This is a genomic window from Microbacterium sp. C7(2022), from assembly GCF_028823665.1.
Classification (GTDB): Bacteria; Actinomycetota; Actinomycetes; order Actinomycetales; family Microbacteriaceae; genus Microbacterium.
Map to the genome: position 1 here is coordinate 57,672 of NZ_JAPEHV010000007.1, position 57,671 is coordinate 115,342.

Annotated in this window: 51 protein-coding genes (2 of these 51 cut by a window edge); 36 read left to right on the top strand and 15 right to left on the bottom strand. The window is 67.5% G+C overall.

Translation table 11 applies throughout. The features are described 5' to 3' along the window. The 4 genes from ON062_RS12425 to ON062_RS12440 all read left to right on the top strand — a co-directional run. Positions 1-388, top strand: partial view of a carboxypeptidase regulatory-like domain-containing protein gene (locus ON062_RS12425; protein WP_274647471.1) — the 3' end only. It extends 2,741 nt beyond the left edge of the window; 388 of the gene's 3,129 nt are visible here — the last part of the coding sequence; its start codon lies off the left edge, out of view; its stop codon occupies positions 386-388. A gap of 59 nt (positions 389-447) precedes the next feature. Continuing rightward, positions 448-1,629, top strand: a complete 1,182-nt coding sequence (locus ON062_RS12430) for an SseB family protein (protein WP_274647472.1) — start codon at positions 448-450, stop codon at positions 1,627-1,629. A 102-nt stretch (positions 1,630-1,731) separates the two neighbouring features. Beyond that, on the top strand, positions 1,732-2,760 hold the full coding sequence (ligD, locus tag ON062_RS12435; protein WP_274647473.1) for a non-homologous end-joining DNA ligase: 1,029 nt from the start codon (positions 1,732-1,734) through the stop codon (positions 2,758-2,760). Continuing rightward, positions 2,753-3,226: a nitroreductase family deazaflavin-dependent oxidoreductase gene (locus ON062_RS12440; RefSeq protein WP_274647474.1), complete on the top strand. Its 474-nt coding sequence runs from the start codon at positions 2,753-2,755 to the stop codon at positions 3,224-3,226. The genes ligD and ON062_RS12440 overlap by 8 nt, the downstream gene beginning before the upstream one ends. A 33-nt stretch (positions 3,227-3,259) precedes the next feature. Here the strand turns inward: ON062_RS12440 and ON062_RS12445 are convergent, their stop codons facing one another. The 4 genes from ON062_RS12445 to ON062_RS12460 form a co-directional block, all read right to left on the bottom strand. Continuing rightward, the gene (locus ON062_RS12445) at positions 3,260-4,303 is read right to left on the bottom strand and encodes an ATP-dependent DNA ligase (RefSeq protein ID WP_274647475.1); all 1,044 of its coding nucleotides are present in this window, start codon (positions 4,301-4,303) and stop codon (positions 3,260-3,262) included. A gap of 40 nt (positions 4,304-4,343) precedes the next feature. Next, entirely contained in the window at positions 4,344-5,501 is a 1,158-nt protein-coding gene (locus ON062_RS12450; RefSeq protein WP_274647476.1) for an AI-2E family transporter, read from the bottom strand. Positions 5,502-5,592: 91 nt separating this feature from the next. Continuing rightward, a complete protein-coding gene (locus ON062_RS12455; RefSeq protein ID WP_274647477.1) occupies positions 5,593-6,828 on the bottom strand; it encodes an acyl-CoA dehydrogenase family protein in 1,236 nt (411 codons plus the stop codon). Positions 6,829-6,958: 130 nt separating this feature from the next. Continuing rightward, positions 6,959-7,651, bottom strand: a complete 693-nt coding sequence (locus tag ON062_RS12460; protein WP_274647478.1) for a TetR family transcriptional regulator — start codon at positions 7,649-7,651, stop codon at positions 6,959-6,961. A gap of 172 nt (positions 7,652-7,823) precedes the next feature. Between ON062_RS12460 and sucC the strand changes: the two genes are divergently transcribed. The 3 genes from sucC (at position 7,824) to ON062_RS12475 (ending at position 10,635) form a co-directional block, all read left to right on the top strand. Continuing rightward, complete coding sequence (sucC, locus tag ON062_RS12465; RefSeq protein WP_274647479.1) at positions 7,824-8,987, top strand: ADP-forming succinate--CoA ligase subunit beta; 1,164 nt, start codon at positions 7,824-7,826, stop codon at positions 8,985-8,987. A gap of 30 nt (positions 8,988-9,017) precedes the next feature. Further along, positions 9,018-9,920 (top strand): succinate--CoA ligase subunit alpha, encoded by a 903-nt coding sequence (sucD, locus tag ON062_RS12470; RefSeq protein ID WP_274647480.1) that lies wholly within the window; start codon positions 9,018-9,020, stop codon positions 9,918-9,920. A gap of 274 nt (positions 9,921-10,194) precedes the next feature. Then, positions 10,195-10,635 (top strand): nitroreductase family deazaflavin-dependent oxidoreductase, encoded by a 441-nt coding sequence (locus ON062_RS12475; protein WP_274647481.1) that lies wholly within the window; start codon positions 10,195-10,197, stop codon positions 10,633-10,635. A 7-nt stretch (positions 10,636-10,642) separates the two neighbouring features. Here the strand turns inward: ON062_RS12475 and ON062_RS12480 are convergent, their stop codons facing one another. Beyond that, positions 10,643-12,112: an NCS2 family permease gene (locus tag ON062_RS12480; RefSeq protein ID WP_274647482.1), complete on the bottom strand. Its 1,470-nt coding sequence runs from the start codon at positions 12,110-12,112 to the stop codon at positions 10,643-10,645. 49 nt (positions 12,113-12,161) lie between these two features. Between ON062_RS12480 and ON062_RS12485 the strand changes: the two genes are divergently transcribed. The 19 genes from ON062_RS12485 (at position 12,162) to ON062_RS12575 (ending at position 31,919) form a co-directional block, all read left to right on the top strand. Continuing rightward, the gene (locus ON062_RS12485) at positions 12,162-13,559 is read left to right on the top strand and encodes a DUF6350 family protein (protein ID WP_274647483.1); all 1,398 of its coding nucleotides are present in this window, start codon (positions 12,162-12,164) and stop codon (positions 13,557-13,559) included. Positions 13,560-13,563: 4 nt separating this feature from the next. Further along, positions 13,564-14,160, top strand: coding sequence for a phosphoribosylglycinamide formyltransferase (gene purN, locus ON062_RS12490; RefSeq protein WP_274647484.1), 597 nt, complete (start codon positions 13,564-13,566; stop codon positions 14,158-14,160). A gap of 28 nt (positions 14,161-14,188) precedes the next feature. Continuing rightward, positions 14,189-15,793: a bifunctional phosphoribosylaminoimidazolecarboxamide formyltransferase/IMP cyclohydrolase gene (gene purH, locus ON062_RS12495; RefSeq protein ID WP_274647485.1), complete on the top strand. Its 1,605-nt coding sequence runs from the start codon at positions 14,189-14,191 to the stop codon at positions 15,791-15,793. A gap of 76 nt (positions 15,794-15,869) precedes the next feature. Further along, positions 15,870-17,180 (top strand): RDD family protein, encoded by a 1,311-nt coding sequence (locus ON062_RS12500; RefSeq protein ID WP_274647486.1) that lies wholly within the window; start codon positions 15,870-15,872, stop codon positions 17,178-17,180. 19 nt (positions 17,181-17,199) lie between these two features. Continuing rightward, a complete protein-coding gene (locus tag ON062_RS12505; RefSeq protein WP_274647487.1) occupies positions 17,200-21,720 on the top strand; it encodes an FtsK/SpoIIIE domain-containing protein in 4,521 nt (1,506 codons plus the stop codon). A 112-nt stretch (positions 21,721-21,832) separates the two neighbouring features. Then, positions 21,833-22,120, top strand: a complete 288-nt coding sequence (locus ON062_RS12510; protein WP_274647488.1) for a WXG100 family type VII secretion target — start codon at positions 21,833-21,835, stop codon at positions 22,118-22,120. A gap of 112 nt (positions 22,121-22,232) precedes the next feature. Continuing rightward, positions 22,233-22,541, top strand: coding sequence for a hypothetical protein (locus ON062_RS12515; RefSeq protein WP_274647489.1), 309 nt, complete (start codon positions 22,233-22,235; stop codon positions 22,539-22,541). 41 nt (positions 22,542-22,582) lie between these two features. Beyond that, positions 22,583-23,773 (top strand): hypothetical protein, encoded by a 1,191-nt coding sequence (locus ON062_RS12520; RefSeq protein WP_274647490.1) that lies wholly within the window; start codon positions 22,583-22,585, stop codon positions 23,771-23,773. Positions 23,774-23,800: 27 nt separating this feature from the next. After that, positions 23,801-24,415: a hypothetical protein gene (locus ON062_RS12525; protein ID WP_274647491.1), complete on the top strand. Its 615-nt coding sequence runs from the start codon at positions 23,801-23,803 to the stop codon at positions 24,413-24,415. Next, positions 24,412-25,026 carry a hypothetical protein gene (locus tag ON062_RS12530; protein WP_274647492.1) on the top strand — a complete coding sequence of 205 codons (615 nt, stop codon included), beginning with the start codon at positions 24,412-24,414 and terminating at the stop codon, positions 25,024-25,026. The genes ON062_RS12525 and ON062_RS12530 overlap by 4 nt, the downstream gene beginning before the upstream one ends. Next, positions 25,014-25,796 (top strand): hypothetical protein, encoded by a 783-nt coding sequence (locus ON062_RS12535; protein WP_274647493.1) that lies wholly within the window; start codon positions 25,014-25,016, stop codon positions 25,794-25,796. Before ON062_RS12530 ends, ON062_RS12535 begins: the two co-directional genes overlap by 13 nt. A 95-nt stretch (positions 25,797-25,891) precedes the next feature. Next, positions 25,892-26,179 (top strand): WXG100 family type VII secretion target, encoded by a 288-nt coding sequence (locus tag ON062_RS12540; RefSeq protein WP_274647488.1) that lies wholly within the window; start codon positions 25,892-25,894, stop codon positions 26,177-26,179. Between the two features lie 81 nt (positions 26,180-26,260). Beyond that, positions 26,261-26,563: a hypothetical protein gene (locus tag ON062_RS12545; protein WP_274647494.1), complete on the top strand. Its 303-nt coding sequence runs from the start codon at positions 26,261-26,263 to the stop codon at positions 26,561-26,563. Then, a complete protein-coding gene (locus ON062_RS12550) occupies positions 26,560-27,696 on the top strand; it encodes a hypothetical protein (RefSeq protein ID WP_274647495.1) in 1,137 nt (378 codons plus the stop codon). Before ON062_RS12545 ends, ON062_RS12550 begins: the two co-directional genes overlap by 4 nt. Then, positions 27,693-28,322, top strand: a complete 630-nt coding sequence (locus tag ON062_RS12555) for a hypothetical protein (protein WP_274647496.1) — start codon at positions 27,693-27,695, stop codon at positions 28,320-28,322. Before ON062_RS12550 ends, ON062_RS12555 begins: the two co-directional genes overlap by 4 nt. Positions 28,323-28,332: 10 nt before the next feature. After that, positions 28,333-28,998 (top strand): hypothetical protein, encoded by a 666-nt coding sequence (locus ON062_RS12560; RefSeq protein WP_274647497.1) that lies wholly within the window; start codon positions 28,333-28,335, stop codon positions 28,996-28,998. Between the two features lie 32 nt (positions 28,999-29,030). Beyond that, the gene (locus tag ON062_RS12565; protein ID WP_274647498.1) at positions 29,031-29,813 is read left to right on the top strand and encodes a hypothetical protein; all 783 of its coding nucleotides are present in this window, start codon (positions 29,031-29,033) and stop codon (positions 29,811-29,813) included. A gap of 64 nt (positions 29,814-29,877) precedes the next feature. After that, positions 29,878-31,416 (top strand): AlkA N-terminal domain-containing protein, encoded by a 1,539-nt coding sequence (locus ON062_RS12570; protein ID WP_274647526.1) that lies wholly within the window; start codon positions 29,878-29,880, stop codon positions 31,414-31,416. Further along, positions 31,413-31,919, top strand: a complete 507-nt coding sequence (locus tag ON062_RS12575) for a methylated-DNA--[protein]-cysteine S-methyltransferase (protein ID WP_274647499.1) — start codon at positions 31,413-31,415, stop codon at positions 31,917-31,919. The genes ON062_RS12570 and ON062_RS12575 overlap by 4 nt, the downstream gene beginning before the upstream one ends. A 19-nt stretch (positions 31,920-31,938) precedes the next feature. Here the strand turns inward: ON062_RS12575 and ON062_RS12580 are convergent, their stop codons facing one another. Beyond that, a complete protein-coding gene (locus tag ON062_RS12580; RefSeq protein WP_274647500.1) occupies positions 31,939-33,369 on the bottom strand; it encodes an NAD(P)/FAD-dependent oxidoreductase in 1,431 nt (476 codons plus the stop codon). A 385-nt stretch (positions 33,370-33,754) separates the two neighbouring features. Here ON062_RS12580 and ON062_RS12585 point away from each other — a divergent pair, with 385 nt between their 5' ends. The 3 genes from ON062_RS12585 to ON062_RS12595 all read left to right on the top strand — a co-directional run bounded on the left by ON062_RS12585 (position 33,755) and on the right by ON062_RS12595 (position 38,301). Further along, the gene (locus ON062_RS12585) at positions 33,755-35,575 is read left to right on the top strand and encodes an ABC transporter ATP-binding protein (protein ID WP_274647501.1); all 1,821 of its coding nucleotides are present in this window, start codon (positions 33,755-33,757) and stop codon (positions 35,573-35,575) included. After that, the gene (locus ON062_RS12590) at positions 35,572-37,386 is read left to right on the top strand and encodes an ABC transporter ATP-binding protein (RefSeq protein ID WP_274647502.1); all 1,815 of its coding nucleotides are present in this window, start codon (positions 35,572-35,574) and stop codon (positions 37,384-37,386) included. Before ON062_RS12585 ends, ON062_RS12590 begins: the two co-directional genes overlap by 4 nt. Positions 37,387-37,689: 303 nt before the next feature. Continuing rightward, positions 37,690-38,301: a hypothetical protein gene (locus ON062_RS12595; protein ID WP_274647503.1), complete on the top strand. Its 612-nt coding sequence runs from the start codon at positions 37,690-37,692 to the stop codon at positions 38,299-38,301. Positions 38,302-38,319: 18 nt separating this feature from the next. Here ON062_RS12595 and ON062_RS12600 read toward each other — a convergent pair whose 3' ends face one another. After that, on the bottom strand, positions 38,320-39,516 hold the full coding sequence (locus ON062_RS12600; protein WP_274647527.1) for an IS110 family transposase: 1,197 nt from the start codon (positions 39,514-39,516) through the stop codon (positions 38,320-38,322). Positions 39,517-39,928: 412 nt separating this feature from the next. After that, entirely contained in the window at positions 39,929-40,381 is a 453-nt protein-coding gene (locus ON062_RS12605; RefSeq protein WP_274647504.1) for a GNAT family N-acetyltransferase, read from the bottom strand. A gap of 147 nt (positions 40,382-40,528) precedes the next feature. On the opposite strand from ON062_RS12605, the gene ON062_RS12610 reads away from it, so the two are divergent. After that, positions 40,529-42,748, top strand: coding sequence for an NADP-dependent isocitrate dehydrogenase (locus ON062_RS12610; protein WP_274647505.1), 2,220 nt, complete (start codon positions 40,529-40,531; stop codon positions 42,746-42,748). 68 nt (positions 42,749-42,816) lie between these two features. On the opposite strand, the gene manA is transcribed toward ON062_RS12610, so the two are convergent. After that, the gene (gene manA / locus ON062_RS12615; protein ID WP_274647506.1) at positions 42,817-44,013 is read right to left on the bottom strand and encodes a mannose-6-phosphate isomerase, class I; all 1,197 of its coding nucleotides are present in this window, start codon (positions 44,011-44,013) and stop codon (positions 42,817-42,819) included. A 59-nt stretch (positions 44,014-44,072) separates the two neighbouring features. Next, positions 44,073-45,524, bottom strand: a complete 1,452-nt coding sequence (locus tag ON062_RS12620; protein WP_274647507.1) for a L,D-transpeptidase — start codon at positions 45,522-45,524, stop codon at positions 44,073-44,075. Positions 45,525-45,720: 196 nt separating this feature from the next. Here ON062_RS12620 and ON062_RS12625 point away from each other — a divergent pair, with 196 nt between their 5' ends. The 6 genes from ON062_RS12625 to ON062_RS12650 all read left to right on the top strand — a co-directional run bounded on the left by ON062_RS12625 (position 45,721) and on the right by ON062_RS12650 (position 52,206). Then, positions 45,721-46,917 (top strand): ROK family transcriptional regulator, encoded by a 1,197-nt coding sequence (locus ON062_RS12625; RefSeq protein WP_274647508.1) that lies wholly within the window; start codon positions 45,721-45,723, stop codon positions 46,915-46,917. A gap of 102 nt (positions 46,918-47,019) precedes the next feature. After that, positions 47,020-48,300, top strand: a complete 1,281-nt coding sequence (locus tag ON062_RS12630; protein ID WP_274647509.1) for an extracellular solute-binding protein — start codon at positions 47,020-47,022, stop codon at positions 48,298-48,300. Between the two features lie 203 nt (positions 48,301-48,503). Continuing rightward, positions 48,504-49,484: a carbohydrate ABC transporter permease gene (locus ON062_RS12635; RefSeq protein WP_274647510.1), complete on the top strand. Its 981-nt coding sequence runs from the start codon at positions 48,504-48,506 to the stop codon at positions 49,482-49,484. Next, the gene (locus ON062_RS12640) at positions 49,481-50,452 is read left to right on the top strand and encodes a carbohydrate ABC transporter permease (RefSeq protein ID WP_274647511.1); all 972 of its coding nucleotides are present in this window, start codon (positions 49,481-49,483) and stop codon (positions 50,450-50,452) included. The genes ON062_RS12635 and ON062_RS12640 overlap by 4 nt, the downstream gene beginning before the upstream one ends. A 43-nt stretch (positions 50,453-50,495) precedes the next feature. After that, positions 50,496-51,434 (top strand): ROK family protein, encoded by a 939-nt coding sequence (locus tag ON062_RS12645; RefSeq protein WP_274647512.1) that lies wholly within the window; start codon positions 50,496-50,498, stop codon positions 51,432-51,434. Beyond that, positions 51,427-52,206: a glucosamine-6-phosphate deaminase gene (locus tag ON062_RS12650; RefSeq protein ID WP_274647513.1), complete on the top strand. Its 780-nt coding sequence runs from the start codon at positions 51,427-51,429 to the stop codon at positions 52,204-52,206. The genes ON062_RS12645 and ON062_RS12650 overlap by 8 nt, the downstream gene beginning before the upstream one ends. A 544-nt stretch (positions 52,207-52,750) precedes the next feature. Here ON062_RS12650 and ON062_RS12655 read toward each other — a convergent pair. The 5 genes from ON062_RS12655 to nagA all read right to left on the bottom strand — a co-directional run. Next, positions 52,751-53,164, bottom strand: a complete 414-nt coding sequence (locus tag ON062_RS12655; RefSeq protein WP_274647514.1) for an NUDIX domain-containing protein — start codon at positions 53,162-53,164, stop codon at positions 52,751-52,753. Continuing rightward, complete coding sequence (locus tag ON062_RS12660; protein ID WP_274647515.1) at positions 53,161-54,549, bottom strand: FAD-binding oxidoreductase; 1,389 nt, start codon at positions 54,547-54,549, stop codon at positions 53,161-53,163. The genes ON062_RS12655 and ON062_RS12660 overlap by 4 nt, the downstream gene beginning before the upstream one ends. Then, positions 54,546-54,941, bottom strand: coding sequence for a YrdB family protein (locus tag ON062_RS12665; protein ID WP_274647516.1), 396 nt, complete (start codon positions 54,939-54,941; stop codon positions 54,546-54,548). The genes ON062_RS12660 and ON062_RS12665 overlap by 4 nt, the downstream gene beginning before the upstream one ends. Before the next feature lie 81 nt (positions 54,942-55,022). Further along, the gene (locus ON062_RS12670; protein WP_274647517.1) at positions 55,023-56,951 is read right to left on the bottom strand and encodes a sigma-70 family RNA polymerase sigma factor; all 1,929 of its coding nucleotides are present in this window, start codon (positions 56,949-56,951) and stop codon (positions 55,023-55,025) included. Between the two features lie 362 nt (positions 56,952-57,313). Then, positions 57,314-57,671, bottom strand: the 3' end of a protein-coding gene (nagA, locus tag ON062_RS12675) for an N-acetylglucosamine-6-phosphate deacetylase (protein WP_274647518.1). 785 nt of this gene lie beyond the right edge of the window; the window shows 358 of its 1,143 coding nt (coding positions 786-1,143); its start codon lies off the right edge, out of view; the stop codon is at positions 57,314-57,316.

Consider the following 57,671-nt stretch of genomic DNA (forward strand, 5'->3'; position numbering starts at 1 on the left):
TGCGCAGACCGGCTCGTGGACGACGGGCACGACGTTCCGCTACCAGTGGTACGTCGGCAGCACCGCGATTTCGGGCGCCACGAAGTCGACGCTCAAGGTCTCGTCGTCGTGGGCGGGCAAGACGATCAAGGTGAAGGTGACCGGCTCGCGTTCGGGGTACCAGACAGCTTCGAAGCTGTCGGCCGCAACGAGAACCGTGGGCTACCCGAGTGTGACGGCACCGTCCAGCGAGTGGAACTGCCCGTCGTGGGCGCCGATCAAGGGCAACGCAGACTCGATGATCTACCACCTAAAGGGCCAGCGCTACTACAACGCCACCAAGCCGGAGGAGTGCTTCCGCACCGAGACGGCGGCCGTCAATGCGGGGTACCGCAAGGCCAAGGTCTGACCCACCTGCCCGCACCCACTGCGATGCGGGCAGCTGCGACGAACGCGTAGGCTCGGAACATGGCTCTCTTCTCTCGCCGCTCCAAAGACGCTGACGACCAGACGCCCGCTGAGGTGTCGGATGCCGACACCGCCGTGGCGAACGGTGCAGACGCTGTGACGCCAGACACCGGCGCGGAAGCCACCGGCGCGGAAGCCACCGGCGCGGAGGGCGCAGACACGGAGAGCGCGGACGCCAACGCGAGTGCGGACGCTGTGGATGCAGCGGAGGTGTCGGCCGCAGCATCCGTGGGCATCTCGATGTCGTCGTTCGGCGGGTTCGGTTCGACCAGCGCGCCGGCAGTACCAGCGGCACAGGCCACGCCGACGCCCGGGCCCGGGCAACACGTCGCCAAGCCCCCGGCACCCGAGACTGCACCCGCGCAGACCGAGACGATCCCCGGGCTGCGCGACAACGTCTTGGTGCGCGCGGCGCTCGCCGATGTGAGTGCCCCCGCACAGTCGGCTGAGGTGCTGAATGTTGTCCGTCAGATGCTGCAGGGGCACCTGTTCTTGCGCGTCAAGGGTGACGCCCGCGCGCTGATCGCCGAGGGCAAGCCGCTGCCGCTGGCGATGGCGACACTCGGCGAGAAGAACTACGCCCTCGCGTACTCGAGCGGCGCCGCCCTGCAGGAGAGCGTCAAGGCCGACGGCGATACCGGCACATCGGCGATGGGCCAGCCCGTGCTCGCCGTGATCCGTCACGTGCTCGCCGGAACCTACGCCGGGCTCATCATCGACCACGCGTCTGGCCAGGCTCGCGTCACGCTCCCGCGTGACCTGCTCGAGAAGGTCACGGAGCAGCTCGACGAAAAGATGACCATCAAGTCGCTGCTCGCCGCGCCGCGCACCGACGAGACCGCGCCCGCCGTGGCGGCGGCGCTCGGCACGGTGCCGCTGTGGGTCGCGATCGGCAAGACTGCCGACGATCGCCCCGGTGTCGCCGAGGGTCGCGCCGCGGATGGCTCGCGCTATCTCGAGGTGTACTCGCACCCGCTCGAAGTCGCCGCGGTCGGTCGCGGCGATCGCTCGGCACCCATCACCGGTGAGCAACTGGCGGCGGCCCTGAACGGCGACGAGGGCCTCAGTGGTGTCGTCGTCGACCCCGCCGGCCCGTGGATCCGTCTGTCACGCGAGCAGCTCGCTCCGCTGCTAGGTGGTTCGGCCGAGGCAGGCAGCGACGACGCGGACGCAGAGGGCTGACGCCGGGCGCTCGCACCGAGGACGTGCGGCGCGGTGGGTCCCGTTGACGCGCGTGCCCCGCGAGGGGGTGCACGCGTCGGTGGTGACCAGTACGGTCGGAGCATGGCCTCAGAGCGCATCTCGTTGACCGTCCCGGGACCGGACGGCGACCGCACCGTGGGGCTGTCGAGCCCCAACCGCGTGCTGTGGCCAGACCTCGGGATCACCAAGCACGAGCTGGCCGAGTACATCCTCGCCGTCCGTACGCCGTTTTTGGCTGCCAACGGCGACCGCCCGGTCTCGCTCGAGCGGTTCCCTGAGGGGGTGGACGGCGAACGGTTCTATTCGAAGAACCCGCCCAAGGGTGCTCCGGGGTTCATCGAGGCCGTCACCGTGACCTACAACAGCGGGCGGCGGCATCCGCAACTCGTGCTCACCGAACCCGCCTCGGCGGTGTGGGCCGTGCAGATGAACACGGTCGTCTTCCATCCGTGGGCATCGCTGAGCGCGAACACCGACAACCCGGTCGAGTTGCGCATCGATCTCGACCCGCAGCCGGGAACGGATTTCTCGGATGCCGCGGCCGTCGCGCCCGCTCTTCGTGACGTCCTCGCCGAGGCGGGGCTGGAGGCATGGGTGAAGACGAGCGGCAATCGCGGCATCCATCTCTTCTGCCCGATCGAGCCGACCCACGAGTTCCTCGACGTACGCCACGCCGTCATCGCCGCCGGACGCGAGCTCGAGAGACGGATGCCGGACAAAGTCACCATGAACTGGTGGAAGGAAGAGCGCGGGGAGCGCGTATTCATCGACTTCAACCAGGCCAACCGCGACCGAACGATGGCTGGCGCCTACAGCCCACGCGCGCTGCCCGGTGCGACGGTCTCGACACCCGTGACGTGGGACGAGCTCGCCGCGGGAGTCGACCCGGCAGCGTTCACCGTGCGGACGGTGCCCGATCGTCTCGCCGACGTCGGTGACCCGTGGGCTGACCTGCTCGCATCACCCGGCCGCATCGACACGCTCCTGGAATGGTGGCAGCGAGACCTCGACGACGGACTCGGCGAGCTGCCGTTCCCGCCCGAGTTTCCCAAAATGCCGGGGGAGCCCCCTCGCGTGCAACCAAGCAGAGCGAAGAAGGCTGATGACTGAGAACGCGATGACTGATTTCGCCGCCAGGATGCTTCGCGTGCGCTGGCTGGTGCGTGCACCCATCGCGCTGTATCGTGCCGGGCTCGGATGGATGCTGGGCTCGCGGTTCGTGATGATCGAGCACCAGGGGCGGAGCACCGGTGAGGCGCGCTTCGTGGTCGTCGAGGTCATCGACCGTGACCGGAATGCCATTCGTGTGGCATCCGGATTCGGCACTCATGCCCAGTGGTACCGCAACCTGCAGGCGAACGGTGTCGCCTACCTCAGCACGGGCCGTGCCCGACGAGTCAAGGCGGGCGTGAACCTGCTGGACGAGGCCGAATCGCGCGCCGTGCTCGCGCGATACGCGGCGGCGCATCCCGACGCGTGGGCGACGCTCGAGCCGGTGATGGGCGAGCTGTCCGAGGAGTCATACCCGTCCGTGGTGGAGTTCGTCCCGCCGGAGGGTTGGCGGTCGCGAGCCTGACAGGAGGAGTCGCGCGGGGGGCGTGAGCCGCACTCAGACGAGGACGTCAGCCAGATCGTACGCAGACACCCGGTCGAGCTGCTCGTACGTGCACGAGCGTGCGTCGCGGTCGGGCCGCCAGCGCTCGAACTGCACCGTGTGGCGGAAGCGATGCCCCTCCAGTTGGTCGTAGCGCACTTCGAGGACGCGCTCGGGGCGCAGCGCGACGAACGACACATCCTTCGAGCCGGTGAAGCGCGAGCGCTCGCCTTCGCCCGTGGTCGGCCGGCCCTCGGCATCCCGATCCACCAGAGGCTCGAGATCGTCGATCAGTTCGAGGCGCTTTTTGTCGGTCCACGCGGCGACACCGCCGACCTGAACCAGCGTGCCATCTTCCGAGTACAAGCCGACGAGCAGTGACCCGACGCCCTGCCCTGATTTGTGGATGCGGTAGCCGAGCGCGACCACGTCCGCCGTGCGGGCATGTTTGATCTTCAGCATCGTGCGTTTGCCGGGCGCGTACGGCTGTGCGAGGGGCTTCGCCACCACACCATCGAGACCCGCACCCTCGAACTGCTCGAGCCACCCGGTCGCCACCGCCGGGTCATCCGTGGTGCGCGTCACGTGCATCGGGTGCGGCACATCGCCGAGCAGATCGACGAGCTCTGCGCGCCGGGCCTCGAACGGCTCGCCCTGCAGATCACGCTCGCCCCGGGCGAGCAGGTCGAACGCGATGAACATGGCTGGCGTCTGTTCGCTCAGCAGAGCGACCCGCGATGCGGCCGGGTGGATGCGCTGGCTCAGTGCCTCCCAATCAAGCTTTTGCGCACCGGGCTCACCGGTGGGCACAACGATCTCGCCGTCGATCAGGCACGGTTCGGGCAGGAGGCGCGAGAACGCCTCGACGAGCTCGGGAAAGTACCGGGTGAGGGGCTTCGCGCCGCGGCTACCGATCTCGATGCTCTCGCCATCCCACGCGATGAGACCGCGAAATCCGTCCCATTTCGGTTCGAAGCTCAGCCCGCCGGTCGTCTTCGTCGGGTCGGGAACGCGCGGGACCGACTTTGCCAGCATGGGCGCGGGGATGTCGTACGGCATGGCTCCATCCTGCCGCGCCGATCGCTCGCGCGGCAGAGGGTCAGGTGAGTTCGGCTTCTCGCCGTTTCGGTCGCGCCCACACCGCGGGCTTGTTGTCGCCGTCCCACACTTGGATGATGCCCCACACGGTCGCCGCGACCGGAACCGCGAGCACCGCGCCGAGGACTCCGCCGATGATCGTGCCGGCGGTCAGGGCGACCAACACCACGAAGGCATGCAGCTTCATCGATCGGGCCATCACGACCGGCTGGAGGAAGTTGCCCTCGAGTTGCTGCACCAACAGGATCACCGCGAGTACGAGGAGCGCATTGATCCAGTCGTTAGCGACGAGCGCAACGAGCACCGCGAGTGTGCCGGCGATCGTCGCGCCGACGATGGGGATGAACGCGAGGAGGAACACCAGCACGGCGAGCGGGATGGCGAGGGGAACGTCGAGGATCAGCAGGCCGATCAGAATGCCGATCGCGTCCACGAGGGCGATCGTTGCCGTGCCGCGAATGTACGACCCGAGTGTGATGACGGTCTTTGTTCCGATGCGACGCGCCCGCTGGTAGTGCTCGCCGTGGAAGGGGCGCAGCAGGAACTCCCACATGCGCGGGCCATCCTTCAGAAAGAAGAACAGCACCACAACCATGAGCACGAATCCGGTCAAGAAGCTCGCGACGGCGCTGACGCCGGCCACCGCGCTCGAACCGAACTGTGCGCTGGTGATGTAGCCGAGGATCTGGTCGCCCCACTCGTGCAACTGCGTGTCGGTGGGCGCGAAGGGCAACGTGTTGACCCAGTCGAGAAGTTGGCGGAAGCCCTCAACCGCCTGCGTGTAGAGCTCATCCCACTGGTCGCGCACTGCCCACACGATGAGCCAGCCGACACCCGTGAGCAGGCCAACCGCGGTGAGGAGCGCGATGATGGTGGCAAGCAACGCGGGCACGCCACGCTCGCGCATCCACTTCATCGCCGGCGCGAAGGCCGCGGCGAGGATGAGCGCGATCGACAGCGGAATAGTCACGAGCGTCAGTGACTGCACGGCCCACGCGATGCCGGCGACGACGATCACGATGATGATCACCTGCAGCGAGCGGGTCGCGAAGCGCCCGAGACCGTCGCTCCACAGGCGTGATGGCGAGTGCGGCGGGACCAGTTCGGCGCCGGTCAGGTCAAGGCGCACGGCCTTCGGAGTGCTGCGGAAGAGACCCATGACAGCGAGCGTACTGCGCGGTGCCTCGTCCGCTCGCAGTCTGGTCAGCGCGTCGGTCGGCGTGTACGCTGACGCGCTCCTCGTGCGGTAGCTACGCGAACGCGCTCATCCCGGTGATGTCGCGCCCGATGAGCAGCGCCTGCACGCTCTCGGTCCCCTCGTACGTGTGGATCGCCTCGATGTCGGTCATGTGCTGCATGACGCGGTATTCGAGAAGGATGCCGTTGCCGCCGAGCAGGTCGCGGGCCGTGGCCGCGATGCGGCGTGCGGTGCGGGTGTTGTGATACTTCGCCAGCGACGCCTGCGTGGGCCGCAGGTTTCCGGATGCTTCGAGGTCAGCCATCCACCGGCAGTACAGCTGCATCGAGGTGAGGTCATCGAGCATCTGGGTGAGTCGTTCCTGCACCATCTGGAACTTCGCGAGCGGCTTGCCGAACTGGATGCGTTCCTTCGCGTACGACAGCGCTGCTTCGTAGCACGCGGTCGCGTGGCCGAGTGCCGACCATGCCACGCCCGAGCGGGTCGAGTACAGCACGGTCGAGGCGTCCTTGAAGCTGCGGGCGCCGGGCAAGAGAGCATCGGCGGGCAGGTGAACCGAGGTCAGTGTGATGTGTGCCTGGTGGATGGCGCGCAGCGAGGCCTTCCCGAGGATCGGTCGGCCGTCATAGCCCGGGGTCTCCTGCGGCACGAGGAAGCACCGAACCGTGTCATGGTCGTCGGCGCCGGGGGAGTCCACGCGCGCCCACACGAAGGTGACGCCACCCGATGACCCGTTGCCGATCCACTTCTTGGCACCGTCCAGCATCCAGGAACCATCATCCTGACGAGCCGCGCGTGTTTCGAGAGAAACCGAGTCCGAACCGTGGTCGGGTTCGGTGAGCGCGAAGGCGGCGAGCACCTCGGCGCGTGCGATGGGTGCGAGGTATTGGGCCTTCTGCTCGTCGCTGCCGAACAGGGCGAGTGTGCGCAGGGCCAGGCCGCCCTGGACGGCGAGGATCGTGCCCATCGAGCCGTCGCCGCGCGAGATCTCCATGTTGATGAGACCGGCGGCGAGTGGTGAGAGGGCAGTGAGTCCTTCGTGCTGGATGCCGTCGGCGAACAGATCGAGTTCGCCCATGCGGCGCGCAAAGGCGAGGTTGTACTCGCCGCGGTCCCAGTATTCGTCGATCTGCGGCACGATCTCGTTCGAGAACGTACGGGCACGCTGCCAGGCGTCGTGTTCGGCCTGTGACAGGTCGGAGAACACCGCGTAGTAGTCGGTGTCGAGGGGAGTGGCGGTGTCGTACGACTCGACCTGCTGACCGGGGACGGGGGTGAACGCGCTCATAGGCGCGAGTCTACCGGAACTGGGTTTCGTCTTCTATGGAACTCAGTATCACGCCTACAGGCTCTACTGCAGTCGGCAAACCGGCCAGCCGGTGTCTTCGCGAACTGGCGATCGAGTGCGACCGGCGCCGTTAGCGTCCGTCGAGCTGCTCGCGCAGCCGGCGCGCCACCTCGGCGGTGGGCATCGTGCGCGGGAAGGCGGCGACCACGAGGTCGTCAGGAGCGCCGGCGTCACCCTCGGCAACGCCGAATCGCCGCATAGCGTCGTCGAGCGCGCGGCGCAGTACCGAGACCGGCACGTGCTGGTCGCCGCGCAGCAACTGCCGAAGCACGTGGTTGTGGATTGCTGTCACCAGAGCCGCGAATCCGACTGCATCAATCGGGTCGAGCCCGGGGAGCGCCGCGCGCAGGTAGTCGTCGAACAACCGCTCGTAGCGCACCACCGTGACGATCTCGCGTTCGCGCAACGCGGGGACGGTGCGCACCACCTGATAGCGGCGGCGAGCCAGATCGGGGTCGGCGGCGAAGTGCTGATACACACGCAGCGACGCATCGCGCACGGCCAGCCATGGATTGGCGTGAGTCTCGGAGAGAAACCCTCGCAGGTGCTCGAGCACGACCTCGTGATCGGCGAAGATCACGTCGTCCTTGCCGCCGAACTGGCGGAAGAATGTCGACCGCGAGACTCCGGCGGCCTGCGCGATCTGCTCGACGGAGGTCTGGTCGAAGCCCTGCGCCGAGAACAGCTCGAGGGCTGCCTCCACAACCGCGGTGCGGGTGTCGGCGGGCGCCGGGATGGCAGGGATCGCCGCGGTGTCACTCATGGAGTGAGCCTACAACTCCGCTTTCTCGCCGGGCCCGTCCGAGGTGATCCCTGCGTGCTGTCGTTCGGAGCCGAGAAAATGCGGTAGTAGGCTGGAACGCGGTCGAGATTTCTCTCGACGTCAAGACGTTTTTCGTCATTCCACCACAACGCCCCCAGCGAAGGATTGCACTGTGGATCTGTACGAGTACCAGGCCCGTGACCTTTTTGAGAAGTACGAGGTGCCGGTTCTCGCCGGTATCGTCGCCGATACGCCGGAGGAGGTGCGGGCCGCAGCCGAGAAGATCGGCGGAGTCGTCGTCGTCAAGGCGCAGGTGAAGACCGGTGGCCGCGGCAAGGCCGGCGGCGTCAAGGTCGCCAAGACCCCCGATGAGGCGTACGAGGCGGCACAGGCCATCCTCGGCCTCGACATCAAGGGTCACGTTGTCAAGCGCGTCATGGTCGCGCAGGGTGCACGCATCGACAAGGAGTACTACTTCTCGGTGCTGCTCGACCGCGCCAACCGTTCATACCTGAGCCTGTGCTCGGTCGAAGGTGGCATGGAGATCGAAGAGCTCGCCGTCGAGCGCCCCGAGGCACTCGCCCGCATTGACGTCAACCCGGGTTCGGGCATCGACAAGGCGAAGGCCGTCGAGATCGCCGAAGCGGCCGGTTTCTCGGCCGACCTGGTCGACAAGGTCAGCGACGTGTTCGTCAAGCTCTACAACGTGTACAAGGGGGAGGACGCGACGCTCGTCGAGGTCAACCCGCTCGTGCTTACCGAAGAGGGTGACGTGATCGCCCTCGACGGCAAGGTCTCGCTCGACGAGAACGCCGACTTCCGTCACGCAGGTCACGCGCTCCTCGAAGACAAGGACGCCGCCGACCCGCTCGAGGCGAAGGCCAAGGCCAACGACCTCAACTACGTGAAGCTCGACGGTGAGGTCGGCGTGATCGGCAACGGCGCGGGTCTGGTCATGTCGACCCTCGACGTCGTCGCCTACGCTGGTGAGAACCACGGTGGCGTGAAGCCCGCCAACTTCCTCGACATCGGTGGTGGCGCCTCGGCAGAGGTCATGGCCGCGGGCCTGGATGTCATCCTGGGTGACCCGCAGGTCAAGAGCGTCTTCGTCAACGTGTTCGGCGGCATCACCGCGTGCGACGCGGTGGCCAAGGGCATCGTCGGCGCACTCGCCGAGCTCGGCTCGTCGGCGTCGAAGCCGCTCGTCGTCCGCCTCGACGGCAACAAGGTGGAGGAGGGCCGCGCCATCCTGCGCGACGCCAACCACCCGCTCGTCACCCTCGCCGAGACCATGGACTCGGGCGCCGACAAGGCCGCCGAACTGGCCAACGCCTGATCGCCCGCGAAAGACAAGGACTGAACAGAAATGTCGATCTTCCTCAACAAGGACTCGAAGGTCATCGTCCAGGGCATCACCGGCGGTGAAGGCACGAAGCACACCGCTCTCATGCTCAAGGCCGGCACCCAGGTCGTCGGTGGCGTGAACGCTCGCAAGGCCGGCACCACGGTGCTGCACACCGACAAGGACGGCAACCCCGTCGAACTGCCCGTGTTCGCCTCGGTCGCCGAGGCGATGGCTGCGACCGGCGCCGACGTGTCGATCGCGTTCGTGCCGCCGGCCTTCACCAAGGACGCCATGGTCGAGGCCATCGACGCCGAGATCCCGCTGCTGGTCGTCATCACCGAGGGCGTCCCCGTCGGTGACACCGCCGAGGCATGGGCTCACGCTCAGGCCAAGGGCAACACCACCCGCATCATCGGACCGAACTGCCCCGGCATCATCACGCCCGGCGAGTCGCTGGTCGGCATTACGCCCGCCAACATCACGGGCAAGGGCCCGATCGGCCTCGTGTCGAAGTCGGGAACCCTGACCTACCAGATGATGTACGAGCTTCGCGAGATCGGTTTTTCGACCGCCATCGGCATCGGCGGCGACCCGATCATCGGTACGACGCACATCGACGCGCTCGCCGCGTTCGAGGCTGACCCCGAGACTAAGGCGATCGTCATGATCGGTGAGATCGGTGGCGACGCCGAAGAGCGCGCGGCTGACTTCATCAAGGCGAACGTCACCAAGCCGGTCGTCGGCTACGTGGCCGGCTTCACCGCCCCCGAGGGCAAGACCATGGGCCACGCTGGCGCCATCGTCTCGGGTTCGGCGGGCACCGCTCAGGCCAAGAAGGAGGCCCTCGAGGCCGCCGGCGTGAAGGTGGGCAAGACGCCCTCCGAGACCGCGGACCTGATGCGCGAAATCATCGCCGGTCTGTAGACCTGCACGAAAACGAGGGGTGGATGCCGCGGCATCCACCCCTCGTCATTTTCGCCGCCCGCTTCACGGGCTGCGAGGCGAGCCCCTCCGGCGCTGAGGCACACCCCTCCGGCGCTGAGACACACTCCGTGCGCTGAGACACGCCGCCCCCCGCCGTGTCTCAGCGCACGCGCTGTGTCTCGCGATCGGCGCCGGCACTGACCGGTGTGTCTCAGCGCACGCGCTGTGTCTCGCGATCGGCCTCGGCCCCGCCGAGCGCCGGTATCGTGAAGCCATGCCATTGACCGGAGAGTACAAGCCGTCCACGTCGGAATGGGCCCGCACCCAGGCCGAGAAGTTCGAAGCCTCGGGCGGAACCGAGGCGAACACCCTGCGGGGCGTCCCCATCATCGTGCTCACCACGGTCGGGGCGAAGACCGGCGCGCTGCGCAAGACTGCGCTGATGCGCGTCGAGCACGAGGGGCGCTACCTTGTCGTGGCGTCGAAGGGCGGCAGCCCCGACGAGCCCGCGTGGGGAGCCAACATTCGCAAGCACCCGCACGTCGAGCTTCAGGACGGCGCCGATAAGCGCGACTACGACGCACGCCTGCTCTCGGGCGAAGAGCGCGCCCTGTGGTGGGAGCGCGCGGCCGAGGTCTGGCCCGATTACAACGAGTACCAGACGAAGACCGACCGCGAGATCGCGCTCTTCCTGCTCGAACCGCGCGAAGCCTGACGCGGCGTCAGATCACCCCGAGCCACTGCTCGATGGGCCCGCGGGCGAAGTAGATCACGAAGCCGGCGGCGACCACCCACAGCAATGCGCTGATGCCCTTCGCCTTGCCGGAGAGGCTGCGCAGGACCACCCACGAGATGAACCCGGCGCCGATGCCGTTCGCGATCGAATAGGTGAAGGGCATCACGGTGATGGTCAAGAACACCGGGATCATCACCGTCAGCTCGGTGAGGTCGACGTGACGGATCTGACCCATCATCATGGCGCCCACGAGCACCAGGGCTGCCGCGGCGATCTCTGAGGGGACGATCGCGGTTAACGGTGTGAGGAACATCGCCAGCAAGAACAGCGCTCCGGTGATGAGGCTGGCAAGCCCTGTGCGCGCACCCTCGCCGATGCCGGTGCCCGACTCGATGAAGACCGTGTTCGAGCTGGCCGAGGTCGCGCCACCCGCGACGGCTCCGACGCCCTCGACGATGAGTGCGGCGCGCAGACGAGGGAAGTCGCCGCGCTCGTTGGCGAGACCCGCTTCGCGCGAGAGGCCCGTGAAGGTGCCCATCGCGTCGAAGAAGTTCGTGAACAGGATCGTGAACACGAGCATCGTCGCCGCGATACCGCCGATACGGGTGAATGCCCCGATGATGTCGAACTGCCCCACCAGGCTGAGATCGGGCAGCGACACGAGCTGCGCGGGCAGTTCGGGGACCGTGAGCCCCCATCCGCCAGTGTTGATCGAACCGTCGTCGCCGAACTTGGGGCCGATGTTCCAGATCGCTTCGATGATGACCGAGAGGATCGTGCCGGTGGCCAGCCCGATCAGCAGGGCACCGCGAATCTTGAGCGCCAGCAGGACGCCCGCCAGCAGCAGGGTGACCACGAACATCAGCGTCGGGATGGTCGCGACCGAGCCGTCGATACCGAGGCCCACCGGCGGCGACGCCAGGCCGGTCGAGGTGACGAACCCGGCATCCACGAATCCGATGAAAGCGATGAAGAGGCCGATGCCGACCGTGATCGCGGTCTTCAGTTCGATCGGCACCGCGTTGAAGATCAGCGTGCGCAGCCCGGTTGCCGCCAGCAGCACGATCAGTAGGCCGTTGACGACGACAAGCCCCATCGCCTCGGGCCATGTCACCTGGCCGACGACCGAGACGGCGAGGAACGAGTTGATGCCGAGGCCGGCGGCGAACGCGAACGGGAGTCGGGCGATCAGCGAGAACAGGATCGTCATGGCACCCGCGGTGAGCGCAGTGACGGCGGCGACCTGCGTGAACTCGAGGGTATTGCCGTCGACATCGACACCGCCCGACAGGATGATCGGGTTCAGCACGACGATGTAGGCCATCGCCACGAAGGTGACGACGCCGCCGCGCACCTCGCGGGAGGTATTCGACCCGCGCGCGGAGATCTCGAAGAATCTGTCGATGCGGTTGCGCGGTTGTGTGCTCTCGGCCGTGGGCGACGCGGGTGTGCTCATGGGTGACCTCCGGGGAAGACGATATCGGCACAGGTAGTCTCGATGGCGCATGAATCGCCTCATCGTCCTTCTCCTCGCCGCAATCGACGCCTTCGTTTCGGTGGCCGTCGGCATTGCGGTGATCGTGGCACCCCTCACGCTGCTGTGGGTGCTCGCCCTGCCCGGTGCCGACTGGTCGGCGCTGTGGCCGGCGACCGGAACGATCTGGCAGTTCGGGATGCTCGTACCCGTGGCGATCGATTTGCCGGTCGAATACATCGTCTCGCTCGGCATCGATCCGGCCGCGGCGCAGTTCACACTGTCCCTCGCCCCCCTCGCGTTCGCCGTCTTTGCGGGCATCTTCGGCGCGCGCTCGGGCATGCGCGCGTCGCAGGCAGGGGCGTGGATCACCGGTGTCGTCTCGGGCACCGTCGTCGTCGCTGCGCTCGCCACGCTCGTGGCGCTTTCGAGCGGCAACCCGGTCGGGAGTGTCAGCACGTGGCAGGCGGTGGCGTTCCCGACACTGTTGTACGCGGTGCCTGCCGCGGGTGCGGCCGTGGTGCTCGAGTGGCGTGACGCCGAGGGTGGTGTGATCGCTGACCTGCGGGATCGGATGCAGCGCCTGGGCGATGACTGGGGCGACGTCGTCCCGCTCGCCGCGCGCGGAACAGCGATCGTTCTCATCGGGATGCTGGGCGCCGGCGCGCTTCTTGTCACCGCCATGCTGGTGCTCGGCCTCGGTGACATGGTCGCGCTCTATCAGGCCGCCAACGTCGATGCGCTCGGCGCCATTGTGCTCACACTCGCGCAGGGGGCATACCTACCGACGTTGATCGTCTGGGGTGCGGCGTTCATCGCAGGCCCCGGTTTCTCTCTCGGCGCGGGCACCGTGGTGTCGGCAGCGGGATCGTCGGCGGGCATCGTCCCCGGCATCCCGATCCTCGCAGTCATCCCGGATGACGTGAACCCGTGGTGGCTGGCGCTCGTTCTTATCCCGGTCGCGCTCGGTGCTTCGGCCGGCTGGATCGCTCGGTCGCAGCTTGTGGCAGCCCGTACGAGGCGGCGAGCCGAGGGTTTCGCCGCGGTGCCGCGAGACATCGAGCACGAGCCGATGGCCGCGCGTGCAGTGATTGCGGTGAGCATCTCGGTGCTGAGCGCCGCGGCCGCGGGCCTCTTCGCATGGTTCGCCTCGGGCAGTATCGGGCCGGGCCGGCTCGAGATGCTGGGGCCGCAGCCCGGTCACGTCGCGCTCGCCATCGGGGTCGAGGTGGCGGTCGGTGCGAGCATCATGCTGCTCTCGCCGCGCGGTGAGGCCGAGGTCGACGAGCTGCCGCGACGGGCCACCTCGCAGCCGCAGGAGACCGCCGCACAGCCGCACACGACGGGCGCGCAATCGCAGACTGCGAGCGTGTCAGCAGAGCGCGCCCCGGCCGGGACCGATGACCAGATGACCGCGCCACTAGACTGAACGAGTGCTGAAGGTCGTCGTTCTCATCTCGGGCACCGGATCGAATCTGCGTGCCCTCCTCGACGAAGCATCGGCCCCCGATTTTCCGGCTCAGGTGATCGCCGTCGGCGCAGACCGCGAAGCAGCCGGCTTCGGTCACGCCGAGGCATACGGCATCCCGACCTTCCTGGTGCCGTGGGAGCAGTTCGACTCTCGCGAAGCGTGGGGGGAGGAACTCGCGGCGCAACTGGACGTGTGGCAGCCCGACCTGGTCGTGCTGAGCGGTCTGATGCGCCTGCTTCCCGCCGGACTCGTTGACCGATGGGCGCCGCACATCATCAACACGCACCCCGCCTACCTGCCCGAGTTCCCCGGGGCGCACGGCGTGCGCGACGCCCTGGCTGCGGGCGCTGCGCAGACCGGCGCCAGCGTGATCGTCGTCGACAACGGTGTGGACTCCGGACCGATCCTCGCCCAGGAGCGCGTGCCCGTGCTCGACGGTGACGACGAGAACCGCCTGCACGAACGCATCAAGCCCGTCGAGCGGCGCCTGCTGATCGACGTCGTCCGACGTGTGGCGACGGGGGATCTCGACCTCGCCGCCGCATCGACTTCTCTCTGACACCCCAACGATTTCTCGGAGGACCCCCATGGCCGGCCCCAGCCACGACCCCGCCCTGTACCGTCATCGCGACACCGTTCCGGTGCGCCGCGCGCTCGTCTCGGTGAGCGACAAGACCGACCTGCTCGAACTGGCCGCCGCCCTCGCAGGCGCCGGTGTCGAGATCGTTTCGACGGGATCGACCGCGGCGACCATTCGCGACGCCGGTTACGAGGTCACCGACGTCGCGAGCGTCACGGGCTTCCCCGAGTCGCTCGGTGGGCGCGTGAAGACGCTGCACCCGAGCGTGCACGCCGGTCTCTTGGCAGACCTTCGCCTCGAAGACCACGAGAAGCAGCTCGGTGAGCTGGGCATCGAGCCCTTCGAGCTCGTCGTGGTGAACCTGTACCCCTTCGTCGAGACCGTGCGGTCGGGCGCCGAGGGCGACGACGTCGTCGAGCAGATCGACATCGGTGGCCCCGCGATGGTGCGCGCGTCAGCGAAGAACTTCGCCAACGTCGCCATCGTCGTCTCGCCCGCGTCGTACCCGGCGATCATCGAGTCGATCAAGGCCGGCGGCACGTCGCTCACGCAGCGCCGTGACCTCGCAGCGCGCGCCTTCGCCCACACGGCCGAGTACGACCGTGCCGTCTCGACGTGGTTCGCCGAGCAGACCCTCGAGGGCGCCGGCCTGCCCCAGCACCTCACGATTCGCGCCGAGCGGCTGAACACGCTGCGCTACGGCGAGAACTCGCACCAGCGCGCGGCGATCTACACGCGTGCCGGCGGTCACGGTATCGCCCAGGCCACGCAGTTGCAGGGCAAGGACATGTCGTACAACAACTACGTCGACGCCGATGCCGCCCTGCGCGCCGCGTTCGACATGGTCAAGCCGGCGGTCGCGATCATCAAGCATGCGAACCCCTGCGGAATTGCTGTCTCGGCACCCAACGCGCTCGACGAGATCGCAAGCGCCCACCTGCGGGCGCACGAGTGTGACCCGGTGTCGGCGTTCGGCGGTGTGATCGCGGCGAACCGCACAGTGACGCTCAAGATGGCGGAGAACCTTCGCGACATCTTCACCGAGGTCATCGTTGCGCCTGACTTCGAGCCCGAGGCCCTCGAGGTGTTCAAGCTCAAGAAGAACCTGCGCGTGCTGAAGCTCCCCAACGACTGGCAACAGGAGCGCATGGACGTGCGCCTTGTCTCGGGTGGTCTGCTGCTGCAGGATGCCGACCGGTTCCCCGACGACATCGAGTCGGTCGCGAAGGACTGGCAGCTCGTCTCAGGTGAGCGTCCCGCCGACGACGACATGACGAACCTCATCTTCGCGTGGAAGGCCTGCCGCGCGGTCAAGTCCAACGCGATCGTGCTCGCGCAGGGGTCGGCCACGGTCGGCATCGGCATGGGCCAGGTCAACCGCGTCGATTCGTGCCGCCTCGCCGTCGAGCGGGCCGGCGATCGCGCGGCCGGTTCGGTTGCGGCATCCGACGCGTTCTTCCCCTTCGCCGATGGACCCCAGGTGTTGTTGGATGCCGGAATCAAGGCGATCATCCAGCCCGGCGGATCGGTGCGAGACGAAGAAGTGATCGCCGCGGCACGCGCCGCCGGGGTCACCATGTTCTTCACCGGAGAGCGTCACTTCTTCCACTGATACCCCAGGACAGCGTGTGATTCCCCGGGCGAAAGCCCGGGTAGGGTCGATCCGGGACGATCGCGAGGAGGATGCGGTGATCTGGGAAATCGACGACCGGGCGCCCACCGTCGAAGGGCTCGACGCGAATGGCCGCGCGATCCCGGCGTACGCGGCATCGCTTGGTCTGGTGCCGGCGCCTTTCGGGCGGCGCGCCGCGGCGACCACGATCGAAGTGCTGATCGTGCTCGTGCTGCTACTGCCGCTGTATGTCGGCGCCCTGCCGATCACGCTGTCGTCCATCGATCCCGTCTCGGGCGCGGTGGATCTGTCCGGCTCGGACCTCGTGTGGGTCCTGGTACTCGGTGGCGCGTCGTGGCTGTTGGTGACCGTGTTCATCATCGTCCAGATGGCGCTGCACGGGCGCAAGGGTGTCACCGCCGGGAAGGCGATGTTCGGCATCCGCTCGGTGAACGTCCGCACGCTCGAACGCCCCGGCTTCTGGCGCGGCGCGGTGGTTCGCTACCTCGTGATGTCGGTGAGTTTCTGGATTCCGCTGTTCGGGCCGCTGCTCGTGATCGCCCTGTCGCCGTTTTTCGACACGGAGCGTCGCGGGCGCAGTTGGGTCGACCACGCCGGCGCGACCTGGCTCGTCGATGTGCGCGACGGACTCAACCCCTACGACGCCAAACGCATGCGCATCGCGCGTAAGACCGCGGCCACCGACCTGCGCGACGAACGCCCGTCGCTGCCCTCGCTGGCCACGCCGGGCGTCGCGGGAATGCCCGCCGGCTATGTGCCCAGCGCTCGCAACAGCGGGGGAGTGATCGGCGCGACCGTGGCCGTCCCGCAGATTCCGGATGCTGCGCCCGCGCCGGCGCGGGAAGTTTCGGTGCCCCTTCATGGTGGCGCCGCTGTCCATGGTGGCGCAGCCACGCCGCCGCCTGCCGCTCCCACCGCGGGCCCGACCAGCGCCGCCGCGCCATCGGCACCCACCCGGCCGGCGTTCTCCGCCCCGGAGGGTGCGGCCGTGGCATCCGGACTCATCTCTTCTGTCCCGGGCGCACAGCGCCGCGAGATCGAGATGTGGATTCAGCTCGACAGTGGCGAGGTCGTCACCGTCGAGGGATCGGGTCTGCTGATTGGGCGCGCGCCCGCGGCCGCCGCCGGTGAGACGGGCATGGGGCTGCTGCCCGTGCAGGACGACGCGAAATCCGTCTCGAAGACTCATCTCGCGCTGGTTCGCACCGGATCAGCGCTCGCCGCCGTAGACCGCGGATCGACCAACGGCAGTGCGATCGTGCGCGCCGGCGACGAGCGTGTGCTGCTCCCGGGCGAGAGCGTCGAACTCGTCGACCGCGACACCGTCCGCTTCGGCGACCGCACCGCCACCGTCCGCATCGGATGACGAACGGAACCCCCACCGCATGAGACTCAAACTGACGCTGCAACGGCCGAACGCCCAGCGCACCGACATCGTCATCACCTCCGACACCACGGCCACCGTGCAAGACGTCGCACGCCGTATCGTCGAAGCCGACCCGGCGCGTGAGTACGTCGTTGCGGCCAATGATGTCGTGACACTCTCGGTCGCCGCGCCCACCGCATCGGCGTTCACGACTCTGGACCCCACTCTGCTGATCAGTGATGCCCCCGTCGGGTCGGGCTTCATCGCGTCGGTGACGAACCTCGGCAGCGACTACATCGCGGGGCATCAGCCCGGCGCCCCCGCCGCCGCCACCCTGACCGCGGTGAGTGGGCCCCTCAACGGCCGCGAGTTCTCGCTGCCCCGGGGCCATTTCACCCTCGGCCGTGAGGCGAGCAACGACATCGTCCTGACCGACCCGCTGATCTCAAAGCGGCACGCCCGCATCGAAGTCGGAACGTCGGTCGAGATCGTCGACCTCAACTCGGCCAACGGAATCGTGGTCGACGGCGGCCGCGTGCAGCGCCTGCGGGTGATCCCCGGTCAGCGTTTCGTGCTCGGCGACACCGAGCTGGTCGTGCGCATGGTCGAGGACTTCGCGCCCGCCGAGCAAGAGCCCGTTCTTGAGCGCGGGGGATCGCTGCTGTTCAACCGCAGTCCGCGCGTCGAACCGCGATACGTCGGCGAAGAGCTACCCGAGCCCCGCATGCCGAAGGATCCGATCACGCGGCTCTTCCCGTGGCCGATGTTGGTCGCGCCGATCATCCTCGGCATCTCGATCTTCGCCATCTCGGGACAGGCACGATCGCTGCTCGTGGTCGCGATGACGCCGCTGATGCTGCTCGGCAACTTCATCTCGCAGCGCACGCAGATGGGGCAGCGTTTGCGTAAGGAAGCGGAGGTCTTCGAGCGCACCTTCGAAGAGCTCGAAGAGACGTTGTACCGCGAACGGCCACGCGAGCGCGAGATCCGCAACGCCGAGGTCGCCCCGGTGGCCGTGGTGTTCGATGAGGCGATGCGGCTCGGGCCCATGCTGTGGACCCGGCGGCCCGAACACTGGAACTTCCTCGCCGTGAGGCTCGGAACATCCGTCGCGCCCTCGCGCACGTCGATCAAGCGCTCCGAGACACCCGAAGCGCTGCCCGAGTACGTTGAGCGCGTCGATCGTCTGCGCGAGCGCTACCGGATGCTCGACGGCGTGCCCGTGCTCGAGTCCCTGCAGTCCGTCGGCGTGATCGGTGTGGCCGGCCCGCGACGTGAGGCGGCGGACGCGTTGCGCGGGCTCAGCGTGCAGCTGTTCGGGCTGCACTCGCCGAACGAACTCGTGGCTGTCGCGCTCACCGAGCCCGGGTGGGCGCAAGAGCTCGAGTGGCTCAAGTGGTTGCCGCACACCACGAGCGAACGCAGCCCGTTCCGCGAAATGCCGCTCGCAGACTCGGCATCCACCGGCGCGGCGCTGCTGTCTGGCCTCGAAGAGCTCGTCATGCGTCGCTCGAAGGCCGCCGCCTCGCCGCGGCTGCCCTTCGACGCCGACTGGGACCCGATGCGGTACGGCACCGACGTGCGCCGCGCGGCGGAGGAGGCCACCTTCCCCGGCCAGACCGCCGTCGTCGTGATCGTCACCGCCGACGCGCCCGTCGACCGCGCACGCCTCACGCAGGTGCTCGAACGCGGCGCCGATGTCGGCGTCTACGGGCTGTTCGTCGCCCCCGTCGTCGACGCGCTCCCCGCCGTCTGCCGAAGCTTCGTCGACGTCACCGCCGGTCTCGAGCGGGCGCACGCCGGCACGGTGCGCAGCGGAGTGTCGTACCCCGAGACAGCGGTCGAAGGCGTGTCGAACGAGCTGATGACGATGCTCGCCAAGCGCCTGGCGCCGGTGGTCGACTCGAGCACGGTCGTCGAAGACTCGTCCGACATTCCGAACTCGGTGATGTTCCTCTCCCTGGTCGGCTCGGAAATGGCATCCGACCCCTCTTTCGTGGTTGACCGGTGGCGTGAGAACAACACGATTCTCGATCGTTCTGGCGCACCGCTACCGCGGTTGAAGAAGGCCGGCACGCTGCGCGCGATCGTCGGTCAGGGCGCGACCGACGCGATGGCGCTCGACCTGCGCACGCAAGGCCCGCACGCGCTGGTGGGTGGCACGACCGGTGCCGGAAAGTCTGAGTTCCTGCAGGCATGGGTGCTCGGGATGGCCGCGGCGCACAGCCCTGATCGCGTCACGTTCCTGTTCGTCGACTACAAGGGCGGGTCGGCCTTCGCTGACTGCGTCGAACTGCCGCACTGCGTGGGCCTGGTCACCGACCTCAGCCCGCACCTCGTGCGTCGCGCGCTGACCAGTCTGCGCGCAGAGCTGCACCACCGCGAGCACCTGTTCAACCGCAAGAAGGCGAAAGACCTCCTCGAACTCGAAAAGCGGCGCGACCCCGAGACACCGCCGGCTCTGGTGCTGGTGATCGACGAGTTCGCCGCGCTCGCCGGTGAGGTGCCCGAGTTCGTCGACGGTGTCGTCGACATCGCCCAGCGTGGTCGCTCCCTCGGCATCCACTTGATCATGGCGACCCAGCGCCCCGCCGGCGTCATCAAAGACAACTTGCGCGCCAACACCAACCTCCGCGTGGCGCTACGCATGGCCGACGAGTCTGACTCGAAGGACGTGGTGGACGATCCGGTCGCTGCGCGCTTCGACCCGGGGATCCCTGGCCGCGGCATCGCGAAAACCGGACCGGGCCGACTCGTGCCGTTCCAATCGGCGTACGCGGGTGGATGGAGCACCGACGAAGTCGCCGCGGCCGACGTCAGCGTGGCTGAGCTTCGTTTCGGGTCGACACAGAAGTGGGAACTTGAAGAAAAAGCAGAATCCGAGTCGCACGACGCTGACCCCGGTCCCAACGATCAGAAGCGTCTCGTCGCGACACTTATCGGGGCCGCTGCCGCCGCGCGAATCCCGGCCCCGCGACGCCCGTGGCTCGACGACCTCGAGACGACCGTCGACCTGCGCGAGCTCTACGCGGGCCGCTCGGGATCGATTCTGCTCGGCAAGCGTGATGTGCCCGAACGACAGATGCAGGAACCGGTGTACTTCGAGCCGGATCGCGACGGATCGATGCTCGTATACGGAACCAGCGGGTCGGGAAAATCGACGGTTCTGCGTACCGTCGCAATCTCGGCGGCACTCGGGCGTCGGGCGGAGAACATCGAGGTGTACGGGCTCGACTTCGGTTCGGGCGCGCTGAAGAGCCTGGAAGTGCTGCCGCACGTCGGATCCATCATTCCCGGCGACGACGCCGAGCGCGTTCAGCGCATTCTCCGTTCGCTCTCCAGCGTGCTCGATGATCGCGGCAAGCGCTTCAGCGCCGCGAACGCATCGAGCGTGGCGGAGTATCGCGAGCTGACCGGGCGAGACGAAGCGCGCATTGTGCTGCTCATCGACGGCCTGCCGCAGTTCCGTTCCGAATGGGAGTCGACAACGGCGCGGATGCCGTTCTACCAAGCGTTCATGCGGGTGCTCGGCGAAGGGCGCCCCCTGGGCGTGCACGTTGTCGCTACTGCCGACCGATCGGGCTCGGTGCCCACCGCGGTGAGCTCGAACGTGTCGCGGCGAGTGATTCTGCGTATGTCGGACGAGAGCGCGTACGGCCTGCTCAACGCGCCGAAGGACGTGCTCGACGAGCACTCCGCACCGGGCCGCGCGATCATCGACGGCTTCGAGACCCAGATCGCGGTACTCGGAGCGACGCCGAACGTGGCCGAACAGACGAAGCTGCTCGGTCAGTGGGCCGAGGAGCTTCGCGCGAAGGGTGCGCGCGAGGTCGCCGAGATCGGCTCTCTGCCCACGCGTCTCGCACTGTCGACGCTGCCCGATCGCATCGGTGAGTTCCCGGTGCTGGGCGTGGCCGAAGACACGCTCGCCGCACGCGACTTCGACCCCGTCGGCACGTTCGTGGTCGCCGGTCCGCCGCTGTCGGGCAAGACCACGGCGATGAAGTCGCTCATCACGTCGATGTCGCGCTTCGATCCCGATGTGAAGTTCTTCCACATGGGCGGACGCCGTGCGCAGTTGAAGGACTTCGCGCCGTGGGTGCGCAGCGCCGTCACCCCGGACGAGGCCAAGGAACTCGCGACGGAGTTGGCGGAGTTGGTGGCCGACGAGACGATCACCGCGCGCATGGTCATCGTCATCGAAGATGTGCCGCAATTCGCGGACTCGCCAGCGGAACGCCCGCTCAAGGCGTTGTTCCAGGCTGTCAACCGCAGTGAGCACCTGTTGATCGGCGATGCCGATGTGAGCCAGGTGACGAGCGGGTTCGGCCTCATCGGAGACTTCAAGGGCGGGCGCAAGGGCATCGTGCTGCGGCCGGATGCGTTCGACGGCGACGCGATCTTCAAAGTGCCGTTCCCGAAGGTCAAGCGCACCGACTTCCCCGAAGGACGCGGGATCTTCGTGCAGGCGGGCCGCGCGGTCACCGTGCAGATGCCACTCGTCGAGGCTGCGGTCTCGGTGGGGCAGCCGTCATCCTGACCCGAGGCGGCGACGCGCGGGGAATTGTCCCCATTGGTGGTTGTGGGCTGGTCGGGTTAGGTTTTTGGTGCTGGCCTGGTCGGGTCGGGTTTCTTGAGTGAGGGAGTTGACGATGGCTGATTTCGGAGCATCGTATGCAGAGATGGAGCAGGTGGCGTCGACGCTGTCGCAGGCTCGTGACGACATCCAGGGTCAGCTGGACACGCTGAAGGGTCAGGTTGACACGCTTCTGGGTGATGACTTCAAGACGCAGCACGCGTCGGGCAAGTTCGGTGAGGGTTACTCCGAGCTGACGACGGGTCTGAAGAACGCGGTCGACGGCATCAATGACATGTCGGAGTCGCTGCTGGGCATGATGCGCGCGATCCAGGATCTGGATCAGCAGCTCGCCGGCAGCTGATTCTGCCGTTCTGTGACGTCGGCGGTGGTGTTGCCCCCCCCGACGTGTCTGACCCCACCGGCGGACTCGTGCGCCGAGCCCGCAACCGTGAATAGCTTGAAGGGTGATCGCTGTGTCGGTAAAGATCTCGTATGACGAGCTGGGGACGCTTTACACCAACTTGCTCGCGACCCAGACTGAGTTCGAGGAGGCGTCCAAGCGGCGCAGTGACCTCGGTGACGACATCGGTCGCCCGTACGATCGCGGTGAACTGCGCGACAAGACGAACGATTTCGAGTCTCGGTGGGATGATCGCCGCAACAAGCTCAACGAGGGGTTGAAGACCGTCACCGAGCACACCAAAGCTGTGCTGGAGGGGTTCGGAGACTTCGACACCGAATTGGCTGCTGAGATGGCCCAACAGATGCAGGATGTCGACTGATTATGGCAACCCACTCCTCACCCAAGGGTAGACCCGTAGAGATGGTCGAAGGCGACGCCGACGGGATCAGTGACCGCGGCGCGCAGATCACGAATCTGGCGGCGGCGATGTCTGAGGCGGCGACGCTCCTGACGAAGCTCGTCGACCACGGTGCCGACATGGAGGGCGAAGCGGTCGACAAACTGCGCGAGGTCAGCGCAGAGGTCAACACAGAGTTGGAGAAGGCCGCTGGTCTCTACGACGGCGTCGGCCCGTTCATCAAGGCTTACGGCGACGAACTGTCGGCAGTGCAGAAGTTGATGAGCACATCGGTGCCCGACGCTGATCGCTACTGGTTGGCGTATCAGCGAGCGTTGGATCAGTGGCAGGATGCGGCGAACTCACCGGTGCGTTACCCCATGGGCTCCGAGGACGACATCGAGGCATGCACAGCCGCGGAGCGTCGGCATGCCGACGACGTCGAAACCGCGGAGTGCGACAAGAACGATGCGTATCTGTTGTGGAAAGGCGCCGCCGACGACTTCGACGGTGCCTATGACCGCTGGGAAGACGCCTTCGACGCGGCCGTCGCCGGCGTTCGGGATTCGACTGCGGGCAAGATCAAGGACAGTTGGAAGGACAATCTCGATGGTTTCGTCGATTTTGCCCTTGATGTTCTGGCCGTCGCGGGTCTTGTGCTCGCGGTCCTCGCGCTCATCGTTGGCGGGCCGATCGTCGGACTGCTGGCGCTGGCCGTTGGCGTGCTTGCTCTCGTCGGAACGACATGGCAGTACTCCCGCGGCGACGCAGCGCTATGGGAGGTCGGTGTCGCAGTCGTCGGAGTCCTCCCGTTCGGCTCTTTCACCAAGTTCGCCGATGGTGGGTTCGGTGCCGGTATGAGGGCGTGGACGGGCTTCGGAAGTCAGGGCATGTCCCTCGGTGACGATGCTGCTCGATGGACGCTGAGCCTGTCGTCGGCGAACCCCGCCGAATGGGTATCGAACATGCGGATGCTGACCCCGGAAGCGGGTTATGTCACCGGAGCTCGAGACCTCTTGAACACGGTAGTTCGCAACGGGAACGACGCTGAGATGTGGAGCGTTGTTCGACAGATCGGCACTCCATTGGAGCAGCTCACGTACGTCACCGATGTTGCCGGCAACCTGGTGACAACCGCGGATACGGTCATCGGAGGGGTTTCGGGGGCGTACTCTCTCGCCGAGCGTGCAGCTACTCGTGCGTGGCCGTGGTGACCCGATGAATGTCGTTAGGGTGGGCGAGTGACATCTCTCCGGGAGCAGCTTGGTGGCGGCCGCGAAACCCCAGAATTCCGGATGCTGCTACCCGCAGGCTGGACCCTGAACGACACGTCGGTCGAAACCGAGCAACGCTTGTTGCGTGAGGCGCGGTCAAGGTTGCGCGAAGCCCATTTGCCGGACGCCTATGCATCGCTTTCTGAGAATGTGCGTGCGGCGTTGGAGCGCGCACGCACCCAAGGTGCGTTTGTCCTGATCATGCCGGGCGACGTGGCACCCGACTGGGCGACGGTTCCGGTGAGCGTGCTCGGTTCGATCACGACAGGGCGACCGGATGCTTCGCTGGATGAGCTCGTTGCAGACGCCGTGGAGCGCCGCGGTGCGGTTGCGCTCGATGGTAGCCGTCTCTTCTTGCGATGGGCAGAGAGACGCACTGCCGAGGTTTCGGGGGAAAAAGTCGGGGTCTATACGGTGGTGTACCTCACGCCGGTCCCGGGATCCAAGCGCACGAAGGCGTTGCAGTTCACCGCCGTTCTGGCGCATGACCCCGCTGTGGATCCTGAAACGGACGTGCAGATCCAGGCGTGGCTGGCAATGCTCGATGCGAGCATTGTGACGTTCGGCTGGACGGACCAGTGACGCAGATTACGCTCCAGTTCGACCAGAACACGACGATCATGATTCCTGGCGGACCTCTGAGAGGTGAGAGTGCCGCCAGCTGGGCAGCATCGGCGGCGTCGCACTTCATCGAGCGCTCCCATGCGGGTCAGGTTGACGCCGTCGCGCTCGCTGGGGTGCTCGAGCACGTTCGTGGCGCCACAACCAACGACCCTGATACCAACACCATAATTTTCGAGCCCCAGACCCATTCGTTCGCGCACCTGCGGATCTCGGTGCTGGATGCGAGCTTCAGCGATGAAGCAAAGCGGGGCTTTCTGTCACCGCCGTCAGTGGTGCGGCCACAGATTCGCCGTGCCGAGTCACCAGGGTTGGGCGCGGGCTGTTCCTCCACGGTGATGGATGATGATCGCCAGGGTGTGGTGCGCTGGCTCTTTGCGCCCGGAGGGATGACCGTCTGTGCGGTGCTTGGGCCCCTTCCCCCGACCTCGGTGATGCTTACTGCTGCCACGGCGGAAGCACTGCTCGGAACGGTGAGGATTCATGGCATCACGGAGGCAGATCTCCGGGCGTTTGATGTCGACGCGTTCTTGGCCACACGTTCTGAAGAGGGTTCTGGATGGGCAGTGTGACTGACGGACCGGCTACCAGTTATGTGCGCGCCGCAACGAAGTGGTCGAGAACAGACTGGTGGCAACTCGAGGCGAAGGCGCTCGGGGAGCTTCCGGATTTGCGGCGACAGCTGGCGTTCTTCTCGCCCATTGAAGCCCGACCGTTTCTTGCCGCAAACCTGCATACGAAGGTCGGCGCTGCGCGAGGATGCTTGTTGACCCTGACCAACATTGCAAGCTTCACTCTGCCCACGGTCGCGGCGTTCTTGCTCTTCAGCTGGTCACTCGGTGGCTCGGAGCAGGCCGCGCCACTCGTGCTCGCCGGCGTCCTAGCGGGGATCGCAGCGATCATTGCTGGTATCGGACTCATCACTGAGGTTCGAAGGCAGTTGGGAACCGACCCCAAGATCGGTCGGATGCTCGCCTTGTGGCATATCGTCCCCGCACTCGTCGGCCTCATGATCCTGGTCGCCGCGGGGTGGGACGGCTCGGAAGGCGGTCTCATCGGCACTGCCGGTTTGCTCGCCGATCTCGTCGTCGGGGGTCTGCACTTCACGGTCTATCGGGGAGTGGCTCAGACGAATTCACAGCGGTGGGCCCGCCAATTGGATCGACTGAAAGCCGCGCTCGATGCCACGCCGCTCGATGTGCGAGCGCGCATTTACAGCGACGTACAAGCTGCGCTCGCGCTGCTCGCGGAGCGCGAGTTCATCTCACGCGCCGAGTGGGAGCAGGCGCGCGAGGCTCCCATCGGACTCCTCGGACTCGAGATGGCGCCGCGCGAGGCTTGAAGGGGAATTGTCCCCATTGGTGGTTGTGGGCTGGTCGGGTTAGGTTTTTGGTGCTGGCCTGGTCGGGTCGGGTTTCTTGAGTGAGGGAGTTGACGATGGCTGATTTCGGAGCATCGTATGCAGAGATGGAGCAGGTGGCGTCGACGCTGTCGCAGGCTCGTGATGACATCCAGGGTCAGCTGGACACGCTGAAGGGTCAGGTTGACACGCTTCTGGGTGATGACTTCAAGACGCAGCACGCGTCGGGCAAGTTCGGTGAGGGTTACTCCGAGCTGACGACGGGTCTGAAGAACGCGGTCGACGGCATCAATGACATGTCGGAGTCGCTGCTGGGCATGATGCGCGCGATCCAGGATCTGGATCAGCAGCTCGCCGGCAGCTGATTCTGCCCTTCTCATCGCACGTGGTCTGACCGGGCGCCCTCTGCGCGGCGCCCGGTCAGTCGTTTCCGAAGGAGTTTCGCGATGCCCGATGTCAGCATCGACTACGCCGCGATCGCGGCGAGCAAGACCGCGTACAAGAACATGCGCAGCATGCTCGAAGGCGCCACGAGGAGCCTGTCCGACGTGTCGGGTTCGGCGGTCGCGCAGAGCGATCTTCGAGGCAAGCTGGAGGACCTCCACGGCTCGTGGGGCCGGGGCGCGAAGAAGCTCGCTGAGTACGCCGAAGATGCCGGCGCGGGACTTGAGGGCATCCTCGAAGCATTCCAAGGGCTCGACTCCGAACTCGGCGCCAGTATGACCGGCGAGGGAGGGAAGTCTGCGTGACCGACTTCTCTGCGCTCGGGTTTGATCCCGCCCCCGGCGATGTGGGTGTGCTTGACGGGTATGTCGACTCGTTGACGGCCGGATGCGACGGTGTCGATGACGCCCTCGCGATGTTCGATGGTGATGACGACGCCGCGTGGGTGGGGCAGTCGGCCACGGCGTTCCGCGCCACGATGAGCGAAGACTTCCGCCCGCACTTGGCCGACACCGGCGAAGCGCTGCGGACCTCTCGCAATGCATTGCGCACGTGGTCAACCCAGCTCGCCGGCTACCAGCAGCGGGCTGCGACGCTGGCCGAGCGTGCACAGGCCGCCACGACCCGTATCTCGTCGTGTGAGAGCTCTCACGCCGCCGCTCTGCGCCATCGAGATGACGAAGATGCCGACCCGGATGCCGTGTCGAACGCCTTCGCCGCGCTGAACTCGGCGCAGGGCGAACTCGAAGACATCCGTGGCGAGGCCCGCCTTCTGAAGCTCGAAGTGGACGACGACGCCAGCGCGGCCGCGCATGCGCTGAACGATGCGGGCAGCATCCTGGCGGACTACAAGGGCAACCGCTTCTCGAACTTCCTGAGCGACATCGGCAGCGGCCTGGCTGACTTCGGCAACTGGATGATGGACAACGTCGTTCCCATCCTCGAAGACATCCTTCGAGCTGCGTTGCCGATCATCGCGATCCTGTCCATCTTCATCCCTGCGCTGGGCCCCATCGCTCTGGGGATCTCGATCGCGCTCGTCGCGATCGACGGACTGCAGGCGCTGACGGGGCGCGGTTCCTGGCAAGAGTTTGCGGTGGGAGCCGTCGGCCTCGCCGCAGGTGGTCTGCTCGGGGTGGCCGCGAAGACCTTGATCGGCCCAGGTGGACAGGTTCTCCTCCCCACCATCCAGGGCATGACCCCGGCGATGGCCGGAGGCGGCGGCGCAGCTGCTGGCTCGCTGACCGTGGCGTTGAACGTCAACATGCAGAACATGGTGGCGAACACGTACTGGATGACGAACACCGCCAAGGGTGCGGTGGATGACTCACAGAGCTTCATCGAGAGCTTGGGTGGCCCGTGGGAGAACCTGCGCGAGCGGGTGACGAACACGGTGCGCGGTGACGGTCCGAAGACGGATGAGGAGCTGCGCGCGTGAGTGATGTCATGGCCGAGGGTGCCGCGCCGCACCGTGTATGGCAGCGACTGCCGCAGGGCTGGATCGAGTTCACGGCGTTCGGTGACCGCACCCCCGACGAGTGGCTCGAGTGGTACCTGACCTCCGCCGAGGGGTGGATGCCGGATGAGGCGCGGTCTGCGATCATCGATGGATTCCGTTCGGGGGTGGCCGCGTTCGGTGGCTCCGCGTTCGATTTCGCGGGTGTGATGATCACCCCCGGTGACCGACCCGCTGTCACGTTTCTCTGCACCAACGCTGTGCTGGCCACGCAGGGCCGAGGCGAAGCATCCGAGTTCCATCGCTTCTTCCCCTTGGCGCGGTTCGGTCAGGATTCGGTTGCTGAGACCTTCACGGCACCCGACGGCCGAGTGGGCACGGTATCCAGCGGTGTGCAGAACGTCGGTGGCAGTGACGTCGTCATCAGTGTGGGGGAGATGCGACTGGTGGGCGATGCGGGCAGCGTCATGGTGATGGGCGTGTGCTCTGATCCCGAGCGGCGCGCGGAACTCGCCCTGCAAACCGCGTTCGCTCTCCTCACGACGCACGTCCTCCCCGAGGGGGTCGAGCCGCCAGATCTGTCCGACGCGCAGACTCACAGCGCGTAGCGTTGCGGGTATGGCTATTCCGCTCATCCTCGACGACTCCCGTGCCTACCTGGCAGGACCGGTTGCCGAAGCCGATACGCACTCGGCTGACCGCGCGGTCGGGCAATTGCGTGCGGACTATGAGCGCTGGGCCCGTCTGGGGCTGGGACTCCTCGGTTTCACGGGGGCGATCCTCGGGGCATTCTTCGGGGTCGGACTGATCGGCGCGATGCTCGAGCCGGGTCCTCCGGTGGGAGTGATCGACATCGTGATTCTTGTGGTGGCGTGGGCGATCACTCTCGCATCCGCTGTGCTGTTGGTCCGCCTGTGGCAGTCGGGTCGCGCTCTCACCAGGGCTGCGAAGCAGTGGATGAGGGCGCCGTACATCCTCGGCGGGCGGCAGCGGACGGGGGCCGGCTGGGTCACCGCGAGGACGATCAACCTTGAGCCGCGCATTCTCGTTCGCAACATCACGGCGACGCTCGCTGTCCTTCTGTCGCTCTTCGGCATCGCCCCCGCCATACGCGACATGGTGGAGGGGAACTTCGACGGGTTCTCTGCCTCGATGCTCGTTGCTGGGTTCATCGCCCTCGCGTGCGGGATCGGCCAGATGGGTGGAGTCATCACGCTCGTTTCCGGCGCGTCCGAGGCGGATCCGCTCTGGGTGCGCATCCGCTCGTCTCTCGCGAAGGACTGAGTCGTTCGCACGCCCATGGAAAGATGGCTCGCGTGAGTGCGCGCCCGCTGAACCCGTTGGTTGACGAAGCTGACACATGGGGAACGGACGAGTGGTGGCGTCTCGAACTGCGCTCGTTCGATGACGCACCCAACGCTCAGCTCCAGCTTGCGATGCTCGGGCCGAAGGCGGCGTGGACAACCGAGTACGGTGGACGCCCGTCGGTGGGTGGATGCCTGCAGACCCTGGCGTACATCGTGGCTGTTGCGGCGCCGACCGTGGGCGCCGCGTGGATGTTGCGCTGGTTCTTCGTCGACGAGGGTTCTCTTCCTTTGGTATTTGCCGCGGTGATGACGCTGGTGAGCCTTCTGGTCACCGTGCCCGATCTTGTGACGGAGGCCCGGAGGCCGCGAGCGATCGCCATGAATGTCGTGCGCCGCGTCAGCCTGGTCCACGTCGTTCCCGCAGCGGTCACGATCGCCATCACTCTCAGCGCAGTCGCGACGGGTCGGTACGACGCCGAGGTCGACGCGTCGCTCTTGTGGCTGCTCCCCGTGGTGGCGGACCTCGTGATCTTCATCGTGAAGTGGGTCCGCGGCTCGGCATCGAAGAACGGTCCGCAGAATCCGTTGGAGAACCTCGAGTGGAGCGTGCGCGAGATCGACGATTCGGTCAAACTACGCATCCGCGCGGCTCGCGATGAAGCGATCCGGCGGCTGGAGTCGCAGAACAAGATTGATCACGACACCGCGACGCGTGCGCTCGAAACCGAGCTCGGGCAGCTCGCCTTGACCCTCGCGCCGGAAGGTCGTTCGGGGTTCTATCCCGCGCAGTGATGTCCGATTTCCGCGAGCCAGCGCGCGGAAGGCGTGTCAGTCTAGGGGTGTGAGCATCCCGAGCATGACCTTCGACGAGCGGTACCGCGCCATCGATGCGCGCGACGCTCGCTTCGACGGCCAGTTCGTGACGGCGGTCGCCTCGACGCACATCTACTGTCGCCCGAGCTGCCCGGCCCGCACACCCAAGCCGTCGAACGTGACCTTCTACCCGACGAGCGCGGCCGCGCACGAAGCCGGCTACCGCGCCTGCAAGCGTTGCCTGCCCGAGGCTGCCCCGGGGTCACCACAGTGGAATCTGCGCGGCGATACTGCGGGCCGAGCGATGCGCCTCATCGCCGATGGTGTGGTCGAGCGCGAGGGGGTTCCCGGGCTGGCGCGGCGCCTCGGCTATTCGACGCGCCACCTTACGCGCGTGCTCACCGCCGAACTCGGGGCCGGCCCGTTGGCGCTTGCCCGCGCGCATCGCGCGCACACGGCGCGCATGCTGCTCGTCGGAACAGACATGCCGGCCGCCGACGTCGCCTTCTCGGCCGGTTTCGCCAGTGTTCGCCAGTTCAACGAAACCGTGCGTGAGGTCTTCGACATGACGCCCCTCGATCTGCGCGCGCGCCGGTCGATGCGGCACGCGACACCTATTGCGTCAGAACTCGCGCCGGGAGCGATCAACCTCACGTTGCCTCATCGTGGTCCGCTCGACGCGCGGGGGATCTTCGCGTGGATGTCTGCTCGCGCCGTCGCCGGGGTAGAGACGGCGACCGACGAGAGCTTCGCGCGGACGCTGCTGTTGGACGGCGGCCCGGCGTGGTTCGAGATCCGCATCGGCGCGGACGAGCGAGTACGCCTGCGTGCGAAGGTCACGCACATGCGAGACCTCCCGGTGCTCGTCACACGCGCGCGTCGCCTGTTCGACCTTGACGCGGACCCGCTCGCTGTCGACGGCGCGCTGGCGCGGCATCCAGAACTCACCGCGTCGGTGGCGCGCGTCCCGGGCATCCGCGTGCCCGGGGCGGCCGACCCGCACGAGATGCTGATCCGCGCCATGATCGGGCAGCAGATCACGGTCGCGGCGGCACGCACCGCGCTCACGGTACTCACGGATACGCTCGGCGCGCCGGTAGAGGGCTTCGAGAATGAGCGGCTCTTCCCGACGATGGCCGCCATCGCCGAGCGTGGGCACCAGGTGCTCCGTGGCCCGGCGGCGCGCATCCGGGCGATCGCAGGAGCGGCGGCCGCGCTCGCCGATGGCACCCTGACCCTGACCACCGGCGACGATTCCGCCGAGCAACGTGCGGCTCTCCTGGCAATGCCGGGCATCGGCCCGTGGACCGCCGACTACGTGCGCATGCGTGTGCTCGGCGACCCCGACGTGACGCTGCCGGGCGATGTCGCCGTGCGCGCGGGCGCTGCTGCGTGCGGCATCCCCTCCGAACCGAAGCCGTTCGGCGAATGGGCCGCGCGCACCGCCCCGTGGCGCAGCTACATGACCGCGCACCTGTGGCGCAACGCGCCCGTGCGCGCGCCGCGAAACCGATCCGCGCAGCGCCCGGCCGCGGCATCCATACCCGCTTCTGACCCCACACTCTTCGAGGAGGCCCCATGACTGCCGCGACTCTGCAGACGATCGAGACCCCGGACGGCGCATTCACCCTCATCGCCGACTCGACGGGCGCGGTACTTGCCTCGGGTTGGTCGGCTGACCCCGACGCGGTGCTCGCGCGCATCCGGCCGGCCCTGCGCCCTGACACCGTGCGCGAGGGGGAGACGGATGCCGCGTCCGCCGTCGCCGCGTATTACGCCGGCGACCTCGCGGCCATCGACACGGTGCGAGTCGAGCAGGGAGGCACCGACATGCAGCGCGCCGGCTGGGAGGCATTGCGACGAATTCAGCCCGGGCACCCGCTCACGTACGCGGAGTTCGCCGCCGCACTGGGGTCTGCGAACGCGGTGCGGGCCGCGGCATCCATCTGTGCAAAGAACGCGCCCGCGCTGTTCGTTCCCTGCCACCGGGTGCTGCGCACCGGGGGAGCGCTCGGCGGATTCGCGTGGGGCGTCGAGGTGAAGCGAGCGCTCCTCGACCGCGAGAGCGGCCACGCGCTGGTCTGAGGGCTGAGCGCTGAGGGGCTCAGGGCCGGCCGTACGCTTCGAGCCAGCGCAACCACACCTCGCTGACCGTGGGGTAGGGCGGCACGGCGTGCCACAGGCGTTCGACCGGCACCTCGCCGACGATCGCGATGGTCGCCGAGTGCAGCAGCTCGGCCACATCGGGGCCGACGAACGTGGCACCCACCAGCACCCCGCGATCCTCGTCGAAGACGGCACGCGACATGCCCTGGTAGTCATCGGAGTGGGTGCTCGCTCCCGCAATCCACGACAGGTCGTAGTCGATCACTCGGATGCTGAGCCCTGCCTCCCGCGCGGCATCGGCCGTGAGCCCGACCGACGCGACTTCGGGATCGGTGAAGGTCACCTGCGGCACGTGCGCGTGATCGGCCGTTGCCACGTGGGCACCCCATCGCGCGTCGTCGACGGGGTCACCCTTCGCTCGGGCGGCGATGGCGTCACCGGCGGCGCGGGCCTGGTACTTGCCCTGGTGCGTCAGCAGGGCTCGATGATTGACGTCGCCCACCGCGTACAGCCAGTCGGTCCCGTCGACGAGCATCGTGTCGTCGACGCTCAGCCAGTCGCCGGGGGTGAGGTCGATGTTCTCAAGCCCCAGGTCGCCCGTGCGCGGCGTGCGCCCCGTCGCCACCAGGACCTTCTCGGCGGTGATCTCGGAGCCATCCGACAGTGTCAGCGTCGCGGATCCTTCGGACGCATTGGCTGCGGGTGCCGCCGATGCAACGGTGACGCCCGTGCGCACCTGCACGCCGGATTCGGTGAGGGATGCCGCCACCCGCTCGCCCGCGAAGGGTTCCATACCGCCCAGCAACGCTGACCGCGCGATCACCGAGACCGTCGAACCCAGGCTCGCGTAGGCGGTGGCCATCTCGACGGCGACGACCCCACCGCCGACGATCGCCAGCGACGCCGGCACCTCGCGGGCGCTCGTCGCTTCGCGGCTCGTCCAGGGGCCGATCTCGGCGAGCCCGGGGATGTCGGGAAGAAGCGCGGCCGAACCGGTCGCGACGGCCACCGCGTGCCGCGCGATGAGGTCGGTCACGGTGCCATCCTCTGCTCGTACCCGCACGCGCTTGTCCCCGGTGATCTCGGCGTGGCCGCGCACAAGGTCGATGCCGGCACCGCTCAGCCACTCCACCTGCGACGAATCATTCCATTCGTGCGTCACCGCATCGCGTCTGCGCAACACTCCGGCGACGTCGAGGGCCCCCGTGACGGGCTGCTTCGCGCCGTCAACGTCACGCGCCGCTCGTAGCGCTGCGCCGCTGCGCAGGAGCGCCTTGGACGGCATGCACGCCCAGTACGAGCATTCGCCGCCGACGAGTTCTGCTTCGACGATGACGGTCGACAGTCCGCCCTGCACGGCGCGGTCGGCGACGTTCTCGCCCACCGCTCCCGCGCCGATCACGATGAGGTCATACGCGCGTTCGCTCATCGCCTCACCGTAGTCCGGCTACGGGGGAGGAGGGGCGGGCGCGGCATCCCGAACTTCTTTCTTGCACTCAGCGAATACTCAGGTCTAGGCTGGAGGGCTGTCGCGATCAACCCTCGTGGGGGATCGCGCGGCCCCGTCCGCTCTCACTCTCAGGAGGATGCCATGTTCCAGGTCGCTCTCGTCGCAAAGACCGCTGTCATCCTCGGTGGGACCGGGACGCGTCGCCCTTTCCCGCGTCACTGATCTGACGCGCTCGATTCGGTCCACGCTTCCGGCATAACGCCGGCTCCTCAACGTTCTCTTCTGCGGGCGGCTCTCTTGTCGCCGCGCTCACCGCGGGCACACTGCCGCTCGCACCCTCGTCATCTCGGCTCCCACAAGGATCATGACCACTACTGACTCTTCTCGCCCCAGACTCTCGACTCCGCGCGCGCTCGCGCGGCTGATTCCCTTCGCCAAGCCCGTCCTGCCGCGCCTCGGGCTCGGTGCCGCGAGCGCCCTGGCAGCCAGCCTGCTCGCCCTCGCAATCCCTCTCGTTCTCGAGGCGATCGTCGGCGGCCCGATCGCATCCGGCGACCCCGCCGCGATCGCGTGGGGTGCCGCTGGCGTGCTGGCGCTCGGACTCGCCGAAGCGCTCATGGTGTGGTTGCGCCGCTTCTTCGTGCTTGGACCCGCGACGATGGTCGAGTACGACCTGCGCCACACGTTCTACCAGCGGCTGCAGCGACTGCCGGTCGCGTTCCACGACCGCTGGCAGTCGGGCCAGCTGCTCAGCCGCATGATGCAAGACATCAGCATGCTGCGCCGCTGGCTCGCCTTCGGCCTCGTGCTGCTCGTCGTGAACGTGCTCACGATCGTCGTCGGAACAGTTCTACTCTTCCGCTGGCACTGGCTGCTCGGCACCATCTTCCTCGTCACTTCTGCACCCCTGTGGTACGCGGGGTACCGCTTCGAGAAGCGATACGGCACGCTCGCGCGACAGAGCCAAGACCAGGCCGGTGACTTGGCGACCTCGGTCGAAGAGAGCGTGCACGGCATCCGCGTTCTCAAGGCGTTCGGTCGGGGTAAGCACGCGCTGCGGAAGTTCACCGCGCAGGCCGAGACGTTGCGCGAGACCGAGATCAGCAAGGCCCGCGCGGTCGGCAGGATCTGGTTCTGGCTGGTCCTGCTGCCCGACATCGCCTTCGCGCTGTGTCTGGGTGCGGGTGTGTACCTCGCCGCAGCGGGGCAGCTCGGCGTCGATGAGCTCATCGCCTTCTTCGCCATGGCAACCGTGCTGCGCTGGCCCATGGAATCCATCGGATTCCTGTTCTCGTTCCTGCTGGATGCCCGCACGGCGACGGACCGCATCTTTGACGTGTTCGACGAGGAGAACCACATCGTCGACGCCGTCGACCCCGTCTCGATCGCGCACCCGCGCGGAGAGTTGGTGTTCGAGGGCGCACACTTCCGGTACCAGGATGCCGCTGCCAACGAGCGGGATCTGCTCGACGGCATCGACTTGGCGCTTCGACCGGGCGAGACGATGGCGCTCGTGGGTCTCACCGGAAGCGGCAAGACGACGCTCACCACTCTGCCCACTCGCCTCTACGACGTGACCGGCGGGCGCGTGACGCTCGACGGCGTCGACGTGCGCGACCTCACGCTGAAGGAACTGCGCACCCACATCGGGATGGCGTTCGAAGACGCCACGCTGTTCTCGCAGAGCGTGCGCGACAACGTGCTGCTCGGTCGCGAGGACCTCGCCCCGGGCAGTGCCGAGGCAGACGCCGTCCTGCGTGAGGCGCTTGCCGTCGCGCAGGCGGGCTTCGTCGACGACCTGCCCGACGGCGTCGACACGATCATCGGCGAAGAGGGCATGAGCCTGTCGGGTGGCCAGCGTCAGCGCCTCGCGCTGGCGCGAGCGGTCGCCGCGAGGCCGGCAGTACTCGTGCTCGACGACCCGCTGTCGGCCCTCGACGTCGACACCGAGGCGCTCGTGGAGGACGCCCTGCGCGAAGTGCTGAAGGACACCACCGCGCTGGTCGTGGCGCACCGTCCGTCGACGGTGATGCTCGCCGACCGTGTTGCGCTGCTCGAGGCCGGTAAGGTCACCGCCGTCGGGCCCCACGCCGAGCTGCTGCGCACGAGCGCGCACTACCGGCACGTGATCTCGAGTCTCGAAGATGAACAGACCCGCATGCGGGAGAGGGAGGTGAACCTGTGAGCACCACTGTCACCGGAACCAGCGGCGAAGACCGCTCCGACTACACGCGCGAGGAGAGCAAGGCGATCCGCCGGCGCTCGCTGCGCCTGCTCGGGTCCCTCATCCGTCCCGTGCACGCGCAGCTGTGGCTCGCAGGGATCGTGCTCGTCGTCTCGACCGCTCTGCGGGTCGCGGGCCCCGCGCTGATCGCTTACGGCATCAACACGGCCTTGCCCGCCGCCGTCGATCGCATGGACTGGCTGCCCACGATCGGCGTGGTCGCCGTGTACCTCGTGACAGCCCTCGGTGGGGCTGGACTCATCGGTTGGTACGTCGTCGTCACGGCCCGCCTCACCCAGGCGATCATGCTCGACCTGCGCAAGCGCATCTTCTTGCACACGCAGCGCCTCAGCCTCGAGTTCCATGAGTCGTACACGTCGGGGCGCATCATCTCGCGTCAGACGAGCGACCTCGACACGATCCGCGAACTGCTCGACGGTGGCCTCAACGAGCTGGTGTCGGGTCTGCTGTACGGCGGTTTCACGCTGGTGGCCCTGTTGCTGCTCGATGTGCAGTCGGGCCTCATCCTCGTGATCATGGGCATCCCGCTGTTCTTCCTGATGCGGTGGTTCTACCTGCGCTCGCAGGTGGTGTACCGCGAGTCGCGCGTGATCAGCGCCCAGGTGATCGTCAAGTTCGTCGAAACGATGACGGGCATCCGCGCGGTCAAGGCCTTCCGCAAGGAGGAGCGCAACGACGACGAGTTCGGCGACCTCTCGCTGCAGTACCGCGACGTCAACATGCGCTCGATCCGACTGTTCGGCACCTTCGAGCCGGGGCTCATGGCCGTGGCATCCGTCTCTGTCGCACTGGTCGTGCTGTGGGGAGGAATCCGCGTCGTCGATGGCGGAATTATGGTCGGTACGCTGCTGGCCGCGGTGCTGTACGTGCGGAACTTCTTCGCGCCCCTGCAAGAGGTCGCGTTCTTCCTCAACTCGTACCAGTCCGCGACCGCGGCGCTCGAGAAGGTGTCGGGCGTCCTCGAAGAGGAACCCACCGTCGCCGACCCGAGCGAGCCGGTCGACCTGTGGACCGCGCGCGGCAACGTGCGGTTCGACGACGTGCTGTTCGGGTACTCGGATGACCGCATAATCCTGCCCGACTTCTCGCTCGACATCCCCGCGGGGCAGACGATCGCCCTGGTGGGCACGACGGGCGCCGGCAAATCGACGCTCGCCAAGCTGGTGTCGCGCTTCTACGACCCCACCCGCGGGTCGGTGTCACTCGACGGCGTCGATTTGCGGTCGATGCACCCGAAGGATCTGCGTCGCGCGATCGTCATGGTCACGCAGGAGGCGTACCTGTTCAGCGGCACGGTCGCCGACAACATCGCCTTCGGAAAGCCGGATGCCACGCTCGACGAGATCAAGGCTGCGGCACGTGCGGTGGGCGCCGACGCGTTCATCGAGGCGCTTCCGGACGGCTACGCGACCGACGTGAACAAGCGCGGTGGTCGTGTGTCGGCGGGGCAGCGCCAGCTCATCTCGTTCGCGCGGGCGTTCCTCGCCGACCCGGCTGTGCTGATCCTCGACGAGGCGACGGCATCGCTCGACATGCCGAGCGAGCGGATGATCCAGGACGCATTGCAGACGCTGCTGGCCGACCGCACGGCGATCATCATCGCGCACCGTCTGTCAACGGTGGCGATCGCCGACCGCGTGCTGGTGATGGAGCACGGGCGCATCATCGAGGACGACACCCCCGAGGCGCTCATCGCCGGCGACGGCAAGTTCGCGCAGCTTCACGCCGCCTGGCAGGACTCGCTGGTGTAGCCCGCGCCCGGGCGCTCGTTGCGGGCGGGTGGGCGTCGGCGCGCGTTGAGACACGCTGCGTGCGCGTGCGCGCGTGGTGAGACACGCCCCCTGCGCCGCCTCGCTCGGTGAGACACGCTTCCTGCGCCGCCTCGTTCGGTGAGACACACCCCCTGCGCCCAGACAATGCGGCCGACGCCGTGTCTCAGCGCAGGGAGTGTGTTTCGCGGCGGGGGGGGTGCCCCTATGTCCTTCGTCAAGTGGAATGCGACCATTCAGGCTGCTGTGCGTGCGGGCGGTGGCTCAAGGTTTAGCCTCGGTTGCATGACGAGCCAGAGCGCGTTGATCGCGAGTGAGGGGTATGGGCGGCTTGCTCGCGAGTTCATCCCGGAGTCGCATCGTGGCCTGCCGATGGTGCGGATCCTGCTTCCGATGTGGGGAGACCACGATGGGTCGACCGTGCGGTGGTCGGAGTATGTCGCGCTCGATGAGGAGTTGGCGTCGCTGGATTGGTGGGACGTTGTCGAGCGAAATGCGGAGGAGCGTCCAGAGATCCGTGATCTGGTCTCATGTCGGGGCGAACTGGACGCGGCGACGGTTGAGGGTCTCTCAGAAGCGGTCGGTGACGCTGAGTTGATGTCGCTTCGGTGGATGGGTTACGCGGGGAACCCGTTCACGAACGACCCCGTTCGCGTTTTTGGCAACGACTTCTTTCCTGCGGTGCTGCGTCGGGACGACCTTCTTGTGGGTGAGCGGGTTCCGGAGTTCGCGTGGGATGAGGACGGCACCATCGCATGGGGAACGCATCTGTATCCGGATTCGCTGATCCTCGCCGGTGACATCGCTCGTGTGCGGCGCGTGCATGCCGACCCGCGATTGGACACCATCGTGGTTCGGCCGGACGAGGATGTGCTGCCGCCGAGCTCGGGTGACTGACCCCCGCCGGTCACGAACTTAGGCGGCGACCGCCTGCGGTGCTTGGTCGAGGGCGCCGTCCCGGAGCATGGCGTAGAGGACGTCGGAGCGTCGTCTCGCGAGGGCGAGGAGCGCCTGGTTGTGACGTTTGCCTTGGCTGATCTTGCGGTCGTAGTAGGCGCGCGATTCGGGGTCGCGGAGTGCGGCGAATGCGGAGAGGAACATTGCGTTCTTGAGGATCTTGTTCCCGCGCCTCGATGAGTACTCACCTCGGATCGACGTGCCCGATCTTCGGGTGACGGGTGCGAGGCCGGCGTAGGCGGCGAGGTGGCCGGCGGTGGGGAAGTGTTTGCCTACGACTTCGGTGAGGAGTCTGGCTGCGGTCCTGACGCCGACTCCGGGCATGCTCGTCAGGACGGGTTGAAGAGGGTGCGCATCGACCAGCTTCTCGACCTCCGCCGCGACCTCGTCCCGCTGGCGTCGAAGCGTCGCGATCTGGGCGGCGAGCCGCGGGAGCACCAGCGCGGCCGCGTTCGTGCCGGTCACGACGACCGTCTGCTGGTCTAGCGCGGTGATGATTTCGTGCGCCCAATCCCTGCCCTTGCGAGGCGCGAGCTTCAGCATGCGCGTCGCGATCCGCTTCTCACCCGCCGCGCGTAGCTCGGCCGGTGACGGCCAGCGCTGCAGCAGGTCGAGGATCGCGGGGTGATCCAGCCGCGGACCGATGACGCGTTCCAGCGCGGGGTGAATCTGGGTGAGCAGTCCGCGGATGCGGTTGCCGACCTGGGTGATCTGCGCGGCGAGGTCGTCGTCGAACCCGCAGAGCATCGACAGCTCGGCCACCTGTTCGTCCGTGACCTGGATCGAGCGGAGCGTGTGCGGCATCGTGCGTGCCGTCTCGGCGATGATCGCGGCGTCTCGTGCGTCGGTCTTCGCCTCACCGGGGTGCAGGTCCGCGATCCGCCGCATCGCCAACCCCGGCAGATACCCGACGACCGCTCCTGCGGCCTGCGCGACCGCAACGGGCAGTGCGCCGATGGTCGCGGGCTGGTCAACGATCAGCAGCACGACCCCGTGCGTCTGCAGTTCCGCGAGCACGGCGCGGAGGCGTTGCTCGTCGTTGGGCAGTGCCTTGTCGTAGAGCTTCTTGCCGGTGCGGTTGAGGGCGACGGCGTGGTGTTCGCCTTTGCCGACGTCGAGTCCGACGAACACGTCGACCTGGTCGTATCTGTCGATCTGGGTGACCACCTGCTCCTCAGTTCGCTCGCGTTCGACAGCGTGCGGCGGTGCGTCTCGGCATCCACGTTGCGAACGGCCTCGAGCGTGCTCGGGCCTGGCCCCTATCAGCGATCACCCACCGCCAACCAGGCCCGGTGACAACACCCCCCGGATCATGGGTAACAGGGGGGACCAATCATGCCGAGCCCGGCAGCCTGCCACCGCCCAGCATGGCCGCTGAACGGGTCACGAAGAAAGTAACGGGGGGGCGGGCGGCCGCCGGGTGCGCTCGGATGTGTTTCGCGGGGCGCCGCGCGGCGGGCGCGCAGCGCCGAGATGCGGGGCGCGTTGCTCGCTCGGCCCAGGGCGACGAGGTCTCGGTGGGGGAGGGGATTCCGAGGCCCCGCCGCCGGCCTGGTGTTCGCGGATGCTAGAGGCGCACCTCGGCGATGACCTCACCGTACTCTGTCTCGCCGACCGGCGTGAAGCCTACGGCTTCGAAGAATGCACCCGGTCCGTCGCTGCCGGATTCGTACATCACGCTGACGTGGTCCATGCCGCGTTCGCGCGCTTCTTCGAGCAGAGCCTTGACGGCGAACCGGCCCACGCCGCGGCGCTGATCTTCGGCGTCGACGTTGATGCGCCAGAGCACCGAGCGGAAGTTTTCCTGCGGGTCATCAGCGTCAAAATTCGCGCTCACGAAGCCCACGACCTCGTCGCCATCGAGCACGACGCGCTGCCACGTGGACTGCGGATTGACCACAGTTGCGGCGATGCCATAGCTGACCGGCGCCAAGAACTGCTCCTGTCCGGGTTTTAGGGACAGGTTGTTGACCGCCACGATCGTAGAGGCGGAGAGTTCGACCAGCCGAAGTTCTGACATAGCCACAGGCTAACCCGGAACCGCCGGACACGGTAAGCCAACGCCGTCTCGTTACATGGATTTCATGTGCGGAGATATCTTGACGTCAAGATACTTTCTGCGCGCCTGCGATAGGCTTGACGTCGACTCGCGAACGGAGAACGACGCATGACCGACCCGACCATCATCTACACCTACACAGACGAGGCTCCGGCACTGGCCACAGCCTCGTTCTTGCCGATTGTGGAGGCGTACACCGGCCAGGCGGGCGTGTCCGTCGAAACGCGTGACATCTCGCTCGCGGGGCGCGTGCTCGCGGCGTTCCCGCAGCGATTGACCCCCGAGCAGCAGGTCGGCGACGCGCTGACCGAGCTGGGCGGTCTCGCCACGGTTCCCGAGGCCAACATCATCAAGCTGCCGAACATCTCGGCATCCATCCCTCAGCTCAAGGCGACGATCGCCGAGCTGCAGGCGCAGGGCTTCGACGTCCCCGATTACCCCGATGACGCGTCGACGGTTGAGCAGAAGGACATCCGCGCTCGGTACGACCGCATCAAGGGCTCGGCGGTGAACCCCGTCCTCCGCGAGGGCAACAGCGACCGCCGCGCGCCCCTGTCGGTGAAGAACTACGCGCGCAAGCACCCGCACCGCAACAAGCCGTTCGCTGATGGTTCGAAGACTCGCGTGGCGACGATGGGTCACGACGACTTCAAGAGCAACGAGAAGTCGTGGGTCGCCGCGCACGATGACGTCCTCACGATTCGTCACATCGACGCCGACGGCAACACCACGGTCCTCAAGGACAACCTCAAGGTGCTGCCGCGCGAGATCATCGACGCAACGTTCCTCTCGGCATCCGCTCTCGACGCCTTCCTGGCCGAGACCCTCGAGCAGGCGAAGGCCGAGGACGTTCTGTACTCGGTGCACCTCAAGGCGACGATGATGAAGGTCAGCGACCCGATCATCTTCGGTCACGTCGTGAAGGCGTACTTCGCCGACGTGTTCACCCGCCACGGTGACGCGCTCGCGGCGGCTGGCCTCACGCCGAACAACGGGCTCGGTTCGATCCTGTCGGGCCTGGCGAACGTCGACGGTGGCGAGGCGATCGCTGAGGAGATCACCGCGGCACTGGGCGCCGGCCCGCGCCTGTCGTACGTGAACTCCGACAAGGGCATCACCAATCTGCACGTGCCGTCCGACGTGATCGTCGACGCATCGATGCCGGCTCTCGTGCGCAACGGCGGCAAGCTGTGGGGCGTCGATGGTGGCGAAGACGACACGCTCGCTGTGATCCCCGACTCGTCGTACGCCGGTGTCTATCAGGCCGTGATCGACGACGTGATCGCCAACGGTCCGCTCGACCCGGCAACGATCGGCACCGTCCCCAACGTGGGCCTCATGGCGCAGGCGGCAGAAGAGTACGGCAGCCACGACAAGACCTTCGAGATCGCAGCGCCCGGCGTCGTGCAGATCGTCGACGGCGAGGGCGAGGTCCTCATCGAGCACGAAGTCGGCACCGGTGACATCTGGCGCGCGACGCAGACCAAGCACATCGCCGTCATGGACTGGGTGAAGCTCGCCGTCACGCGTGCGCGCGCGACCGGTTCGCCCGCGGTGTTCTGGCTCGATGTGAACCGCTCGCACGACGCGCAGCTAATCGCCAAGGTGCACCAGGGTCTCGCACTCCTGGACACCACGGGCGTGCAGATCACCATCCTCGCGCCGGCCGAGGCGACGCGGTACACCCTCGCGCGCATGCGTCACGGGCTCGACACCATCTCGGTGACCGGCAACGTGCTCCGCGACTACCTCACCGACCTGTTCCCGATCCTCGAGGTCGGCACCAGCGCCAAGATGCTCTCGATCGTTCCGCTGCTCGCAGGCGGCGGCCTGTTCGAGACCGGCGCGGGCGGTTCGGCGCCGAAGCACGTGCAGCAGCTGGTCGAGGAGAACTACCTGCGCTGGGACTCCCTGGGCGAGTTCTTCGCACTGGCCGCGTCGCTCGAGCACCTGTCGACCACGACGGGCAACGCGCGTGCTCAGGTGCTCGCCGACACGCTCGACGCGGCCACGGGGACGTTCCTCGAGAACGACAAGTCGCCCGGCCGTGCACTCGGCACGATCGACAACCGCGGCAGCCACTTCTACCTGGCGCTGTACTGGGCGCAGGAGCTGGCGTCGCAGACCACGGACGCTGAGCTGGCGTCGATCTTCGCTCCCGTGGCCGAGGCGCTCGGCTCGCAGGAGCAGCAGATCGTCGACGAGCTCATCGCGGTGCAGGGGTCGCCGGCCGAAATCGGCGGGTACTACCGTCCCGACGACGCTCTCGTCGCCCAGGTGATGCGCCCGTCGAAGACCCTCAACGCCATCATCGACGGCTTGAGCTGATCGCACGCGCCGTAGGCGCGAATAAGTGGGGCGGATGCTGCAGCATCCGCCCCACTTTGCTTTTCAGGCTACGCCTGCGCCATCGCCACCCATGCGCGCCCGGGGCCGCTCACGCGTAGCGAGGTGACATCGCCTGAGACGAACGCGGCGTCGCCGCGCGGGATCGTCATGCTCACTCCGGCGGAATCTTCGACCGTGACGGCATCGCTGTCGGCGAGGACGATCGCCGGCCCGGTGGGGGTGACCACAGCGTCGCCGTCGACGAGGAGCATCGAGAACGGGGCCGGGGGAGTGTAGCCGGTGACCGCGCCGTCGACTTCGGGGGTGAGCAGGGTCGCGGGGCCCTGATCGAACGACAGCAGGCGCACCAGTTCGTCGGTGTCGATGTGCTTGGGCGTGAGGCCGCCCCGCACCACGTTGTCGCTCGCGGTCATCAGTTCGATGCCCAGGCCCGACAGGTATGCGTGCAGCAGTCCAGCGGGGGCGTAGAGCCCTTCGCCTCGGCGAAGCGAGACGCGGTTCATCAGCGCGGCCACGACGACACCGGGGTCGCCGGGGTAGTGCTGCGACACCTCGCGGACGGTCTGCCAGGTCGTCGCCAGCGCCGCATCTGTGACGTTGTCGCGCGAAGCCAGCGCCGTGAGTGCGTCGACGGTGGCGGTGACGGCGGGGCCGCCCGCGAGTAGCCAGGTCAGTGCGTCCTGCACACGCGTGGGGTCCGCGAGGATCTCGACCAGCCTGGTGAACGCGTCGTCGCCGCTCTCGCGCAGCGTGTCGATGAGCGCGGCGACTTCGTCGGCGGGGCGGAACCCGCACAGGGCGTCGAACCGCTCACTCACCGCCACGATGATCTCGGGCTTGGGGAAGGGGTCCTTGTAGTTGCGCGAGGGATCAGAGATCGGGATGCCGCGGGCTTCTTCCGCTGCGAAACCCGCCGTCGCCTGTTCTGGCGTCGGGTGCACCTGAAGGGAGAGCGGGCTCGCGGCCGCGAGAACCTTGAGCAGGATGGGAAGATCGTTGCGCTGTGCGCCGATGGCCTCGCCCAGCAGACGTGCGGGTTCGGCGGCGATCCACTCTTGCAGCGTGTCGTGCGTGCGGCGCAGTTCGGGCACGACCGTGCCGGTGTGCGTCGGCGAACCGGGGTGCGTGCCCAGCCACAGTTCGGCCTCAGGGGCACCGCTCGGCTCGACGCCGCGGAACTCGGCGATCGCGGTGGTCGACCCCCAGGCGTAGTCGCGGGGGGTGTTGGTCAGGGCGATGAACATCGGGTCCTCTCGGGGCAGACGAAACGCCCCGGGCTCAGCCCAAGGCGTCTCGGTGGATGTCAGGCGTGAACCCACACCTCGGTGCCGTCGGGGGCCCAGTCGTAGACGTACTTGGCCACCTCATCGGGCATGTTCACGCAACCGTGGCTCATCGGGGTGCCGAAGTTGTTGTGCCAGTACGTGCCGTGGAAGCCCTGATCGCCGTTGAACCACGTGACCCACTTGACGTCTTCGGTGCAGTAGGGCGCGCCCTCGTAGCATCCCATGTCCTGAATCGGCACGTGCGCGAAGATCTTGTAATAGCCGGTCGCGGTCGGCGTCGCGGACTTGCCCGACGAGATCGCGTACGACTTCACGACTTTGCCGTTCTCGAACAGGTAGGTGCGCTGGTCGCCCAGGTCGACCTCGATGCGGCGCGACAGCGAGGTGGTCTCGAAGTCCGTGGTCTTCGCGGGCAGTTCGTACACGGCGTCACCCGAGGCCAGCTGCGCGGCGAACTCGTCGGCGACGCCGGACGTGTCGCCGAGCGCTCGGCCGGTCACACCCTCGGTGACGGTGCGAATCACGCCGCCGTCGGAGTTCGTGATGACGGTTGCATCGACGGCGTCGCGGTTGACCTTCTCAGCAAGACCGTCGACGACATCCTGAATAGCTGCGGAGTCGGCGGCGATCGCGAAGGTTCCGTCGCCGTTGGGGGTCACCGTGAGCCACGACGCGGCGGTGGCGCGCTTGATGGGCACGACCCGCTCGTCGCCGATGTAGAAGCCTGCGCGCGAGAGCATGCCGTTGAGCGTGTCGGCGGTGGTCTCGACGCTTTCGGTGCTGGTGAGCGGCGGGACGGCAACCGTAGTGACATCGACCTCGGCGGTCGTTGCCCCGGTATCGAAAGCGTCCTGCAGTGCAGCGAGAACAATCGTCGGGTCGATGCCCGCGCCGTCAACGGCCGGTGTCGTGACGTATGCCGCGGATTCGGCGTCGAAGGCGAGAGTCGCGTCGGTCGGGGTGACGTAGATCTCGGGGGCTGCGGCGTGCAGCGTCGATGCGGCTGCCTCGGCGTCGATCGTGACCGTGGGGGAGGGGGTTTCAGTGAACCACTCGGTGACGTTCCACATCGGGTGTGCGGCGAAGGCGTCATCGGCAAGGGTCGCGGCGTCTACCGACGCGCCCAGGTCGGCGCCGGTCACTTCTGCCCCGTCGGCGTCGCCCGCGAGAACCACGGTCGTCGATGCCACGTGCTGGTTGAGAGCGTCGGCTGCGGCCCCGGGTGTCATGAGTCCGACCGAGACGCCGCCGATGGTCGTTCCGGGAGCGATGAGGATGAGGGATGCCGCGACGGTGCCGAGGATCGCTGCGCCGCCGATTCCGATCCCGACCCACAGGCCGGTGCGGCGCTTTTTCACGACGGGTTCTGCGGGCGCCCATTCGTAGGTTTGGGTCGCGGCTTCGGGGTCGCCAGAGGCCGTGGGAGGCTCGGTGTTTTCGGCCTCTGATCGGGTGACGGTATCCGTCACGATGCACCCCCGGTTAGTCATTGACGTTCCGTCCATGGTAAGGCACCGGGGCTGGGGAAACCTTTCAGAATGCGAACGTGCGGCGTCTGAGCAGGAGTTTCACGGAGAGTCGCTCAATGTAACGGTTTTGTAAACACGCCGTTCAAATTCGATTCAGGGGTTGCGGTGTGTTTGTTCGTAAGGTCTACTAACAAACATGACAACGGAAGCGCACGGCGGCCCTTCCACTCTGGAGCCGCTGCACCACACCCCCAGCGCCAGCGCCCGCGCCTTCGCGCCGGGACGTGCACTGCGGCAGGGCGTCAAGGTGCTTCCTGAGCACGCTCGCGGTCACAACCGCTCGCTTGTGCTGCAGACGCTCTTCCACCAGGGTGCCATGTCTCGCGCCGATCTCTCGCGCGAGACGGGGCTGACCCGCGTGACCATTTCTGATCTGGTCGCCGAACTCATCGCCGACGGCTTCATCGCCGAGATCGGCATGCGCGAGGCCTCGGGGCCCGGCAAGCCCGCCATGCTCGTCGACCTCGACCGCGACGGCCACCGCATCGTCGGTATCGACCTGTCGGGCAGCGACGAGATCATCGGTGCCGTTCTCACTCTTGACGGCGACATCGTGTTCCGCCGTGAGGTGGCGCTGCCCGAGGCAGACGCGGTCGTCGACACCGTGATCGCGCTGGCCAGCGAGCTCGTGGCCGAGTCGCACGCTCCGGTTCTGGGCGTGGGCGTCGGCGCCCCCGGTGTGGTCGATGACCACGGTGTGATCCTCACGGCCCCCAACTTCGGCTGGGCGGGCTTCGACCTCGAAGGCTCGCTGCAGAAGGCGCTCGGTTTGTCGGTGCTCGTCGCAAACGACGCCAACGCCGCAGTGCTTGCCGAGTACACGTTCGGGCGCTCCGGTGCCGACGTGCTGCTGGTGAAGGTCGGCCGCGGTGTCGGTTCGGGTCTGCTCGCCGGCGGTCAGCCCATGCGCGGCGCGCGTTTTGCCGCCGGTGAAATCGGCCACGTCACGGTCGGCACCGACGGTGGCCCCGCCTGCGTATGTGGCAAGGTCGGCTGTCTCGAGGCCTGGCTGTCGGTTCCCGCGCTCACGGCGCGCCTCGCCGAAGCATCCACTCCCGAAGAGCACGACGGCATCCTGCGCGACGCGGGGGAGCGGCTGGGCATCGCCCTGGCCCCGGTCGTCGGTGCTCTCGACGTGTCGGAGATCGTGCTCTCCGGCCCCACTGAACTTCTCGACGGGCCGCTTGCGGCGCAAGCCGTCGAGACTCTCCGCACTCGTACGCTCGCCCAGTTCCACGACGGCGTGCGCGTGCGGATGACGGAGCAAGGCCAGGACATCGTCCTGCGCGGCGCTGCCGTCATGGTCCTCTCCGGACAACTCGGGGTGTCATAGCACCGCACACACCCCACAAACCCCCTGGGTGGGCCTTGCCAGGCACATCCCCCCGGAAGGGCCACCCGGTCCCCGGAAACACCAAGAGAAGAAGGAAGCAACATGAACAAGAAGCTCGGAGCCCTCGCGCTCGTCGGCGCTTCGGCGGTCGTCCTCGCCGGTTGCGCAGGCGGCACCGCGGCCGCACCGGAGGAGCCGGAAACCGGCGACATCACCGTGTGGCTGGTCGGCGCTGACACGCCCGAGACCGCGCGCGAGTACCTCGTCGACACGTTCGAGTCGGAGAACGAGGGCTGGACCCTCACCATCGAGCAGAAGACGTGGGACGACGTGTCGAACACGTACGAGGCTGCGCTGTCGTCGAACGACGCACCCGACGTGGTTGAGGTCGGAAACACGCAGGCGCTCGGCTTCGCTGACGCCGGTCTGTTCCTCGACATCACCGACATCAAGGAAGACCTCGGCGGCGACGACCTGCTCGGCGGTCTCGTCGACGCCGGCACCTACGAGGGCGCGCTCTACGCTGCTCCCTACTACGCAGGTGGCCGCGTCGTGTTCTACAGCCCGATGCTTGTCGACGAGGTCCCCGCGACTCTCGAGGACTACGTCGCCACGGGTAAGGAACTGACCACCGACACCGTCTCGGGCATCTACGCCCCCGGTAAGGACTGGTACAACGCTCTTCCCTACATCTGGGCCAACGGCGGCGAGATCGCTGTTCAGGACGGCGACACGTGGGACGCGCAGTTCTCCAGCCCCGAGAGCATCGCCGGACTCGAGATGTTGCAGGACGTCTACGAGAACGCCACCAACGCTCCGTCGGACGGCAACGAGCTGCAGGCCAACGTCGCGTTCTGTGACGGACTGGCTGGCTTCATCTCCAGCCCCGCATGGGCTGCCGGCAACCTCACGGGTGCATGGCCGTGGGCGGACGACGCCGCGGGCGTGAACGAAGAGGGCTGCCCCGACACCTACGCGAAGGACCTCGGCGCGTTCGCACTCCCCGGCCTCACCGCCGGTGAGACCGCTCCGATCTTCGCCGGTGGCTCGAACGTCGCCGTCGCGACCAAGAGCGAGGCTCCGAGCAAGGCCAAGGCTGCGCTCGAGATCATGCTGAGCGAGGACTACCAGAAGCTCCTCGCAGAGCAGAGCCTGACCCCGGGTATCGTCTCGGCCGCACAGTACCTGCCCGACACCCCCGTCGCTCAGGCACAGGCTGCGGCTCTGGCCAACTCGAAGGGCACCCCGGCCAGCCCGAACTGGTCCGAGGTTGAGACCGCTCAGCTGATCCCCGACGCGCTCGTCAAGATCGCGGAGGGCGGCGACGTCACCGAGATCGCAACCGCGCTCGACGAGGCGATCGAAGCGATCCTGAACGACTGATCCGAACGGGTCGGGGGCTTCGTCCCTACGGAGCCCCCGACCCGCTCTTCCCTCTCCCTTTCGGGACCGCCGTCTCGGACAGGCTCAGACATCGGCGCTGCGCTTGTCCCGGAGGTCGGTCCACCCCCTCCCCGTCGCGGGGGCGCCTCGCCGTGCCCTGCCGCTTATTCCCCCCATCCGCTTCATCACAGAGAGGAGGCGACATGAGTGAAACCCGCACCCTCGTCGCAGGCGCTCGCACCTCCAAGGCGCAACGCCCCGGCGCTCAGCTGAGCGAACGCGATAAGGCTCGCCGCCGTCGCGAAGCACGCGGCGGTTGGACGCTGCTTGCCCCGTCGCTCATCATCCTCGGCGTCATGGTCGGCTACCCCGCCGTACTCATGGTCATCCAGTCCTTCACCGACTACACGGTCAAGAACAAGGTTCAGGGGACGCTCCCCGGCTTCGTCGGCTTCGACAACTACATCGAGTTGTTCACCGAGTCCGACTTCCCGGCCGTCCTGCTGCGCAGCCTCACGCTCATGGTGGTCCTCACCGTGCTGATCATGACGTTCGGCGTCCTGGTCGCGGTGCTCATGACGCGCCTAAGTCGCGTGTGGCGCATCGTTGTCTCCGTCGGACTGCTGCTGGCCTGGGCCATGCCCCAGCTGGTGGCCACCACGGTGTGGGGATGGATCTTCGACACCGAGTACGGCATCGCGAACTGGATCCTCAACGCCATCACCGGCGACCCCGAGTGGATCGGCCACCAGTGGCTGCTCAACCCGCTGTCGTTCTTCTTCGTCCTGACGATCATTATCGTGTGGCAGTCGGTCCCGTTCGTCGCCTTCACCACCTACGCCGGACTCGGCCAGGTTCCCGCCGAGGTGCTCGAAGCGGCATCCCTTGACGGAGCACACCCCTGGAAGCGCTTCTGGTTCATCGTGTTCCCGTACCTGCGCAGTGTGCTCACAGTGGTGCTCGTGCTGCAGGTCATCTGGAACCTTCGCATCTTCACCCAGGTGTACGCGCTGCAAGAACGCGGCGGTCTCGCCTCTGAAACCAACGTGCTCGGCACCTACCTGTTCCGTCAGGGCGTTGGCGAGTTCGGCGCGACATCGGCCATCGGTGTCGTCATGGTCATCCTGCTGCTGGCCCTGTCCTGGAGCTACGTCCGTACCACGCTCAAGGAGGAGGAGCTGTGAGCACTCAAGTTACGACGTCGACTCAGCTCGGCACGGTCGGCGTCGACGAACTCGTCGGCGAGGTCGGAAAGGCCAAGACCCCCAAGAAGCGCTCGATCGACGCGCGCCGGCCCTCGGCGAAGCGTGTGGTCTACCGCACGGCGCTGAACATCGCCGCGGCGATCATCTTCCTGCTGAGCGTGTTTCCCGTCTATTGGATGGTGAACATGTCGCTCACCCCCAACAGCGACATCGTCAGCCGCGACCCCGACTTCTTGCCCCTGGGCCTGACGTTCCAGAACTACATCACCGCGTGGAACCGTGAGGCCGCCCCCGGCCAGACCGACTTCCAGCACGCGATCGTGACGTCGATCACGGTCACCGGCGGTGTGCTGATCGCCACACTGCTGTTCGCGTTCCTCGCCTCGATCGCCATCGCGCGCTTCCACTTCAAGGGTCGTCGTGGCTTCATCATCTCGGTGCTGGTCGTGCAGATGATCCCCGGCGAAGCCATGATGTTCACCATCTATGGCATGATCGACGACTGGCGTCTGATCAACACGTTCCTCGGACTCGGGATCGTGTACCTGGCATCCGTCATCCCCTTCACGATCTGGACGCTGCGCGGATTCGTCGCCGGAGTGCCGGCCGACCTCGAAGAGGCCGCGATGATCGACGGCTGCACCAAGTCGCAGGCGTTCTGGAAGGTCACCTTCCCGCTGCTGGCGCCGGGTCTGGTCTCGACCGGTATCTTCGCCTTCATCCAGTCGTGGAACGAGTTCACGATGGCCCTGCTCCTCATGAACGGCTACAACCTGCCGCTCATGCCGTGGCTGAACGCCTTCCAGTCCTCCAGCGTCGCTGGTTCCACCGACTGGGGCGCCGTGATGGCCGGATCGACCATGATCGCCATCCCCGTGATCATCTTCTTCCTCATCGTCCAGGGCCGCATGACCGGTGGTCTCGTCTCGGGAGCGGTCAAGGGCTGATGGGCACGCAAGACACAGCCGCCTCCCGTGGGGAGGCCGGCCGATGAGGGTTGGGCTCGACGTCGGCGGCACCAAGACAGACGCCGTCGCCGTCGACGACAGCGGAACGGTTGTCGCGCGGGTGCGCCTGGCGACCGGCCAGGGCCCGCAGGCGGTCATCGCCACGGTGCTCGAAGCAGTGCGTGCACTGCGGGAGTCGCTGGATGCCGGTGCCGCACCGTTCACGTCGATCGGCATCGGGATTCCCGGCCAGGTGATGCCCGGCACCACGCGCGTGACTCACGCGGTGAACCTCGGCATCGATGACCTCGACCTCGCCGCGGCGATCAGCCCCGTGCTGTCGTTGCCGGTGTACGTCGAAAACGACGTCAAGGCCGCCGCGCTCGGTGCATATGCGCTGCACGGTGCCGCGTCGCAGTCGCTGTCGTCGATGGCGTATCTCAACCTGGGCACCGGTATCGCGGCAGGCATCGTCGAAGACGGTGTTCTGGCTCGCGGTCGCCACGGCAGCGCGGGGGAGGTCGGCCACATCTCGGTGGATCCGGCTGGCCCCCTGTGCCGCTGCGGTCAGCACGGCTGCATCGAAGCGCTCGCCGGTGGCGGGGCGATCGCCCAGCGCTGGGGAACCGGCGCCGCGCTGCCCGTGAAGGATGTCTTCGACGCGTCCGACGCTGGCGACCCGCTCGCGCAGTCGCTTCGTGCTGGCCTCGCCGCGGGTGCGGCAGCTGCCGTGCGCGTGCTGGTGCTCACCGTTGATGTCGACACGGTCGTGCTCGGCGGCGGCGTGACGAACCTCGGCGACGCCTTGCTGTCGGACATTCGCGCACAGCTCGATGCCAGTGCCGCGGCATCCCCGTTCCTGCGTTCTTTGTGCTTGTCTGAACGTGTCGCTCTGCTTCCGCTCGGCTCGCCGGCCGCCGCTCTCGGTGCCGCGCTGCTGGGCGAGGCCCGTACCCCCGAAGGAGTCCTCGCGCATGGCTGAGGTCATCATCGTCGCCGACAAGGCGGCCGCAGGCGCGCTCGTCGCCGAAGAGATCGCTCGCCTCGTACGGACGACCCCCGATGTGGTGCTCGGTCTTGCGACGGGCTCGACCCCGCTGCCGGTGTACGAGGCGCTTCCCGCGCTCCTTGACGGCGTCGACGTCTCGCGCGTGCGCGGCTTCGCGCTGGACGAATACGTCGGCATCACGCCGGGGCACCCCGAGAGCTACCGCGAGGTGATCCGCCGTGAGGTGATCGAGCCGCTGGGGCTCGACCCCGCGCGCATCCGCGTTCCCGACGGCTCGCTCGACGGCATCGAGCACGCCGGCGAGGACTACGAGCGTGCGATCACCGCAGCTGGCGGCGTCGACCTGCAGATTCTCGGCATCGGCACCGACGGACACATTGGGTTCAACGAGCCGGGCTCGTCGTTCGGCTCACTCACGCGCGTGAAGACGCTGACGGAGCAGACGCGTGAAGACAACGCGCGCTTCTTCGACTCGGTCGACGACGTGCCACGCCATTGCATCACGCAGGGTCTCGGCACGATTCTGCGCGCCAAGCATCTTGTGCTGCTGGCGTTCGGTGCCGGCAAGGCGCGTGCTGTCGCCGCGGCTGTCGAAGGTGCCGTGACGGCATCCGTCCCCGGATCTGCCATTCAGCTGCACCCGCACGTGACCGTCGTGGCGGATGAGGCAGCGGCCGCCGAGCTCGCGAACGCCGACTACTACCGCTACACCTTCGCGAACAAGCCGGCCTGGCAGGGGATCTAAGCCCCTCCTTCTTGGCACGTTTCGCCGTTCCTGCGCCGCCGTCGCCTGCCGCCGTTCCTGCGCCGCCGTTCCTGCGCCGCCGTTCCTGCTGCCGTCCCTGCGCCGCCGTCGCGTGTCGCCGTTCCTGCGCCGCAACTCCTGAAAATCGACGGCTGAGCGTCCGCATACGGGGCTTCGGTGGGCGAGTCGCGCCCGATCTCAGGAGTTAGGGCGTCGGCGGCGGGGGCGCGCGGTGGGCGTCGCGGCGGCGTTCGTCGCGGACGCGTGTCGCCGGGCTCCGCTGCGTTCCGTGCCACCGCGCCGGTGTCGCCGGCGTCGCGCGGTCGCAACTCCTGAAAACGGCTGGCTTCGCGCCCGCGAAGCGGGGTCCGGTACGGGAGTCGACCCCGATCTCAGGAGTTAGGTTCAGGCGGCAGCGGCAGCGGCAGCGGCAGCGGCAGCGGCGGCGGGCGGCTGCGGGCGGCGGGCTGCGGGCTGCGGGCTGCGGGCGACGGGCGGCGGGCGGCAGGCGGACGGGCGGCAGGCGGCAGGCGCCGGGCGCGCGTCAGGCGTCGCGCCAGGCGTGGCGGATCAGATGGTTGCGGCTGAGCGGGGCGAGGGGAGTGGCATCCACTTCGCTCTCGAGGATCCACCGCAGCTCGGCGATCTCGGCGCTCGCGACGGCGGTGACTCCGCTCACCCGCACCGCGAACGCCTCGGCGATCACCACGTGACCGGGTTCGTTCGCTGCGGCGTCGGTGAACGTGCCCAGCGCGAGCGCGTCGGCGGGGTCGACCACGAGCCCGGTTTCTTCGGCGAGTTCGCGCAGCCCGGTCTGCAGGGCGGTTTCGCCGACGTCGGGCTTGCCTCCGGGTTGTTGGAAGACGGATGCCCCCACCTTGCGCACCACGAGTGCTCGGCGGTGCTCGTCACTCACCACCATCGCGGTCACCCGCACCACGCCGGGTTCGCGGGTCATCGGACGAACACCTTGCCAGGGTTCAGGATGCCGCGAGGGTCGAAGACCCGTGTGATCTGGCGCTGCAGTTCCCACTGATCGTCGCCGAGTTCGGCGGCCAGCCACCGGCTCTTGAGGACGCCCACTCCGTGCTCGCCGGTGAGCGTGCCGCCCAGGCGCAGGGCAGAGGTGAATAAGTCGTCGGCGGCGGCCCAGATGTGGTCGGGGACGTCGACGATTCCTGCCTCGTCGGGTGTCGCGTCGAAGATGAAATTCGGGTGCAGGTTGCCGTCGCCGGCATGCGCGACCGTGGGGATGATCACGCCGTGTTCGCGTTCGACGCGTGCGATCTCGTCGAACATGGCCGGCAGCGCGCTGCGCGGCACCGACACGTCTTCGATGAGCGTGGTGCCCAGTCGTTCCATGGCGGGGTGCATCGAGCGACGCACCGCGAGCAGACGTTCGCCCTCGTCGGCGTCGTGCGAGAGGGCGACGTTGCCACCGTGCTGCTCGAGAATCGTGGCGATCGCTTCAGCATCGTCGAGCGCAGAGGTGCCATCGGTTTGGATCGTCAGCTGCGCGACACCAGGTAGCGGTGGTTCTAGACCCATCAGGTCGTGGACGGCGGCGAGGGACGCGGCATCCATCAACTCCATAATCGCCGGCTGCACGCCCGACGCGGTCACGGCCGATGAGGCCCGCGCGGCGCTGCTCACCTCGGCGAACGTCGCCGCGAGAGTTGCGACTGCGCCGGGGATGCGGCGACGAAGTTTCAATGTCGCGCCGACCACGACGCCGAGGGTTCCCTCGGAGCCGATCACGAGCGACGTCAGATCGAGCCCAGTGACGCCTTTCACCGTACGGTGGCCCAGTCGCATCAGGCGCCCGTCGGCAAGAACCAGGTCGACGCCGAGCACTGCGTCGCGGACGACTCCGTACTTTGCGCAGAGCAGTCCGCCCGCGCCGGTGGCGATGTTGCCGCCGACCGTCGAGATCGCGCGGCTGGCCGGATCAGGGGCCCACCACAGGTCGTGCGGTGCCAACGCGTCGTTGAGATCGGCGTTGATGATTCCGGGTTCGACGACGGCAATAAGGTCGTCAGGCTGCACCTCGAGGATGCGGTTCATGCGCAGCAGAGACAGGGCGATCTCACCCTTGCCAGCGTTGGCCGCGCCGGCGAGCCCGGTGCGTGCTCCCTGCGTGACGACGGGTGTGCCGGTCTCGGTCGCGATGCGCAGTGTCGTCTGCACGTCTTCGACGCATTCGGCGTGCACCACCGCGAGTGGCGTGCCGGTTGCCGCGTGGCCGGATTTGTCGGCCCGGGCCGATTCTCTCGACGCCGGAGTGATGTCGACGCGGTCGCCGAGTGCGGCGGTGAGCAGCTCGACGACGTCGCGCGTGCTCATGCGAAGCGGCGTCGTCCGGCGAGCACACCCGCGGTGACGGCGATCACGCCGAAGCCGAGGCCGATCCAGGCGTAGCCGAGGCTCCACCACGCGATCGTGGCCGACACGTAGACGAGGATCTCGACGAGCGCCCGGATGAAGGGGTGAACGGCGAAGACCGCGCGCGGTGAGACGAATAGTGCCCACACGAGGATCGCGAGAACGGGTGCCCCGATGCCCGCGACGACGTTCCAGGGGAAGGGCCACGATGCGAATCCCCAGATGGCGAGGGAGACGAACGCGAACAGCTCGCACACGAAGGCGAAGATGTCGACTCCCGACAGCGGAGCGCGCATGCCCGGCGCGGGCGAAGAAGCGGATGCTGCGGGTTCGGGTGCGACGGAGTCGGGCATGGTTTCCAGTTTACGAGGTCATGGGGCCGGCGCCCGCGGGCACGGTGCCTCGCGGGTGACGACGCGGAGGTGGCGCAGGCTTCAGTCGCGCAGCGCGTCGATCAGATCGCGCAGGCTGACGACGGAACTGAGCGGCACGGTGCGCGTGGGGCCAGCCTCGTCGCCCGCCACATACTGCAGTGACAAGCTTGCGTTGCGCAGCAGGTGACTCAGCGTCGGGCGCACCGTGACGGTGGCTTCACCGCCGTCGAGGACGACGTCGCCGAGAGCGGTTCCGTCGAAACTGACGCGAACGGTGGCGCCGTCTTCTCCGCTGACGGGGATCGCCAGCGTGAGGCGCGAGCCGGAGAACGTGGCCGTCGCGCGCGCGACCTGCGGCGTGCCGGACGGGAGCGCCGACTCGGGGTCCGGGTCGACGGGGTCCGGGTCGACGGGGGCCGGGTCCGGCGTGGGCGTCGGGTCCGGCGTGGGCGTCGGGTCCGGGGTCGGTGTCGGGTCCGGGGTCGGTGTCGGGTCAGGTGACGGCGTGGGGTCCGGAGTCGGGGTCGGGTCTGGCTCGGGGCTCGGCGCAGGGTCGGGACTCGGCTCCGGGTCAGGAGTTGGCGCCGGGTCGGGATCCGGAACCGGCGCTCCTTCCGATTCTGCAGGCTCGGAAGGAGCCGAGCCCGGCGCCACAGGAGGCGCGGGATCGGCAGGGGGAGCAGATTCCGTCGCTGGCGTGGTCACCGGATCGGGAGCGGCGGCATCGGGCGTGGGCGTCACCGGCGGCACTGTGTCGGGGGCGGGCTCCGCCACGGGTGGTTCGTCGGTGACCGTTTCGACCGGGGCGGCTGCTGCCTTCTTCGTGTCCGAGTCGTCGAGGGTGATCGAGGGGAGTGCTGCGGCTGCGGCATCCGCTGATGAAGCTCCGTTCGCTTCGCTGGTGGGGACAAAAGGAAGGGAGAGAGCGGATGCCGCGACCGCCGCCACGACGACGACACCGGCAGCGACGAGACCGACAGTGGCGCCGATGCTCGAAGTCGCGCCAGCGGTGCCGGCGGCTGCGCCCGTCGATGCCGTGCCGCCGACCGTGTTGCCGCCGGAACCGGTCACGGTGACCCCGGCGAACGGATCGGCGACGGGAACCGCGCTGACGCCGCCGGCGTTCACGGCGCCATCGATGACCGAGGAGGGCATCGCGGCGAGCGCGACGACGGGCGCTCCGGCGCCCTGCAGTGACGCCAGGTACCCTGCGGTGCCCGCCACTCCAACGGTGAGTGGGAGCAGGACCAGGGCGAGCCGATTGCCGACCTCGTGAGCTTCACCAGCGACGATGGTGCACCGCGCGCACTCCTTCAGGTGCGCGTCGACCTTGCCGCGGTCTCGCGCGCCGATATTGTTGCGCGCGTAGGCGCCCAGCTGCTCGGTTGTCCATTGGCAGTCCGAACCGTCTTCCAGAGACTGCAGGTGCGCCTGGATCCACGCTTCACGCAGACCCTCGCGCGCACGAAAGGTGAGCTGGGCGACAGCGGTCGCTTTCATCCCGAGAAGGGGTGCGATCTCGGCGGGCTTCATGCGCTCGATCTCGGAGTACCAGAGCACTTCCTGCCAGCGCGAGGGCAGGCTCTTGAAGGCCCGATGGGTCAGGCTGCGGTCGAGCGCTTCTGCGGTCGCCTGCTCGCTGGACGCAGGATCTTCGACAGTGTCGAGCGTGTCGAGTGCTGTCTCTCGGTTCGAGCGCCCCCACGCTGCGGCGGTGTTGCGGATGCTGGTGAACAGATACGCGCGAAAGGAACCCGTCGGGCCACCGCCAGCGAGGATCGACTTGTAGATGCGCGTGTACGCCTCTTGTACGAGATCGTCGGCATCGGTGCCGGGCGACACGTTGCGCGCGACGGTGATGCCCGAGCGGTAGTGGCGCTGCCACAACTCGCCGAACGCGCGGCTGTCGCCTGACCGGGTGCGAAGCACCAGATCGGCGTCGGCGAGCTGCGCGGCCTCGCGGTCGAGGATCGCGTCGTTGTCGGGCACGGGGTTCTCCGGTCTGCGGGGGATTGCTGTACGCCTGTTCGACCAAGAGACGTCACACATCCGCGGATATCACGCGGGTCTTCCATTCTTACGGTGAACGTTCAGTTTCGCCAGGGCGGGCGTGGACGGACCAGAAGAAAAACTTTTGCGAAGTCGCGTAATAGAACACGATTGACCCCGTCTCATGGTCAGGAGAGGCTGTTCGATGCCAGGGGGCGTTCCAGCGGGCAGCCCGCCGATGGGCCGGAAACTCGGGGGAGGGACCGGGCCATCACCACTCTGGGGGGAGTAGGGGCCGTTGCATCGGGGGATGCGACGGCCCCATCACTTTGCGCCCGTGCAAGGCATTTTGCGCCGTGGATTTAGCCCGCCGCCCCGAGCGTTTCGACGCCGCCGCTCCAGACGCGCGTGACGCGAAGGTTTGCGTCCCACAGCACTGCGTCGGCGCGGCATCCGACCTCGAGGCTACCGACATCGCTCGCCCCAACGGCCCGCGCGGGAACAGCAGTGAGGGAGTGCAAGGCGACTTCGAGAGGCACGCCGGCAGCGACGGTGCGGCGGAGCGCGGCATCCTGTGTCAGCGTCGACCCTGCGATCGCGCCGCCGGCTTGCAGTCGCGCGACGCCGTCGGTGACGGTGACCTGCAGCCCGCCGAGGTCGTAGCATCCGTCCCCTGCACCCGCGGCGGCCATGGCGTCGGTCACCAGCGCCACACGGGCA

Bases quoted from the DNA above. Each gene is read 5' to 3' on its own strand.
- ON062_RS12430 (WP_274647472.1), top strand. From the start codon at position 448: ATGGCTCTCTTCTCTCGCCGCTCCAAAGACGCTGACGACCAGACGCCC.
- ON062_RS12645 (WP_274647512.1), top strand. From the start codon at position 50,496: ATGAGGGTTGGGCTCGACGTCGGCGGCACCAAGACAGACGCCGTCGCC.
- purH (WP_274647485.1), top strand. From the start codon at position 14,189: ATGGCCGGCCCCAGCCACGACCCCGCCCTGTACCGTCATCGCGACACC.
- ON062_RS12625 (WP_274647508.1), top strand. From the start codon at position 45,721: ATGACAACGGAAGCGCACGGCGGCCCTTCCACTCTGGAGCCGCTGCAC.
- ON062_RS12660 (WP_274647515.1), bottom strand. From the start codon at position 54,549: ATGAGCACGCGCGACGTCGTCGAGCTGCTCACCGCCGCACTCGGCGAC.
- ON062_RS12575 (WP_274647499.1), top strand. From the start codon at position 31,413: ATGACTGCCGCGACTCTGCAGACGATCGAGACCCCGGACGGCGCATTC.
- ON062_RS12485 (WP_274647483.1), top strand. From the start codon at position 12,162: ATGAATCGCCTCATCGTCCTTCTCCTCGCCGCAATCGACGCCTTCGTT.
- ON062_RS12635 (WP_274647510.1), top strand. From the start codon at position 48,504: ATGAGTGAAACCCGCACCCTCGTCGCAGGCGCTCGCACCTCCAAGGCG.
- ON062_RS12630 (WP_274647509.1), top strand. From the start codon at position 47,020: ATGAACAAGAAGCTCGGAGCCCTCGCGCTCGTCGGCGCTTCGGCGGTC.
- ON062_RS12655 (WP_274647514.1), bottom strand. From the start codon at position 53,164: ATGACCCGCGAACCCGGCGTGGTGCGGGTGACCGCGATGGTGGTGAGT.
- ON062_RS12520 (WP_274647490.1), top strand. From the start codon at position 22,583: ATGGTCGAAGGCGACGCCGACGGGATCAGTGACCGCGGCGCGCAGATC.
- ON062_RS12585 (WP_274647501.1), top strand. From the start codon at position 33,755: ATGACCACTACTGACTCTTCTCGCCCCAGACTCTCGACTCCGCGCGCG.
- ON062_RS12440 (WP_274647474.1), top strand. From the start codon at position 2,753: ATGACTGAGAACGCGATGACTGATTTCGCCGCCAGGATGCTTCGCGTG.
- ON062_RS12450 (WP_274647476.1), bottom strand. From the start codon at position 5,501: ATGGGTCTCTTCCGCAGCACTCCGAAGGCCGTGCGCCTTGACCTGACC.
- sucD (WP_274647480.1), top strand. From the start codon at position 9,018: ATGTCGATCTTCCTCAACAAGGACTCGAAGGTCATCGTCCAGGGCATC.
- ON062_RS12535 (WP_274647493.1), top strand. From the start codon at position 25,014: ATGGGCAGTGTGACTGACGGACCGGCTACCAGTTATGTGCGCGCCGCA.
- ON062_RS12540 (WP_274647488.1), top strand. From the start codon at position 25,892: ATGGCTGATTTCGGAGCATCGTATGCAGAGATGGAGCAGGTGGCGTCG.
- ON062_RS12560 (WP_274647497.1), top strand. From the start codon at position 28,333: ATGGCTATTCCGCTCATCCTCGACGACTCCCGTGCCTACCTGGCAGGA.
- ON062_RS12510 (WP_274647488.1), top strand. From the start codon at position 21,833: ATGGCTGATTTCGGAGCATCGTATGCAGAGATGGAGCAGGTGGCGTCG.
- ON062_RS12580 (WP_274647500.1), bottom strand. From the start codon at position 33,369: ATGAGCGAACGCGCGTATGACCTCATCGTGATCGGCGCGGGAGCGGTG.
- ligD (WP_274647473.1), top strand. From the start codon at position 1,732: ATGGCCTCAGAGCGCATCTCGTTGACCGTCCCGGGACCGGACGGCGAC.
- ON062_RS12650 (WP_274647513.1), top strand. From the start codon at position 51,427: ATGGCTGAGGTCATCATCGTCGCCGACAAGGCGGCCGCAGGCGCGCTC.
- manA (WP_274647506.1), bottom strand. From the start codon at position 44,013: ATGTTCATCGCCCTGACCAACACCCCCCGCGACTACGCCTGGGGGTCG.
- ON062_RS12605 (WP_274647504.1), bottom strand. From the start codon at position 40,381: ATGTCAGAACTTCGGCTGGTCGAACTCTCCGCCTCTACGATCGTGGCG.
- ON062_RS12455 (WP_274647477.1), bottom strand. From the start codon at position 6,828: ATGAGCGCGTTCACCCCCGTCCCCGGTCAGCAGGTCGAGTCGTACGAC.
- ON062_RS12480 (WP_274647482.1), bottom strand. From the start codon at position 12,112: ATGAGCACACCCGCGTCGCCCACGGCCGAGAGCACACAACCGCGCAAC.
- ON062_RS12445 (WP_274647475.1), bottom strand. From the start codon at position 4,303: ATGCCGTACGACATCCCCGCGCCCATGCTGGCAAAGTCGGTCCCGCGC.
- ON062_RS12545 (WP_274647494.1), top strand. From the start codon at position 26,261: ATGCCCGATGTCAGCATCGACTACGCCGCGATCGCGGCGAGCAAGACC.
- ON062_RS12570 (WP_274647526.1), top strand. From the start codon at position 29,878: ATGACCTTCGACGAGCGGTACCGCGCCATCGATGCGCGCGACGCTCGC.
- ON062_RS12475 (WP_274647481.1), top strand. From the start codon at position 10,195: ATGCCATTGACCGGAGAGTACAAGCCGTCCACGTCGGAATGGGCCCGC.
- ON062_RS12505 (WP_274647487.1), top strand. From the start codon at position 17,200: ATGAGACTCAAACTGACGCTGCAACGGCCGAACGCCCAGCGCACCGAC.
- ON062_RS12460 (WP_274647478.1), bottom strand. From the start codon at position 7,651: ATGAGTGACACCGCGGCGATCCCTGCCATCCCGGCGCCCGCCGACACC.
- ON062_RS12610 (WP_274647505.1), top strand. From the start codon at position 40,529: ATGACCGACCCGACCATCATCTACACCTACACAGACGAGGCTCCGGCA.
- ON062_RS12595 (WP_274647503.1), top strand. From the start codon at position 37,690: ATGACGAGCCAGAGCGCGTTGATCGCGAGTGAGGGGTATGGGCGGCTT.
- ON062_RS12665 (WP_274647516.1), bottom strand. From the start codon at position 54,941: ATGCCCGACTCCGTCGCACCCGAACCCGCAGCATCCGCTTCTTCGCCC.